Genomic DNA, 57067 nt, shown 5'->3' with positions numbered 1-57067 from the left:
GGGCGGGGTCACCCTTCATTCCGATAACAACTAGTGAGCAGGAACAGTTTGAAACGTTGCTTCGATCTTTGGCAATCACCATTCCTGCAGCAATTAGCCAGCCTACAGCTGCTAACATACTCGCACTGCAATCAGGATTGCGGAATCTGCTCACTTTCGTCAACGAGTCAGGTTTCCGTGCTGGAGTTAAAGCCGAACTTCAGGCTGTGTTGGAATTAACCATAGCGTCATCAGAGGTTGTACCTGTTGCATTGATCAACTTGGCTGGCAATTTGCAGAATCTGCTCGATGATTTGCTGAGTGTGACATTATTACTCGAAGTTCCACCGCCAGAGAAAGATAAACTGGTAGCGTTGATTCGATCCACGTCTATATCACTCAGCCGAGCGACCACGGGGATTGGTTCATCGGGAATAACTGGACCAGCAGGCCCCCCAGGGGTCCCCGGAGTACCTGGTGTGCCTGGAGTTCCGGGAGTGCAGGGACCAGCCGGTCCTCCAGGGGAGGCAGGCTTGGTTGGTCCCGCGGGTCCAGTAGGCCCAGCGGGCCCCGTTGGTCCGATCGGTCCTGCTGGACCACAAGGTTCGCAGGGACCAGCAGGAGCAACTGGATTAGGGCTAAATAATGTAACGCCATACGATCCAGCACAGGGTCCAAGTTATACTCAAGGCCAGGTAGTCAGTTATAATGGGAATCTTTATGTTGCCAATGTGAGTGGCCCAACGGGTATCCCGGGAAGTTCGCCAGATTTTACTTTGCTGTTAACGGGTGGAACAACGGGTGCAACGGGAGCAACTGGCGCAGGTTTAACAGGCATTGTGCCTTTTGATCCTGCGCTCGCACCAGCGTATGCTTCAGGACAAATTGTGACTTTTGCTGGTGGAACATATATTACGAATGTGACATCGCCAAGTGGAACACCAGGGAGTTCCGCAGATTATACATTACTTGCGGGTGCTGGTGTAACGGGCTCCACCGGGGCAACGGGGGCAGGATTAGATGGTGCTGTGCCTTTTGATCCGGCAGTGGCACCGACGTACCCCGCTGGTCAGGTCGTTACGTTTAACGGCAGTACTTATATTACAAATGTAGCATCTCCTACGGGTACGCCAGGTGCTTCTCCGGATTTCACATTACTTGCAGGAGCAGGTCCTACAGGCCCATCAGGTCCAACGGGAGCGACAGGTGTGGGGCTCAGCGGGATTCTGCCGTTTGATCCGGCAGTGGCACCAACATATCCAGCTGGTCAAATTGTAACGTTTAATGGCAGCACATATATAACCAATGTAGCTTCACCCACCGGAACACCGGGAACGTCTCCAGACTACACTTTGCTGGCAGGTGCAGGAGCAACAGGTGTTACGGGTGTTACTGGTGGTACGGGCATAACGGGTGGTACAGGAGAAACGGGAGCGACAGGGATAACAGGGATCACGGGAGCAACCGGTATCGGTTTGAGTGGGGTCGTGCCGTTCGATCCGGCCTTGGCACCGACGTACCCTGTCGGTCAGGTCGTTACGTTTAACGGCAGCACGTATATTGCCAATGTGGCTGCACCAACAGGGACACCAGGAACGTCCCCAGACTATACGTTGTTGGCAGGTGCAGGAGCAACAGGAGTTACGGGTGATACCGGTATAACAGGTGGTACTGGAGAAACGGGAGCGACAGGGTTAACAGGGATCACAGGAGCAACGGGTATCGGTTTAAGTGGCGTAGTGCCGTTCGATTCGGGCGTGTCACCAACGTACCCTGCAGGTCAAGTGGTTACGTTTAACGGCAGCACGTATATTGCAAATGTAGCCTCACCAGCCGGAACTCCGGGAACGTCTCCAGACTATACGTTGCTGGCAGGTGCAGGAGCAACAGGCGTTACAGGCGTTACAGGCGTTACCGGCGTGACGGGTGGTACGGGATTCACAGGAACAACTGGCGTGACTGGAGAAACGGGGTTAACCGGAGCCACGGGAGTAGGTGTGACAGGAAGTACCGGAGTTACTGGAACGACCGGGGTTACGGGATTCACAGGAACAACTGGCGTAACGGGAGAAACGGGGTTAACCGGGGCCACAGGAGAAGGTGTGACAGGAAGCACCGGAGTCACTGGAGCAACAGGCTTAACGGGAGAAACGGGATTAACCGGAGCCACAGGAGTAGGTGTGACAGGAAGTACTGGAGCAACCGGAGTTACGGGAGTCACAGGAACAACTGGTGTAACGGGAGAAACGGGAGAAACGGGATTAACTGGAGCCACAGGAGTAGGTGTGACAGGAAGTACCGGAGTTACTGGCGCGACCGGAGTTACGGGAGTCACAGGAACAACTGGCGTAACGGGAGAAACGGGGTTAACCGGGGCCACAGGAGTAGGTGTGACAGGAAGTACTGGAGCAACCGGAGTTACTGGGGCGACCGGAGTTACGGGAGTCACAGGAACAACTGGTGTAATGGGAGAAACGGGATTAACTGGAGCCACAGGAGTAGGTGTAACCGGAAGTACCGGAGTTACTGGCGCGACCGGAATTACGGGAGCCACAGGTATCACTGGTGTAACGGGAGAAACGGGGTTAACCGGAGCCACAGGAGTAAGTGTGACAGGAAGTACCGGAGTTACTGGCGCAACCGGAGTTACAGGATTCACTGGAACAACTGGCGTGACCGGAGAAACGGGGTTAACCGGAGCCACAGGAGTAGGTGTGACAGGAAGTACTGGAGTCACTGGAGCAACCGGAGTTACGGGAGTCACAGGCGCGACAGGAACCTCTTTAACTGAAACTTCTGCTTATGCAGAGAACACTAATGGAACCATTCTTGTTATTTTGGGTGGAACATTGGTAGCCCTCCCTACGAATCAGAATATAGGAACAGGTATTACAGTAAATGCAGCCAACAATACGTTCACACTTGCTGCGGCCGGTCGTTATTATATTAGCTATAAAATAAACCTCACAGCTGCGCTAGCCATTCAATCCCGGATATTGCTGAATGGGGCTGTCGTTCCACCGAGTGTAATTTCACCACTACTTTCCCTTAGCCAGCTAGCGGCCGACTTTATCATAACTGTTCCAGCGGGATCGACCATTCAGCTTCAATTGTTTGGATTAGTTGCAACAGCTGTGCTGTCACCTCCTGGTGCAACACTAAATATTATTCGATTAAGCTAAGTTAAAAAAAGAGACGAACCCTTGGGGATCGTCTCTTTTTGACTATCTATGCAAGATGAGTAACTATTCAAGTACAATTTCAACAGCTGTATTCAGCTCAGGCAGAGCGGTGAGCTGGACAAGAACATCTTTTGGAACGGCTTTGTCCACAGTCAGAATCATGATCGCCGCACCACCAATAATTTTCCGTCCCACTTGCATGGATGCAATGTTGACATCATTTTGCCCAAGCAGGGTACCTACACGCCCGATAATTCCTGGCTTATCGTTATGAGATATCAGGATTTGGTGGCTTTCCGGTGCGATATCTACCGGGAATTTGTCCAGACGAACGATCCGTTCTCCATAGCCTGCAAGCAATGTACCAGCGACACGGCGCTCCTCTGCATCCTGTGTCGTTACCAACGTTACTGTAATGAGATTGGTGAATCCTTTCGTTGCGGATGTTTGGCTTACAACCACATTCAAATCACGTGTTTTGGCCAGATGCATGGAGTTGACGATATTGGCTTCCCCACCCAGATGTCTGGCGAGAATACCCTTTACAATGTAACGGGTGAGAGGGGAAGTATCTACTTCAGAAAGATCACCTGCATAATCGATCCGAATCTCTTGTACTGCATTTTGTGTAATCTGTGCTGCAAAGCTGCCCAGGGTTTCACCCAGTTTGAAATACGGTTGCAATTTGTTCATGACGGTTGGAGGAACAGCTGGCATGTTCACCGCGTTCTTGAACGGTTCATTCCGCAAAATGTGAAGGACTTGCTCTGATACATCAATCGCCACATTTTCCTGAGCTTCCACTGTGGATGCACCAAGATGAGGCGTAACGATGATGCTCGGATGGTTCAGGAAAGGGTGATCCTGTGCTGGTGGCTCGCTTTCGAATACGTCAAATGCCGCACCTGCAACAATACCCTCATCAATCGCTTCGACAAGCGCCATTTCATCGACCACTCCACCACGAGCACAGTTGATAATGCGCATTCCTTTTTTCATGACCTCAAATTGTGCGCGGGAGATCATGTGGCGGGTTTCCGGTGTTAATGGAGTGTGTACCGTCATGAAGTCGGCATTGCGAATAATATCATCCACGCTGGCCAGTTTAACCTGAAGCTTCTCTGCACGTTCTTGGGTGAGGAATGGATCATAAGCCAAAATGTCCATACCAAATGCCTTGGCACGTTTGGCTACCTCACTTCCGATCCGTCCCATGCCGAGCACGCCAAGGGTTTTATTTCTCAACTCCACACCCAGGAAGGTTTTGCGATCCCATGTACCCTGAATGGTTTTGGCGTATGCCTGTGGAATGTGACGTGCCAGTGCCATCATCATGGCAAATGTATGCTCACATGTGGTGATGGTGTTGCCATCAGGTGCATTAATAACGATGATACCGCGTTGAGTTGCAGCTTCCAGGTCAATGTTGTCTACCCCAACACCTGCACGGCCAATGACCTTAAGGTTTGTTCCAGCGGTCATAATACGATCTGTAACACGAGTCTGGCTTCGAACGAGAAGGGCGTCATAATCGCCAATGATGGCTACGAGCTCATCTTCACTAAGACCGGTATTCTTTTCAACAACAACATCATTTGCATCCACCAGCTGCTGGATACCCAAATCACTGATTGGGTCCGATACTAACACTTTGTACATGGTTTCTTCCTCCTTAGTATGTGTATCTATATCGTCAAGGTCTGACCTCAAGATAGAGGTGTTCCTTAAAACCAAGTTCATCCTTCCGCCCAACAACGCGGTGTCGCAGCAGAGGGTAGAGGTGCAATAATAGAGTGTTCCCACGTCATTCGCCTAAAAATAAATCAAAAAACTCTCAATCCACATACTGCTTGCGCAATAAGGGACGAGAGTTGTCGTGGTACCACCCTAATTCACTGCCGCTTCGCAACGACAGTCTTCACGGTCAATGAAGACCGAAGAGGATAACGGCTCTAAACCGATTGCACCTACTCCAATTTCAATGCAATAACTCAGGAACGCTCAAGATCCATTGCCTGCCACCGATTTACACCATCCATCGGCTCTCTGTAAGAACAAAGCAACATCTTTTTTCCATCATCGTGTTTAACGTGACTAATTTTTTCATAATGTATCATGGCTAACATGAGCATGTCAATAGGCATAAATGTTTTAATTCGAATCGAGTGAAACTCTTGCCTATGTCTGTCTTTTGTGGCGAGAAATACATGAATCATATTAGTAGAATAGTGAGTATTTGAAGTTTGGAAATTCAATCCAGGCACCCTATAGAAGCCCGCGAAATTCGTTTAACAATGGATGGGAAACCGGGACTTGAGGCAGGTCTTGAACCAATTTGGTTTTTTGGCTATCATTTAGTATACTATCCGATTGGGCAACCAAGTAGGTTATCGATCAAAAATATATCAAGAGGACAGACGCAGGCGATGAAAAAATCGAAGTTTTCCAAGTTCAAGATTCAGAAGGCTAAACCACAGCAGTTAACCGAGCGCTTGCTTCTGATCAATCTATATTTTACACAGGGTTTAACTCTGATCATTGGAGTTATATGGATTTTACTTCAGAAACGTAATCTGTTCGATGTTCTCGCATGGCCTGAAAATGTACATTTTATTTGGTGGGGACTTGGTCTTGCTGGTATTATGCTGGTCATGGACCTGGTCTTATCATATGTCATTCCTCAGGAGAGTATGGATGACGGGGGAATTAACGAGATGTTATTCAGGTCTCGTCCCATCTGGCATATCGTATGTATAGCAGCACTAGTCGCTATTTGCGAAGAATTGTTGTTCCGGGGAGCCATTCAGCATGCGATTGGGCCTTACTGGACCAGCATTTTGTTTGCCGTAATTCATATTCGCTATCTTCGCCACTGGATTCCTACAGGTTGGGTATTTGTTTCAAGCTATGGATTGGGTTGGATTTATTTGCAATCCGGCACATTGTGGGCGCCGATATTATGTCATTTTGTTATTGATTTGGTGTCCGGATTAGCGATACGTTTTCGGAGGGGATCATGAACCAGCAATTAAGTAGAATGAAGACATATGGCAGTCAGCGTCACCGACACTCGGAAAAAACAGAGACAACCGAGCGGACTTCTGCATCTCAAGTAAGCTTGGTTGCTGAACCGGCTGCTGCAGTGGAAGGGGCAGGTACTGCGTTGACTGCTGTATCTGTACCGAGATCACAGCGCAAGTCATACGCATCAACACTGGAGAGCCCTGTGCTTCCCAGTCGGGCTCCAGCGCGTTCCAAATCACAGCAAAAAACGACGGGTGAAACTGTCACGGAAGCAGGTTCCCTTCCTACTCGAACCGAGCTTCATCCTTCACGGCGGTTACGTTTAAGCAAAAGGTTTGTAAACTCGCTAATCGTTATTTTTGTTCTTCTTACGGTCAGCCTCGTTTGGTGGGGTATTAAAGGGGCTCCGCCCCTAAACACATTCCTTCCTTGGCCTTGGTGATGATGCTCTGGTTCAGTGCTATTTTATTATTGATTGTGATGTTAGGGATTCAGATGTGGCGTGAAGCGCATTTTCATCAAATAGTTGAAGATGAGGTGGAGGTAAACGGTTTGCCCCATTCGTTTGATGGAAGTGCCATTTTGTTTGTATCAGACCTTCATAGAAGAAAGCTGAGACAGCGGGACCTTGAACCGTTAATGGATCAGGTGGATTGGGTTATGGTAGGTGGAGATGTCGCTGAAAAGGGGATATCCTGGTCTACCGTTAGACACAATATGAAGCTGTTGACAGATATTGCTCCCACTTTTGCGGTTTACGGAAATCATGATAAAAGGGCGGGAGCAGCTCAGTTAACTCGAATTTTTCAGGAAACGGGCGTTGAACTTCTGCAAGACAAGGTGGTATCTTTGCATCAAGGGGACTCTGAAATCAATCTTGCCGGAATGGATTATCGGTCCGGTCAACTTAGCAAGCTTCTTATGGAGCAGGACATAAAAAAATGCACGATTGTGTTAATTCACGATCCGCTTCAGGCAAATCGCATTCAGGAATATGCTGATCTTGTTTTAAGCGGGCATACACACGGGGGACAACTGGTCATTCCATTCCTTGGACCGATCTTTCTTAATAAAGCATACCGGAGTGTATCGCATGGGTGGTACACCTTCAATAGGGGTAACGGTCTTCCCGATGGTAACCTGCTGGTCAGCAGAGGTTACGGAACGAATCACCTGCCGCTCAGACTATGTTGCCCAGCTGAAATGCACAAGATTACTTTAAAATCAGACAAACCTAAACAGCCTTGATCATTTTGATCGAGGCTGTTTTTTTATGTTTTATCGAGCTTCAAGTTCTATTGAACGTGGGTCTACGAACGAATATCCTTTTTTCTCCAATTTAGTTAACAATTCATCAAGCGCGTCGACAGTCCAGGGAAGCTCGTGCATCAATATGTTACTCCCGGGATTCAACTGGTCAAGCACATTTTGAATCACTTTTTCCGGTTTGTTCTTTGTGCTTTTGTCCCAATCCAGTGAACCGTTGGACCAAGTCATGTATAACATGCCGTTTTTTTGGACTGCAGCTTTGAGAGCGTCATTGCCGGAACCAAAGGGAGGTCGGAAAAATTCCGGCTCGACACCAATCGTATCTTTAACGATGTCTTGAACATCCGTTACCTGCTTGGCGGCTTGTGTAGTGGACATTTTTTTGAGATCTTCATGGTCCCACGCGTGATTCCCTATAATTTGCCCTCGCTCATGAATGATCTTTAACAACTCAGGGTGACTTTCGACACGATATCCATTGACGAAAAATATGGCCTTGGCATTATGTTTGTCCAGCGTATCGATTAATCCATTGATCATTTCTTTTTCCTTTGGACCGTCATCAAATGTGAGCAAGACAACCTTCTTTTCACCATGTTTATCATTTGGCTTAATGTAATAATTCTCATTCATATGATACGTTTTCGCAATTTTTTGTTCTACCTTTTCCTCAGTTGGTTCCTTGTCATCTGTAAGTTCAGGATTATTTTGAGCGTTGGGCTGATCAGTCTCCGCTGTCTCGGTGGAATCATTCTGACCACTTTGTACAGTGGAGGCGGGTTCATTTTCAGGAGTTGTTTTTTCAGTAGAGGCATCTTCTTGCATTCCACACGCAGACAGCAGTAGACTCGCGGCAATAATGAATGCTGCAGTAGTTCTAAACATAATTTCAACTCACTTTCCTGTATTTATGCGGAATGAGATGTCGTGCTTCCGCAAACACTAGTTGTGATCTTAACATAAGAGGAGGTTGGTGTAATGAAGGCGTCATCCTTTTTCTGGGGGATTGTAGTTGGCGTTGCTGCCAGCTCATATCTGTCCAAAGGCAAAATACCCATGCTGTCTTCTCTGTCGTCAGGGAACGTAATGGGTCAGGCCAAGCACAAGATGATGGAAATGACGTTTCCAGGCATGGATGGATTCAGCCCCAAGAATAATGAACATGGTGAATCCCACAAAAATGCAGTGAAGAAAACGGCAAGAGCGATTACCCCGCAGGAAAAAGAAGAGAACATGAACATGCTCAAAGATTTTATTCGCACCAATCCAGATGTTAAACATGAAGTTGAGCAGATTTTGACTCAAACAAACACAACAGTACCGGGTTTATAAACCAAAACTACTGTATAGAATCAACCACAGTCTTGAATGATGTGGATTGATTCTTTTTTTGTCGATTTTACTTCGTGCATTTGCAGGTATAAAATGATAACATAACTACATAGATTTATTTTCAGCACATATTGTTTTGTGCTTCATAATCTGTTATAAGACTTGCTTATAAAGGGGAGATCCTGTATGAAAATAGAACGATTAAGTCACGATAAGATACGGATTTTCCTGACCTTTGACGATCTGAGCGAGCGCGGAATACAAAAAGATGATATGTGGCAGGAAATACCTAAAGTTCATGAACTGTTCACTGAAATGATGGATCAGGCATATTCCGAACTTGGGTTCGATGCTACAGGTCCACTTGCTGTCGAAGTATTCGCACTTCCCGCTCAAGGAATGGTTGTCATTGTTACCCGTGGGAAATATGATCCGCAACAATATGGTTCGGGCAATGAGGACGATCTGCCTGAAGAAGTATACGAGATGGAAGTTACGTTAGAGCAAAGCGACTCCATCGTATACGCCTTTAAGGATTTTGAAGTATTAATCGAGGCTGCACATATGCTGCGTCAACACGTAACGAATGCCGGAAGACTCTATTCCTACAAAGACAAATGGTTCTTGCATCTGGAGCCGGATGAAGTCGATACCACCAAACACGCTGCGTTAATAGCGCTGCTTGCTGAATTTGGTGAAGGTTCTTCGGTAACGCCTGCGGTTATGGAAGAGTACGGTAAGGTTATTATTCCTGAACAGGCAATTGAAGTGATCTGCACCCATTTCAAACGTCAGGATTAAAGTTCAGATGTAAACGCGTCTTAGCCAGAGGAGGGAATTTCGGTGCTTTTGTTTTCGGTTTTAGCGGCAGCAGTAGCTCCGGGTCTCGCCTTGTTAACATATTTTTATCTGAAAGACCGTTATGATTCTGAGCCGCTTCATATGGTGTTGAGAGTGTTCGTCATGGGTATTCTGATGGTGTTGCCTGTGATGATCATCCAGCGAGGCATGATGATTTGGCTCGGAGATAACCCCTATGTTGAATCTATTCTAATCTCTGGTGGGGTTGAGGAATTCGTTAAATGGTTTGTGTTATATCATATTATTTATAATCACACGGAGTTTGATGAGCCCTATGACGGTATACTCTATGCAGTTGCCGTTTCACTTGGGTTTGCCACGGTAGAGAATGTTTTGTATGCCTTTGCGGGGAATGCATCCGTCTCAGCCATGTTTCTCCGTGCATTGCTCCCTGTGTCAGGACACGCCATGTTTGCCGTAATTATGGGGTATTACATGGGGCGGGCCAAGTTTACGGATGGCAGGAAGAAACGATGGTTTCTAATGATGTCCCTAGTGCTTCCGTTTTTCTGGCACGCGCTGTACGATGTCATCATGAACACCATGGCAAACTACTGGCTGTGGTTCATTGCACCGCTAATGGCGGGGCTATGGTATGGGGCAATAGGCAAAATTACGCGGGCTAACAACCGCTCTCCTTTTCGATTTGTGAAACGGGAGGAAGAGATTAAATTATAGAAATACGGACACACTGGTGGACATGGAGCGCATACTGCGCCTGATGCCCCGGTGTGTTTTTTTGTTCTGGAATAAAAATCCCTGGGGAATGACCAATAGAAACGGGGACAGCGTAATGAGAATTAAAATTAAAATTAGATGCAAACAGTGCGGAGAGCGTTTTACGCTGCGTGGTAAAAAAGAAAGAGGTCGGATTGAGACCGGGTTTAAGCAGTGCCTGTGCGATAATCGGGATCAATTTGAGATTGAGGAAGACGGCGTTACGTCCTGGATTCAGATGAACTAATAGGTGCGTGTAGAGTCAAACATTGTGCCGACTGGAAAACCGATGCATAAGAGGACTTTCTTCGATCCACAATATAGATAGTGGTTCAGATGAAAGGAGACTCTACCGATGTATAAACGTTTAAGTTCAGTCATGTTTCCGATATTTGCAGTACTGCTGATCGGTGCCCTTGTTTGGGGATACCAAGAGAACCAGGAGAAAAATGCGATTTTGATCAAAGCGGAGAATCAATACCAGCGCGCGTTCCACGACCTGTCTTTTCATATGGACAAACTGCATTCCGAAATCGGTAATACACTGGCAGTGAACTCCACTTCCCAGGGAATGCACCGTAAAGGTCTGATGAATGTGTGGCGGCTCACGAGTGAAGCACAAAATGAGATTAACCAACTGCCTCTCACCATGCTGCCTTTCAATGAAACAGAGGATTTTCTTTCCCGAATTTCAAACTTCGCCTATCAGGCATCCATGCGTGATTTGACCAACGAACCACTGAGTGAGAAAGAGATGGGCAACCTGAAAAGGCTGTACCAGAACTCCTCCGAGATCACAAAAAATCTTCAGGACGTTCAACAAAAAGTGCTTTCAGACCGCTTGCGCTGGATGGATGCCGAAACGGCTATGGCGACGGAAGAAGAAACGATGGATAACACCATTGTCGATGGGTTTCGCACTGTAAACAAAAAGGTACAGGAGTATCCTGAGCTCGACTGGGGTCCTTCAGTATCCAACATTTATGCAAAACGTTCAGTCAAAAAGCTCGATGGAATCCCAATGACAAAAGAGCAGATCCAGAGCAAAGCTGCGAAATTCTCCAATGCAGACAGCAACAAGATTCAAGTGCAGGAGAATGGTAAGGGCACAGACTGGGAGTCGTATACTGCCACAATCAATCAAACCAAAGACAGCAAATTGATGATGGATTTTACGCGCAATGGGGGAATGTTGATTTCCTACAGCGATACACGTCCAATCGGAACGAAAAAGGTGTCACGTCAAGAAGCTATGGCCAAGGCTGATCAATTCCTCGTCAATAAAGGCTACAAAGATATGAAGGCTGTAAATTACGACGAGTACGGTAATTTGGGTAACTTGACGTATGTGCGCAAACAAGGGGACACCCTGATCTATCCTGAAAAAATGTCCGTTCGAGTTGGACTGGACACTGGAGATGTTACAGGTTTTCAGGCGAGTGACTACGTTTATGAGCATCAGAAACAGCGGAAGATTCCGAAAGCCGCTCTTACTGAAGCTCAGGCTCGCAAAAAGCTGAATCCCGAATTTGAAGAGAATTATGCCCGGAAATCGCTGATTGAGAATGATTACAGCAAGGAAGTGCTGTGTTATGAATTCGGTGGACGCATCAATGGCACGAAATACCGGATTTACATCAATGCGGATACAGGTGTCGAGGAAGCTGTTGAGGAAATTAAACCAGTGAATGCGACTCCGTAACATCAAGTCAAAGGAGTTTCCAGCGTATTTCCGCGGAACAGACCACGTTGTGGTCTGTTTTTTTGTTATCCGCTATGAGAAAGGTCATGGTATAATAGTCCCTGTACATACGATGATTAATAGCTAAGGTGGCGGTGAAGAACTTGTATCCGAAAATTAATGAAATTTTGCACATTCAGATTGCCTCAGCAGATGAGAAAGAAGAGAGCAAGGAATACAAATCCCGTATTGCGGACTTGGATGAACACAGTTTCTTGATTGAAGTCCCCATGCAGCAGGGGAGCAGTCGTTTAAAAAGATTGTATTTCGGAGAAGAACTGTCCATTTATTATATGACTGAAGATGGAGTCAGACATTATTTCAATACGTACGTGACCGGATTCGAGGAAGACGTTGTAAGACTTGTACGCATACGCAAACCGCTTCCTGACGATATTTCTAAAATACAGCGACGCAGCTTCCTGCGTGTTCACGCAAATCTTGAATTAGCCATCCAAGCAGAGAATCTGACCCGTGCCGTGGCAATGACTGAAGATATTGGCGGCGGGGGATTGTCCATATACGGGGAACCAAACTTTTCGGTCGCGGAGGGGCAAAAGTTGAATTGCTGGCTGCTCATTCCCTATCGAAATTCCACCATCGAACATGTGGCTTTCGAGGCTGAAGTCGTTCGCATCAAGACACTGGAGTCGGGCAGACAGATATGCATGTTGAAGTTTGTACAGATTACTGACTCGGAACGTCAAAAAATTATCAAGTTCTGCTTTGAACGGCAGCTGGACTATCGTACAAAATAAGAGTCCGCATTTTGAATAAAAAGGAAATTTGCCGGGAAACGTAATGGGAAAAACGGAGGTACATGTGATGAATCACCGCCATTTATCCCGAAGATATGAACGTCTTTACTATGTCTTATCAAGACGGATGGAGAAAAGGGTCCTTAAGCTCATCTCTGTCTTGGTTTTGCTGTTGGTGGTGTATCAAATTATGCTGCAGGTTCCCTATTTCAAAAAAAACGTGACCCTCATTGACCGGATGGAAGGAACACCAATTCAGCAAAAGTCTTCAACGGAAAGGGAACAACGCTGATTTGGCTGTTTTTGCATCCATGTGTATAGTGTGGTATAATTTTCACGATGCAGGCAATGCCTGTTTTTTTATTGAGGCTTATCGTTTGAGGAGGAATGCCCCGTTGGCAAGCCAGAACACATCAGAGAACGGGAAGATGAACGTTGCAATTGACGGACCTGCCGGTGCCGGGAAAAGCACGGTGGCCCGATTGGTTGCAGAGGCGCTCGAGTATATTTACGTCGATACTGGCGCAATGTACCGTGCGGTAACCCTGCACATGATCCGGAAAGGGATTTCGCCGGATAATGTAACAGAGGTACTTCAGGAAGCCCACAAACTGGTCATTGATTTACAACCGGACCCGGGCGGACAGAAAGTGTTCTGTAACGGGGAAGATGTAACCTCGGAAATCCGCTCCCGTGAAGTTACGGGGATCGTGTCCCGATATGCGCAAATCGAGGGGCTGCGTTCGCAATTAGTGGATACTCAGCGGCAAATGGCTTTGCGCAAGGGCGTCGTCATGGATGGACGCGATATCGGAACGACAGTATTGCCCGATGCGGAAGTGAAAATCTTCATGACTGCCAGTGTGGAAGAGCGTGCACTTCGCCGCTTCAAAGAACTGGACCCCTCTGAAGGACTGACGTTGAAGCAACTAGAGCGAGACATCGCCACGCGTGACAAATTGGATGAAGAGCGGGAAATATCCCCACTTCGCTGTGCTGAGGACGCAACTGTTCTTGATACAACCAATATGAGCATTCATGAAGTGGTTGACAAAATCGTATCTTATTGCACAATGGTCAGAGGAGAGGTTGGTCTATGATTTACACATTTTGCAGCACAGTACTGCGGATCATTTACACCATTCTTTTCCGCCTGGAGGCAGTTGGACGGGAGAACATCCCGCAAGAGGGCGGCGTACTTTTATGTTCTAATCATATCAGTAACTTTGATCCTCCAACGGTAGGTATTAAAATCCGCCGTCAGGTACGCTTCATGGCCAAAAGTGAATTGTTTGATGTTCCGGTACTTGGCAAAATCATTAAGGCTGTAGGTGCGTATCCCGTTAAACGTGGAGGCGTTAGCAAGGAATCCATCAAAACTTCACTGAACATTTTGCGTAATGGTGAAGTGCTTGGCATTTTCCCATCTGGGAGCCGGCACAACGATGGAGGCATCGGCAAAAAAGGTGCAGCGAGCTTCGCTCTTCGGAGTGGTGCCACCGTTATCCCTACTGCTATTATCGGCAACTACAAGCTTTTTCGTAAGATGAAAGTTGTGTATGGAGCACCGGTGAATTTGGACGAGTTTAAGGAAGATCCTTCCGGTGATGCACTGGAAAGAGCAACTGAAAAGATTATGTCCAAAATTAATGAAATGGTGAAAACAGGCGTACCGAGCAAATAATTTGTTCTTCGCCGTAAGTCTGAATGCATGTTTCCATATTTTTGAGGGAAACTAATCCGAGCATTCAGCGTTGAAAGTGTTTTGAACTCTGCTATAGGCAGGTTTGAATATAATGGGGTTTTTGAATTGAGGAGGGTATTTGACATGTCGGAAGAAATGAAAAATCAAGAAGCAACCCAAGATGAGTTGGATCAATTCGTTTCCTTGAAAAAAGGAGATACCGTAAAAGGAACCATCGTCAAATTGGAAGATAACCAAGCCTATGTGAGCATTGGATATAAATATGACGGTGTAATTCCAATTCGCGAATTGTCCTCTTTGCATGTAGACAGCGCGTCTGATGCAGTTGAAGTTGGACAAGAAGTTGAAGCTAAAGTACTTAGCATCGACGACGAGAAAGAAAAACTCGTTCTGTCCAAACGTGCGATCGACAGCGAAAACGCTTGGGATCAATTGCAAAAGCATTTTGAAGACCAAGACGTGTTCGAAGTTGTTGTTGCTGACGTGGTAAAAGGCGGTCTGGTAGCAGACGTGGGCGTACGCGGATTCATCCCGGCTTCCATGGTTGAGCGCCATTTCGTTGAAGATTTCAGCGACTACAAAGGACGCACACTGCGCGTTAAAGTGAAAGAGATCGATCGTGAGAACAACAAAGTGATCCTTTCCCAAAAAGACGTACTGGAGCAAGAATTCGAAGCAAACAAAGCTGAGGTTATGGCTGGTCTGCAAGAAGGTCAAGTCATCGAAGGTACTGTTCAACGTTTGACTCAATTTGGTGCATTCGTTGATGTAGGTGGAGTTGACGGTCTGGTTCACGTATCCGAGCTTGCTTGGACTCATGTGGACAAACCATCTGACGTTCTTTCCGAAGGCGACAAAGTTAGTGTGAAAGTGCTGAAAGTTGACCCTGAAAAAGGTAAAATCAGCCTGAGCATGAAAGCTGTTCAACCAGGACCATGGGAAACAGCTGGCGAGAAATTCAATACTAGCGATATCGTAACAGGTGTTGTAAAACGTCTTGTTGATTTCGGTGCATTTGTTGAAATCGCTCCTGGTGTTGAGGGACTTGTGCACATCTCGCAAATTTCCCACAAACACATCGGCACTCCACACGAAGTGTTGAAAGAAGGTCAGGAAGTTCAAGTTAAGATTCTCGACATGAACCCTGCTGAGCAACGTGTAAGCTTGAGCATCAAAGAAACAGAAGAAGCTCCAGCTCAACCACAAAAATCAGAAAGACCTGCTAGAAACAACGCTCCACGTGAAGAAATCAACAATCCAAACGTTTCCTTGAACAATCAAGGTATGAGCACTACGCTTGGCGAACTGTTTGGTGACAAACTCAGCAAATTCAAATAAGTTAACAATGCATGGTTCTTAGTTATATACTGCATATTTTGCTGAACAATAAAAGCAAGATCGGCGAGCCCCAGCGGGTTCGCCGATTGTTGTTATTGTGAGCATTCTTGGCATGAAACGTTAGCCAAGCCATGTGTTTTTTGCTATGATGAGTAACGTAAGTATGGACAGGAGGAGTGGAATGTATGGCAAGACCCGTTGTGGCAATTGTCGGGCGACCGAACGTGGGTAAATCCACTATATTTAATCGGATTATCGGCGACAGACTGGCCATTGTGGAAGACAAGCCGGGTATTACCCGTGACCGGATCTACGGAATCGGTGAATGGAACGGTAAACCATTCAGTATTATCGATACAGGTGGTATCGAAATCGACGGCGAGGATGTCATTCTTAAATCAATTCGGATGCAGGCAGAGCTCGCCATTGAAGAAGCGGATGTTATTGTATTCATGTGTGATGCAAAAGCAGGAATTACGCAATCTGACGAAGAAGTCGCAGAGATGTTGTACCGCTCAGGCAAGCCCATTGTTGTAGCCGTTAACAAAGTGGATAATATTGGGCGTAGTGAGCTCATTTACGAGTTTTATGGATTTGGATTTGGCGACCCTATCGGTGTATCCGGAAGCCATGGTACAGGTGTTGGCGATCTGCTGGATGCAATCGTCGAGAAACTGCCTGAACTTGAGGAAGAGACATACGATGATGATGTGATTCGTGTTGCTTTGATCGGACGTCCGAATGTTGGTAAATCTTCATTGGTAAACGCCATCTTAGGTGAGGAACGCGTTATCGTCAGTGATGTAGCTGGCACAACGCGTGATGCCATCGATACCCCGTTTGAAAAAGACGGACAACGTTACGTGCTGATTGATACAGCAGGTATGCGTAAACGCGGTAAAGTGTATGAAACTACCGAAAAATACAGTGTTATGCGCGCCATGCGTGCCATTGAACGTGCGGATGTCGTTCTGGTTGTCATTAACGGCGAAGAAGGCATCATTGAGCAGGACAAGCATATTGCAGGTTATGCATTTGAAGCCGGCAAAGCCTCCCTGTTCGTAGTGAACAAATGGGACGTTGTGGACAAAACGGATAAAACGATGAACGAGTTTGAGAAAAAAATTCGGGATCATTTCCTGTTTATGACTTATGCTCCTGTAGTCTTTTTGTCAGCCAAGACAAAACAACGCTTACAAAAATTGCTCCCTGTGGTAACGCGAGTTGCTCAGCAGCATGCCATGCGGGTTCAGACGCATCTGCTTAATGATGTTGTATCTGATGCTGTCGCAATTAATCCGCCGCCTACGGACAAAGGGCGCAGAATGCGCATTAACTATGTGACACAGGTTGCCGTCAAACCGCCGACCATGGTTATTTTTGTAAACGATCCAGAATTGATGCACTTCTCTTACGAACGTTATCTGGAGAATAAAATCCGTGGAGCGTTTGATTTCGAAGGTACGCCAATTCGCATATTTACTCGGAGGAAGTCCGACGAAGGTTAGGGGAGAAGTTTGTGATTTTACCAATCGCAGCGATTGTTCTGAGCTATTTGCTTGGTTCAATCAGCTTTAGTGTCCTCCTTGCAAAGGCAATACGGGGGATCGACATTCGTCAACATGGGAGCGGAAATGCAGGGGCTACCAATACATTGCGAATTTTGGGTAAAGGGCCTGCGATTCTTGTTCTGCTGTTGGATGTCCTTAAGGGTATTGCGGCTGTATGGATTGGAGTATGGCTCAGTAACGGTTCAGAGTGGATTCCTGCAATTTGTGGTATAGCAGCGATTGCAGGACATAACTGGCCGCTCTACTTCCGATTCCGTGGAGGAAAAGGAATTGCAACAGCAATTGGCGTACTCGCTACTCTTGCAATAGTCCCAGCGGTATCCGCCGGGGTTATTGCAATCCTGTCTATCGTTTTGACTCGTTACGTATCACTGGGTTCCCTTATTTTCGTAGCCTTAACACCAATCTTCATCCTAGTGTTTCCTGGATATTCCATGAATTTATTCTGGGGAAGTCTGATTATTTGTCTGTTTGCATTTTGGAGACATCGCACCAACATTGCGAAGCTTGCCAGAGGACAGGAAAATAAATTAGGAGCCAAAAAACCTGGGGGTGGAAAACGCGTTGTCTAAAAAAGTTGCCGTCCTGGTCGCAGGCAGTTGGGGGACCGCTCTGGCCAGTGTGCTGGCCGCCAATGGTCTGGATGTGACGATGTGGACACGTGGTGAGGAGCAGGCCGCCGAGATTAATAACCACCATAAAAATAACCGTTTTCTTCCTGGGGCAGAACTATCAGATCGCATTCAGGCAACGACAGACATGGGGGATGCAGTTCAGGGGGCATCAGCAGTACTGATTGTCGCACCTTCTTCGGCCATGAGATCGGTTGCTAATCAACTGAAGTCATACTACACGCCTGAAATCTTAATCATTCATGCGACTAAGGGATTTGAAACGGAAAGTCTCAAACGTATGTCTACGGTTATTTCCGAAGAGCTCGAATGCGATGAAGGGCATATTGTGGTCCTTTCCGGTCCGAGTCATGCTGAAGAAGTTGTAAAACGGTGCCCTACAACCGTAGTTGTGGCCTCACTGGACAAAGCCGCAGCGGATGCTGCGCAAGCTTTGTTTATGAATGCCTATTTCCGTGTGTATACGAATCGGGATATGCTTGGTGTAGAGCTGGCAGGTGCTTTTAAAAATATTATCGCGCTTGGTGCAGGGATGTCTGACGGCCTTAACTTCGGTGATAATGCAAAAGCAGCCCTGTTGACTCGCGGACTTGCAGAAATCACACGGATTGGTGTGGAAATGGGTGCGAACCCGCTTACGTTTTCCGGTCTTGCGGGAATTGGTGATTTGGTCGTTACTGCTACGAGTCAACATAGCCGTAACTGGCGTGCTGGTTCCATGCTGGGCCAGGGACAAAAGCTTGAGGATGTTCTAAATTCCATGGGAATGGTAGTCGAAGGAATTCGTACGACGAAAGCAGCCTACTTTATCTCCCAGAAATACGGGGTGCAGATGCCGATTGCAGATCAACTGTATCACGTCCTTTTTCAGGATCGCGAGCCACGTGACGCTGTAGAAGCTCTCATGGGCCGGGACCCCAAGACCGAAATGGAAGTCATGAAACTTGAAACATGGGAACAGTGGCATTCCTGATTGGACATTGCCCAGCTCACTGATAATGAAGAAGCTTATTCACCTTTTCTCCGGCCCACTCATACTATACACATGAGTATTGCCGGAGGAGGGGAGACGAATGGGTAACAACATTTCCAAGGATGCACTGAAAGCGATCAACAAAAAAACGGGTAAAACGATAACGGAAGGTGCCGTCAAGAAATTGGCGAGTACTGTAAAACCGTCAACCATGCAGAATGAAGCTCAGTTGCGCCAATTGATCAAGCAGGTATCCGCCATGGCTAAGGTTCCGGTATCTGAAGATACGGTTCAGGATATTGTAAGTGCGGTCAAAAAGAGCGGGCTGAATCCAAACAGTATGGAGTCATTAATGAAAATGATGATGAAAAAATAATAGATCGTTCCTGCATCTGCAAGTGAGCGAGCAAGACAAAAAGACGAGTCAGCTTTAGCTGGCTTTCTTTTTGTCTTTTTTTTGGAAAAGAGTGCTGAATTTCGTGTTATAATAATTTCAATTGTCACCGTGTCAGGGATGAATAACGGATTGAAGGGGAGACTGCTGGATTATGAGCGCAATGGACAAGATGTGGCTATCATTGGTTGCGATTCTTATTATGGGACTGTCTGTATTCCTTATTACCTTTGCGAGGGCCAAAACCAAGGGTATTGTAAGGGGAATTTTATCATTAATCGCGTTTCTGATTATGCTCATTGGTTTTTTCGGCGGAATAGCATCACTGACTTGATCTCTTTTTCTTGCCTGAAGCATGACATCCGCATAGCACATCGTAAGAACTGACACAATGAAAACGGATGAAGGGAAGGTGAGCCGATGGGGCCGCAGGAAACGGAGGAGCTTACAGGACGCTATCCAAAATTAATTGCTGCGTTGCTGGAAACGGCAAAAGCCTGGAATGAAGAGTCTTATACATGGCTGCTTGGGGGAAGCTGCGGATTACTGCTGCAGCAGGTCGAGTTGCCGCAGGCTCCCAGGGATATCGATGTGTACGCCGACCTTGCTGCAGCAAAAAGGCTGCATCATTCTGCCCCAGGCACCGTGTTGGATGAACCTGTTGTGGATCGAACGGGGCCGTATGCTTCATTACTGAGTCATTATCAGGTGGGGGAGTGCGCACTTGAACTCGTAGGCGGATTCGAAGTGTGGTCTCGAAAGAGTTGGTACCGTATTGAGATTGAACATATGCTGACTCACCATGCACCTCAAGTTCAATTAGGGTCCTATACGTTAAGATTAATGCCTCTTGCTCATGAGCTTCTTTTTAATCTGCTGAGAGGTCGAGCTGACCGTTATGAGCCTATTGCCAAAGTCATTCGGAAGCATCCACATGCGCATCAGCCCTTAATGAATTTATTGGGTGAGCATAACGTATGGACAAGCCGATTCACTGCAGAGGTAGAGGAGTTAGTCGGCTTTTCATGGACTTAGTAGGAGGAAGGAGAGGAAGGGCATGGAGCACACGATTACATTTTTACCGCAAAATAAAAGCATTCGCCTAAAGGCGGGAGCAAATCTGTTGAATGCCGCACGCCGTGCAGGAGTGAAAATCCCCACTCGGTGTGATGGCAAAGCCGCTTGCCTCATGTGCAAGGTCAAAGTGGATGCTGATCAACTTCAGGCTTTGGACCCTCCTACCGATGCTGAAAGAAGAAAATTGGGTTCCCTGCTCGACGGGGGAACTCGTCTTGCCTGTCAGGCCAAGGTACGAGGAGCGGTATCTGTACATGTTCCGGAAGACCCGCTAAAGGCTGCAATTCGAAAACAGCTGGAGCTCCAACAGCAAGAGAATGACGATTGGTTCTGAAACTAACCTGAATTGAGCTAACCGAGATGGGAGTCTACGTTGGACTCTTCACATTCAAGGAGGATGCGGATGAACATAAATGTGGAAAAGGACTCAAAAAGATGGAGGCACAGCATTATGCGAAGCGGCTGTCTGCTGTTGTTCCTTATGCTTACTCTTACAGTGAGTGGTTGCATGTATCCAAGCCAGAGTAGTGACGATCCCAAAATAGCCTACCGGGAGAGCGTGAACCGGGTACAGAGCGCTGTAGAGGCTTTTCAGAAAGATCAGGGTATTTTACCCATGATTAATGCCGATATGGACACACCAAAATATGAAAAGTTCAGAGTGGATCTGCAGAAGCTGAAACAGCAAGGTTATTTGGATGAAATTCCAGGCACTGCTTTTGAGAGTGGTGGTAGCGCTTACTTCCTGATTCAAAATGAAGTGACAGCGCCCACTGTAAAAGTGATGGATCTGCAAACAGTACAAAAGGTAAATGATGTCCAGCGCATGATCAATCAGTATAAAACCGTACATAACGGCAAGCTGCCCGCCGGGGAGGAATTGTATACAGGTCTATATGCTGTAGATATGAAACAAGCTGCTCAGGCAGGTGCTTCAATGGTGACCCTTAAGAGTGTATATTCTGGTCAGGAGTTACCGTTTATGATGGACGATGTAGGAAATGTGTATGTCGACTATGCATTTGATATCATGCAGGCGGTGGATAAGTCAGATCGTTCTCCGGCGGAGGCGGATGATGTGCGCGAGTTTTTACTGGAGCACTCCCATTTCGTTCCCGTAAAATCAGTACCTTATAGCTGGCAAAATAATGCCCCGGTGGCACAAGTTAATCCTTAAATGAACTGAGCAAAGAAAGAGATATTCCACTTGAGGGGATATCTCTTTTTGTTTTAAGTATGCTCAAAAATTCAATTGAAAGTGACGTCTAACACTTCAGACCTGAACGTTGTAGTTTAACTCAAGTTCATCGCCGGGCAAGCCGCGAATGCCCCACTGACTGCGTGGTGTTTCGAAAATCGTGATTTCCACATCATTGACGGATAGCTCCAGCTCTTCATTCATTTGTTTAAATAACTGCACAATTAATTCTCTTTTGGTTTCGGCGGTTCTTCCTTCAAACATGCTGATTTCAATAATGGTATACGCAGCAGACCGATCTGGTGGAAAAATAAAATCCTCTGCATCCATGGGGAAGTAACGATGAAACTTCTTGGTTTCTGGTAAACCTAATACATCCATCATGACCGAATGGATCACGTGCGATAACCGCTCCTTCAGGGGATCCAACTGCTCACGGTTTCCGAAAATCTTGATCTGTGCCATGCTCATCTCACCTTTCTCATCTCATTAGTTCATCTTGTCTCAGCTCAGCTTGCTTATCATGTTACCTACCACATTCACAGTATACCTTTTGCTCGACTTGTCCGGTACTCCAAATTCAATGAATCAAACCAGCATAAAAGCGTACACTTGCTCATAAAGTAGATTGAAATAATGACGCGCAGTCCGAGAGCGGGGCGCTTTTCTAAAGGGTAAGACCTGGAGAAAAAAACAAAAAAACGCGTCATATTGCTGCATACGGATACATAAGATGATACTAGTCCAATTGCATGTACGAGTTAACGCCGCTTTCGCCGGTTTCATCAGAATGCAACGTTCGGCGGCGGACGACTTCCGGGCACTCACAAAGGCGGCTCTACCGTTGCAGGGATTTCAGTCTTCTGATTGAAAAAACGAAGCGGATGCTCTTTAGCATTTTTCCTTCGGAGTAATTTAGGGAGGGGATTTCATTGGAGAAAGTGGACATTTTTAAGGACATTGCCGAGCGGACCGGAGGGGATATTTATCTCGGGGTTGTCGGCGCAGTCCGGACGGGGAAATCAACATTTATTAAACGTTTCATGGAAACGATCGTTCTGCCGAACATCACAAACGAGGCTGACCGCGGGCGGGCAGTAGACGAACTGCCACAAAGTGCGGCAGGTAAGACAATCATGACGACGGAACCGAAATTCGTACCGAATAACGCGGTTCAGATCAAGGTTGCAGAGGGACTGGATGTCAACGTCCGCCTTGTGGATTGTGTAGGCTATGCCGTTGAAGGTGCCAAGGGTTACGAGGATGAGAATGGACCACGCATGATCTCTACACCTTGGTTTGAAGAGCCGATCCCATTCCAGGAAGCAGCCGAAATTGGCACACGCAAAGTCATCCAGGAGCATTCCACACTGGGAGTTGTGGTGACCACAGATGGTACTATCGCTGAAATTGCCCGCAGTTCCTATGTGGAATCTGAAGAACGGGTTATTGCCGAGCTGAAAGAAGTGGGCAAACCGTTCGTACTGATCATCAACTCTACCCGTCCTCGCAGTGAAGAAGCTCTTCAATTGCGCAGTGAACTGGCAGCTAAATATGATATCCCGGTCATGACATTAAGCGCAGCTACGATGACGGAAGATGATGTGACTGGCGTGCTTCGTGAAGTGCTGTATGAGTTCCCTGTACATGAAGTGAATGTGAATCTGCCGAGCTGGGTCATGGTACTGAATGAAAACCACTGGCTCCGTAGCAACTACGAAAATTCCGTGCGCGACACGGTGAAGGACATTCGAAGACTGCGTGACGTGGACCGGGTCGTTTCCCAGTTCATGGAGTATGAGTTCATCGACCGCGCAGGTCTCAGTGGCATGAATATGGGTCAAGGTGTGGCAGAAATTGACCTGTATGCTCCTGACGAATTATACGATCAGATCCTAGTGGAAGTGGTCGGTATTGAAATCAGAGGCAAGGATCATCTGCTGCAGCTGATGCAGGAATTCTCCCATGCCAAGCGGGAATACGATCGCTTCGCTGAGGCCCTGGAGATGGTCAAAACGACCGGTTACGGCATAGCAGCTCCGTCTCTTGCCGAAATGGCACTGGATGAACCGGAGCTCATTCGCCAGGGTACCAAATTCGGCGTACGCCTGAAAGCAACGGCACCTTCCATTCATATGATCCGCGTCGATGTCGAGTCCGAGTTCGCACCGATTATCGGAACGGAGAAGCAGAGTGAGGAACTGGTGAGGTACCTGATGCAGGACTTCGAGAACGATCCGATCAAGGTATGGGATTCAGATATGTTTGGTCGTTCACTGCATTCCATCGTGCGGGAAGGCATTCAGGGGAAAATTGCCATGATGCCGGATAATGCACGTTACAAATTGCAGGAGACGCTGGGACGAATCATTAATGAAGGCTCAGGCGGCTTGATTGCCATCATCTTGTAAGTCAAAAGACCACAGGGAGTATTCCTTGTGGTCTTTTTTTGTTCTTTTATTTACTTTATTAGGTGCAATTTGGATATAAAATCATTACCTTCAAAAAAACTTAGCGAGTTTTAGCTTTAAATTGTTAAAACCCATTTACATACTAGGAATTAGCCGTTATATTAATATTCAACTATTGTGATCGAGGTCACAGAGAGAGTGCGATTAGGGGGAGACAGAGATGAAGAAGAATGATACGAAATGGGTTTGGTTAAGTGTTCTGCTTGTATTTACATTGGCACTGTCCGCTTGCGGGATCAAAAAAGAACCGGCGGCAACTCCAGCTTCGGGAGCATCAGAGGACAAGCCCAAGACAGAGGCGGTAACGGGTCCTCTGAGCGGCAAGCGAATTGCACTGATTATGGAATTTAACACAGGCACGTTCTCACAACAATATGTGCAAGGTGTCAAAGAGGAAATTGAAAAGTTCGGTGGTGAGCTGACTACGTTTGTTGCCGATAATGATAAAGCCAAGATGGTTTCACTGCTGGACAGCGCGATCAACCAGAAGTTTGATGCAATCTTGACGGATCACGGGGATTCGCTCCTGGAACCGGGTGTGAAAAAAGCGGTTGAGCAAAAGATTCCGGTAGTTGTGTTTGATGCTGATATTCAAGTGCCTGGAGCAACCGTGTTGTCTCAGGACGACCAGAAGATGGCTGAGCTTACGCTGGAGCAAATGAAAAAGGATATTAATGGACAAGGCAACATTGTCAAAGTATGGGTTGCTGGATTTGCACCTATGGAGCGTCGTCAGATTGCTTACGGTGAATTTATGAAAGAAAATACCGACATCAAGGAAATTGCCACATTTGGCTCGGCACAAAACCCGGCGCTGGATACGCAAGCCAAAATGGAAGCGATTTTGAAGCAGTATCCAAAAGGAGAAATCACGGCCGTGTGGGCTGCGTGGGATGAGTTTGCCAAAGGCGCTGCACGTGCGATTCAGCAAGCAGGTCGTGACGAAATCAAAGTATACGGTATCGATATGAGTGACGAGGATTTGCAAATGATACAGGATCCCCAAAATCCTTGGATTGCTTCCGCTGCGGTAGATCCAACAGACATTGGCCGAGTTCAGGTTCGTTATGCTTATCAAAAACTGAACGGGGATGAGACCGAAGATCAGGTGGTCCTCAATCCGGTCTATGTTCAGCGTGAAGCGCTGCCAGAAACACAAATTTCTACGTCTGAATTATCCCAGTACGTTGAAGGTTGGGGAGGAAGCACGCAAGGTATCAAGGATTGGATGAAGGAATACGGCATTACTGCTAAATAAAGCAGCGTAAGAGAGGCGCGCCGCAAGGTGTGCTTTTTTAAAATCAATTTGAAGCCTTAGGTTTATTTGGATAGCATGACCCCCTTAGGGGAGGGATTGGAGGTCGACATCATGACAACTGCACCGATATTGCTTCAAATGGAACATATCCATAAGCAGTTTGCGGGCATTCCTGCACTTAAAGACGTTGATTTCACTGTAAAAGGTGGAGAGATTCATGCACTGCTTGGCGCTAACGGAGCAGGGAAAAGTACCTTGATGAAAATTCTCTCGGGTGCCTATCAGCTGGATCAGGGCTCGATTCGTTTAAACGGAGAGCATCTACGTCTCCATTCTCCTGGGGATGCCAAGGCAAACGGCATTCATTGTGTCTATCAGGAGGTGGATGCTGCACTGGTTCCCCAACTGACGGCTGCGGAGAACATTATGCTGGATCAATTGGCATCACCTGTTGGTGGATGGTGGAAAAGCCCGCGTAAGCTCCAGCAGCGCGCGCAAGAAGCGCTAAATGAACTGGGGGCAAATATATCCGTTCAGAAAAAGGTAGCCGATCTGACACTTGCAGAAAAACAGATGATTTTGCTGGCGCGAATTCTGATCCAGGAGGCAAAGGTGATCATATTTGATGAGCCGACTGCTCCGCTGAGTCAGGAAGAGACCGATGCCTTTTTCCGGATTGTTCACTTGTTGAAGGAGCGGGGAGTGGCTTGCATTTTTATTACCCACCGCCTTGCCGAAGTGACTGGGCATTGTGACCAAGTGACTGTCATGAGAGACGGGCAGCACGTATTTACGGGTGAGGCACGGGGCCTGACCGTGAGCGATCTGGTCACACAAATGCTGGGCAAACCATTCGAAGAGGAATTTCCAAAGACAGAAGCACCTATTGGTGAGGTGTTGCTTGAAGCTCGTGGGCTTCGCCGAGGGTTCAAAGTCAAAGGAGTGGACTTGTCTGTACGCCGCGGCGAGGTTTTGGCTGTTGTGGGTCTGGTCGGTGCTGGTAAAACGGAATGCTCCCGCCTTCTGATTGGAGCTGACCGGTTGGAGGAAGGGGAAATCCGGCTACATGATCGTCAGCTGCGTATTTCCCAGCCTGCGGATGCTGCAGCATTAGGCATCGTTTCCGTTCCCGAAGAACGCCGCAAACAGGGGATTCTCATTCAGGAAAATGTGGAACGAAATCTAAGTCTACCCTTGCTTGGACGTCTTAGCACGTTCGGATTCGTCAGTCGGAAACAGGAGCGGGAAAATGCGGAAACGCTGGTCAAACAGCTTGGGATCAAGACGGCTTCGGTACGTCAGGAAGTGAAATATTTGAGCGGAGGGAATCAGCAGAAAGTGGCTATCGGCAAATGGCTGAATGCGGATGCGGATGTTTTTATATTTGACGAACCAACCAAAGGTGTCGATATTGGTGCCAAAAGTGACATTTTCCGTATTATTAATGAGCTCGCTCTGGCAGGAAAGGCTATCATCTATTTTACATGTGAACTGGACGAGGGACTCGGCATTGGGGACCGAATTGCAGTGATGTGCGAAGGGAAAATCGTAAAAGAATATAAACGGGGCGAAACCAACCAAGAACAGCTGCTATACTACGCAAGCGGTGGACAAGAGGTGCAGATATGAAGGACAAATCAATGGATTTTGCGTTCCGTTACGGAGCAATTATCGTTATTATCGGAGTTATTGCTTTTTTTGGCATCAAATTGCCTTACTTTTTTACGTACAGTAACTTGACTGACATCTTGGGATCGATCTCGATCGTGACGTTTGTAGCGATTGGTGTGACATTATCTCTCATTGTGGACGGATTTGATCTCTCGGTAGGCGCAACCGTCTCATTGACAACAGTCGTAACAGCTTCGTTAATGATCTGGTACCAGCAGCCTCTGGCCGTTGTCATTATCGTCCCTCTGGTGATCGGCGCAGTGATTGGTCTGCTGAATGCCTTATTGATCGTAAAATTGCGCATTCCTGATCTGCTGGCAACACTGGCGACCATGTATATTATCGGCGGTATCCACAAAACGTACGCACAAGGTTATACCATTTATAATCACATGCAATTTCCTGATGGCAGTAAGGCTGCCGGAGAGATGGACCCTACCTTTCTTCTGATTGGTCAGGGCAAATGGCTTGGAATGCCCATTTCGGTCATTCTACTGCTTATTGCAGTGATTGGTGTTCATATCTTTTTGACCTACACGAAATATGGGCGTCAAATGTACGTTACAGGCGGCAATGAAGAGGCTGCGCGTCTATCTGGAATCAAGGTGAAAAAAGTGCGGACGCTTGCTTATGTGGCAGCTGGCGTGTTTGCTGCGATTGGGGGAATCATCTATGCCTCCAAAGTGGGATCGGGACAAATCGATGCTGGATCTCCGTTGTTAATGGAATCGGTAGCCGCTGTGTTTGTAGGGTTCTCTGTCTTTGGTGCGGGTAAACCTAATGTTATCGGAACCTTCATAGGTTCGGTCCTGATTGGTGTACTGGTGAATGGTTTGACGATGATGAATGTGCAGTATTTTACGCATGATATTGTAAAAGGTGGCGTCCTCGTTCTTGCCCTCGCAGTGACATTTTACGTGCTAAACCGCAACCGCACTTGAAATTGTGTGCTGTCTGTATTAGTATAAAATTTGTTCCGCGTCTGGAACGCGCTTGGTTTCAGGCGACATTCTGCCGGAAATGACTGTTGACCGCAGGCGGAGATTTGTGTTCATCACGCTCAAGATGTACGTAGATTTTTTGCGTATGAACGTATATTTCGCTATAAAACGGAAACACAGTATAACATTCAGGACATTGATTCAGGAGGTGAAAACAAATGAACAAATCAGACTTGATTACACACGTGTCTGAAGCGACTGAGTTGTCCAAAAAGGATGTAACGAAAGCGGTTGATGCCGTATTCGAAGCAATCTCTGAGGCTCTTCAAAGCGGAGACAAAGTACAATTGGTTGGTTTTGGGAACTTCGAAGTTCGCGAGCGTTCTGCACGTAAAGGACGTAACCCGCAAACAGGTGAAGAAATCGAAATTCCTGCGAGCAAAATTCCTGCATTCAAACCAGGTAAAGCGCTCAAAGACGGAATTAAATAAGATTTCTACATATTCCATATGTCAAAGAAGAGACCGTGACTTGTTCACGGCCTTTTCTTTTGTCTTCTAACGATGTGCTCCACTGTTTTTTGTATCCTCAGGGTCGTCCGGATGCTGAGCATAAGCGATCAAAATCAGGTCTTCTCCTGCTGCGTCCGAAAGGTGCTGTTCGATTTCTTTTAATTGATGAATGTGCTCGTCTGTCAATGCTGCAGGGGTGTACTTCATGCTGAGGCTCCTTTCTGTGCTCTGATTATGTAGTATGACCCGGTTCACATAGATTATTGCAGCTTTTCCAAGCGACACTCAGTTGACAAATGAATCAATCTTAATCATCATTAACGCTATTGAAGAACTAGGAGAGGGGACGTTACGTAATGGACCATCCAACTGGCAGTGATTACATTGTCATTAAGGCAGAGGAGAACGGAGTTCAGGTTATCGGTTTGACTCGAGGTCAGGATACGCGTTTTCATCATACCGAGAAGCTGGACAAGGGAGAAGTCATGATTGCCCAATTTACCAATCATACTTCAGCGATCAAAATCCGGGGCAAGGCCACGATGATCACGAAGCATGGCCAAATTGAATCAGAATAAAAACAAAAACGTCACTTGAGGTTCATTTCAAAGAGTCAGAACACGTTTAACTAAAGTCTTTCTTGCTATATCAGGGAGTGGAGACGTTGAAGCATATACTTCTGATATTTATGGAAATTGCAGGCATAGCCTGCTTTTTTTCATTGTACAATGAGGTATGAGCCTTTACCGGACAGACTACACTAAGGTATGGGCAGGGAGGCATTTATGAAACCGCGGATGATCGTGACAGCTTCGCTGCTGGCAACGGTTGCGGCAGTATTTCTGCTAGTTGCCGTGCAAACCTTACATATGCGAACACTGGGTGGAGAGCGGGCTCAGCCCGTTACTGCCGCTGAGCAAAAGCAGGAGTTGTCAGACGAGAATCTGGTAGATGTCCTGAGCTCCATGCATTTAACCACACCGATTGCAAAAGTGGAGTGGAAGCAGTCTATTCTGAAACTCGATTTGAAAGTGACCGGGACCGAAACGAGCTATACCGAGATTTACGCCAACATGGCGGCAGTAGCCGAGCTTGGATTTCACAGTCTTGATAACGTGGAGCAGGTATTGCTGCGTGTAATGGCAGAGGATGAATGGCTGCACAAAAGACATCTGCTGCTGGCTGCTGATATTCGGAGAAATGAATGGCCAATGGATGCCATTGATGCGCTGCGAAGCTGGAAAAGCCCTGTCATATCTGGTGAATTAAAAGAATGGTTTCATATTATGGAGACCGACCTGTGGAAGAAGCAATTCGAAATGTTGAACGAAGGTTAATAGAATAGCAGGATTCAGTGCGTGGCCGATCAACATATGCTATAATATATAAGATTGTAGTGCAGAAATGGTTTAACAATGCAAAGGCTCGGAGGCTGAGAATGAACTCATATCGCGTACCCCAACTAGCAAAAAAATATACGGATTACGACATGATTCGACAACATACGGAAATACCACCGTTTCCGGATAGCCGGGCTCGTCTGCTGCAGGTATTTGTGGGCCGCACAGATGAAAAGGGGCATGATGAGCTGTATGCTCTTGCAACCTCGCTCGTCCAGCTGGCGATGGATACGCATGATCGAATCGATACGATCTCCGGGGATCGGAAAGAGCAGGAGATGCGCTCACGTCAGTTGAATGTGCTTGCTGGTGATTACTTGAGCAGTCGATTTTATCAGCTTCTTGCTCATGCCGGTCGTATTGAAATGATCGGCAAGCTCAGCGGTGCAGTATCTGAAGTCAACGTGCGCAAAATGACTCTGTATGATCGAATGAAAAAGCTTCTCGTTTCGGCTGAAGAATACTTGCGTGAAACGGTACAGCTGAAGATGCAGCTGTTTCTTTCTTTTGCGGACATGATTGGAGAAAAGGAACAAAAGCTGTGGGAAAGTCTTCTTACTGAATTCAGCTTGTGTGAAACCGTTGTGGAAGAACTGCAGCGAATCAATGACGAGAAGAACTTTAATCATAGTTATGCCTTCTGGTATATATACGAGCAGGGGAATGAAGACGAGCGAAACATCCTTCGCCAGTCAGAGCCGGATGCGCGGGCATATGGCGGTATGGTGCTCAAGTATCGAATGGATAAGATTTTGCTGGACAAGCTTCGTGAGAGTACGCACCGCATACAGCTGTTACTGCAAGAAGAGAATGATCAGCGGGGGCTACATGATGTGCAAGCCATCCTGGAAACCTATTTGGGTTATCTAGAGCCTTCACATGCAGCAGTAAGGGAAGATTGAGGGGGAGACAAATGGGGAGCGCAGAGACGAAACCGAAAGAAGAGTTTGTCCATTCGGTTTTTCAAAGTATAGCCGGAAAATATGATGTTATGAATGACATCCTGAGTTTCCGCAGGCATAAGGCATGGCGCAAATTCACGATGAAAAAAATGAACATGTCCAAAGGGGATACAGGGCTTGATCTGTGCTGTGGTACCTGTGACTGGACCCTCGCCATGGCTGAGGCAAGTGAAACGGGTCACATGCATGGGCTGGACTTCAGCAGCAATATGCTGGAAGTCGGACAGACCAAGGTGACTGCAGCAAACCGCCAGAAACAGATTACTCTTGTTCAGGGGAATGCAATGTCACTTCCTTTTGAAGACAATTCATTCGATTATGTAACCATTGGGTTTGGTCTTCGTAACGTGCCTGATCTGAGACAGGTATTGTCCGAGATGAAACGCGTAGTAAAACCGGGCGGCATGGTGGTGTGTCTGGAATTGTCCAAGCCAACCTGGCAACCGTTCAAAGGCATTTATTATTTTTATTTTGAACAAGTATTGCCGAATCTTGCCAAATTGTTTGCCAAACGTTATGAGCAGTACAAGTGGCTGCCGGATTCATTGGCATTATTTCCGGGAAGGAAGGAACTGGCCCACATTTTTGAAGAAACCGGATTGCAGCAAGTGCAGGCCTATCCTCTAACCGGAGGCATCGCGGCACTGCATATTGGAACCAAGGAGAATCAGCATGTTTAGGAAAATTCGCATCTTTTTAGAAATGATCAAGATTGAACATACGCTTTTTGCTTTACCTTTTGCATTTATGGGTGCAATTCTTGGCTCTATGGTCGTGAATGATACGTTCCCAACCTGGATGCAGATTATGTGGGTGTTGCTGGCCATGGTTGGTGCACGCAGTGCGGCATTTGGACTCAATCGCATGATTGACCAAGCGATCGATGGCAAAAATCCGCGGACAGCAATGCGGGCCATCCCTGCTGGCCTGTTGAAGAATGGCGAGGTTGTCATCTTTATTATTGTCTCATTTGTATTATTGTTTTGGGCTTCATCCAATCTTAATGTGTTATCAATGCAGCTGCTGCCAATCGCAGTATTTATGCTGGTATTGTATTCGTACACCAAACGATTCACATGGCTCTGCCACGTTGTTCTCGGGATGACCATTGGTCTTGCGCCGCTTGGGGGCTGGGTTGCTGTTACCGGTACAATGGATTGGACAGCGATTGTGCTGTACGTTACGATAGTGTTCTGGACCGCAGGGTTTGATATTATTTATGCTTGTCAGGATTTGGAGTTTGACCAGGAAGAGGGGCTTCATTCGATTCCTTCCCGATTCGGTCTCATCAAGTCATTGAACATTGCCAAGTTCTTTCATGTGATTACAGCCATCGGCTTTTTGGCCCTTCTATTGATGACAGATCTGAGCTGGTGGTATGGTGCAGGCATGCTGATCACATATGGTATTCTTTTCTATGAGCACTATATTGTATCGCCTAATGACATGAGTCGTGTACAGACGGCTTTCTTTACCATGAATAGTGTACTGAGTCTGGTCGTATTTACGTTTACCTTGATTGATCTGGCGGTGAAATAGACATGCAACAGCTGGACAATAAACGACTTGTTGTCGGAATTACCGGAGCCAGCGGAAGTATTTATGGCATAAGACTGATTGAAACGCTGCTGAGCCTCGATTACACTGTTCATCTGGTGATATCTAATGCGGGCTGGCGGGTACTAAAAGAAGAAATGGATTGGGATGTCACGAATCGTGAAGGCGTGCTGGAAGACAAATTTGGCGGCCTTGGCGGCTCGTGGATCTATCATCCTGTTAGTGATATAGGCGCTTCGATTGCAAGTGGATCTTTCCTGGCTGATGGCATGATTATCATGCCGTGCTCCATGGGAACGCTATCCTCCATTGCACAGGGGTCGTCAGATAATCTGATGTCCCGCGCTGCGGATGTCATGATAAAGGAGGCAAGGCCGCTGATTTTGGTACCACGGGAGACACCTCTGCATGCGATCCATCTGGAGAATATGCTGAAGCTCTCTCGCCTTGGTGTTCGAATGATTCCGGCCATGCCGGCTTTTTATCACAAACCTCAGACGATGGAAGAGTTGATTATGTTTCTGGTAGGTAAGGTATTGGACAGCCTGCGCATTCAACATCAGCTGTTTGCAAGATGGGGAGAACCGGATAAACGGGGCTAGCAGAGGTGTTTCCTACAACGGATACTTATCCATGTGGGGGTAACACTCAGGTTGCCCCGGAATCCCGGGGTATTGGTGAGCGCTGATGGTAGAGTCTCGGCGAAACCACAGCCTTGACCCATGCTCCGGCAACTTCTGTACTTTTGTTTCAGAACAAGTCGCAGAGTTTAATTCCCGGGTGTCAGCCATGACATTCGAAGAAATGTGGTACGACATAGAAGAAAACAAGCAGGAACGGCAAGCCCTGGTTTTTCGTTATGCCTGCAGGCCCGACTTGCTGGAGGGGAAGGTAAGCATGGATTTATGGACTGATAATACGCTGACACGGGTGAACGAATGAAACTATTGGATATTTTCGGATTACTAAAAAAAGACATGGATTACATTGAAAAAGAGTTGTATCGCAGCGTTCAGGGAGATCAAAAGCTGCTTAGTGAAACTTCACTTCACTTGCTCAAGGCAGGTGGGAAACGTTTACGTCCGGTATTTGTGCTGCTCGGCGGGAAATATGGTACATACGACATTGAACGCCTGAAGCTAATTGCGGTACCACTGGAATTGATCCATTCAGCTTCCCTGGTACATGATGATGTCATCGACAATGCGGAAACGCGGAGAGGCAAACCAACGGTCAAGTCCAAATGGGACAATCGGATTGCCATGTACACTGGTGATTATATCTATGGAAAAGCACTTCAGTTGACAGCTGGTCTGTCCGAACCAGCCATTCATCGCATTCTCGCCAAGGCAATGGTGCAGATGTCCATTGGTGAGATGGAACAGATTCGCGACTTTTTCAACACAGGGCAAAGTGTTCGTAACTACTTGCTGCGGATTCGCCGCAAAACAGCGCTTCTGATCGCAGTCAGCTGCCAGCTTGGGGCTTTAGCCACACGTGCACCGAAACATGTGTCCTCACTGCTCTACACTTACGGATATAATGTCGGCATGGCTTTCCAAATCCAGGACGATGTACTTGATCTGGTGGGTACGGAGAAACAATTGGGCAAACCTCCAGGCAGTGACATGAAGCAGGGAAATATTACGCTGCCAGTGCTTTACGCTCTTCAGGAACCGGATCTTCGTGAGCAGCTGCTTAACGAGATTTCACGTGTTCAGCGTGAGGAGGGACGGGCAAGTGCTTCGGATGCAATTGGAATGATTCGCCAAAGTCAAGGAATCGCTAAAGCAGAAGCACTGGCTGACCGATATATGAAGAAAGCGCTCGATGCTCTGGATCAGCTGCCTAATATCAAGACCAACAAAAATTTGCGTGACATTGCACATTTTGTAGTCAAGCGTACTCATTAAAAAGCTGAACGAATCATGTTGTTGCTGCTCGGGTTTACTCCAAAGACATAGATGTGAGATTCCTCATTGGGAGGAAATGGACATGTATGTTACAATCAAAGTGATTGCGTCTACATAATGAACTAACTTTGAACCGTGAGTGAGGAGTGAGCGTATGGATCGTACATTTTTGATGGTGAAGCCGGATGGTGTGCAGCGTGGTTTGATAGGGCGTATCATTAGCCGTCTGGAAGACAAAGGGTTTAAAATGGTGGCAGGGAAACTGGTCCAAATGACTGAGGATCAAGCCAAACGCCATTATGCGGAACACGAAGGAAAACCGTTTTTCGATGATCTGGTGCAATTTATCACATCTGGACCTGTATTCGCCATGGTCTGGGAAGGTGACGACATTGTAGCACTTGCGCGCATCGTAATCGGCAAAACCAATGTGAAGGAAGCTGCTCCCGGTACAATCCGCGGAGACTTTGCGAGCCATACACCGCATAACCTGATTCACGGAGCTGATTCCCCGGAAAGTGCCTCTCGTGAAGCAGCAAACTTCTTTACTTCAGATGAATTGGTGACGTACGACAAGAGCATCGCAGCCTGGTTGTAATTTATTAGCCAGAAGGGTGATACGATGCTGGAGCAGGAACAACTAGACCCGGATTATGCCGGTTTTATTCGGAAAATCAAAGAGAGCACAGGCATTGATCTTGCTCAATACAAGGAAGGCCAAATGAAGAGACGGCTGACCACACTTCGCAACAAAAACGGGTTTCATACATTTTCTATTTTTTTTGATGCCATGCAAAAGGATAAATCTCTGTTTTACGAGTTTCTTGATCGGATGACGATTAACGTTTCGGAATTTTGGCGCAACCCCAACCGTTGGGAAGTGCTTCGTGACGAGATTTTACCTGATTTGATTGGTCCAAAGCGCCGAGTGAAGGTATGGAGTGCAGCCTGTTCAACAGGCGAAGAGCCATATACACTGGCGATGATCCTCGATACGATGGGAATCCTGAAGGACAGCTCCATTACGGCAAGTGACCTGGATGAAGGTGCGCTGGCCAAAGCCAAGGAAGGGCGTTATATGGAGCGCTCGCTCAAGGATGTTCCGAAAGAGACAGCCAGTCGCTATTTCAAACAGGATGGCCTGGTATATCGAATCGATGAGAAACTTAAAAGCTCAATCAAGTTCATGAAGCAAAATCTGCTGCTGGATCCATTTGACGATGGATATGATCTGATTGTGTGCCGGAATGTCATGATCTATTTTACCGAGGAAGCCAAAAACCTGTTGTATCATAAATTTGCAGCAAGTTTGCGTCCAGGGGGCATTTTATTTGTAGGCAGCACAGAACAGATCTTCTCACCCGGACAATACGGTCTGGAGACAGCGGAGACTTTCTTCTATCGCAAAAAATAATTCAAATGATTTTGATGACCGTCTGGATTGCACGAACAGGTGCCCAGACGGTTATTTACATTTATGGGTTAAGGAGTGAGCACCAGCAACCTCCAACCCGGGCAGCACAACCTGACTGAAATTCATTTTTGGACAGGAAACGACCGGCTTTCTTGTCAAAGCGGGTCAGCTATACTATAATGAGCAAAGAAATTATGGGATTTTAGCAATGTGCAGTTTAACAGTTTAAAGGGGGAACGTATTATGAGTTTACGTTATTTAACCGCAGGGGAAACGCACGGACCCCAATTGACCGCAATTATTGAAGGATTGCCAAGCAATCTGAATATTGATTTTGAAGAGCTGAATTTCCAGCTCCACCGCAGACAAAAAGGATATGGCCGTGGACGCCGGATGCAGATTGAGAAAGATCAGGCTAATTTTGTGGGCGGCATTCGTCATGGATATACAACTGGAGCTCCGGTAGCTCTGGTCGTTCAAAATAATGACTGGAAACACTGGCAGAACATTATGAACATTGAGCCAATTGAAGGCAGTGATGAAGAAAAACGCCGCGTTCATCGTCCTCGTCCTGGACATGCCGATCTGAACGGCGGACTGAAATATAATTTGAAAGATCTGCGCAATGTTCTGGAGCGCTCCAGTGCACGTGAAACGACGGTACGTGTAGCTTGTGGGGCGATCGCCCGTCAATTCCTCGCCGAGTTTGGAATTAAGGTGGCAGGGCGCGTATTACGTATCGGTGAGATCGAGGCACCATATCAAGACCTGCCGATTGATGAACTGATTGAAGTAACCGAAGCTTCCTCGGTTCGCGTGACCGATGCAGAGACGGAGAAAAAGATGGAAGCCTACATCGACCAGATCAAGCAGGAAGGCGACTCCATCGGGGGAATCGTAGAATGTATTGTTGAAGGTGTGCCTATCGGTCTCGGAAGCCACGTACAGTATGATCGCAAACTGGATGCACGGATTGCTCAAGGTGTCATGTCCATTAATGCATTCAAAGGCGTGGAAATCGGTATTGGATTCGAAGCAGGAACGATTCGCGGTTCCCAGGTGCATGATGAGATTATCCACACCGAGGAACGTGGTTACCATCGGGCAACCAATCGTTTGGGCGGATTTGAGGGTGGTATGACCAATGGAATGCCGGTTGTGGTTCGTGGGGTAATGAAACCTATTCCGACACTTTACAAGCCGCTTCAAAGTGTAGATATTGATACCAAAGAAGCTTTCACAGCTCAGGTAGAACGTTCTGACGCATGTGCTGTCCCAGCAGCGAGTGTAGTAATGGAACATGTAGTCGCATGGGAGATTGCCAAGGCATTCCTTGAGAAGTTCGGTGGGGATTCCATGGAGGAAATTCGCGCGAACTATAACAACTACAACGCTCAATTGGAGAACTACTAATATGCGTCAGCTGACAGTTCAGTTGGAGGAACGCTCGTATCCCATTCTGATTGGCAGTGGTCTGCTGGCGGAGGCGCCGCAATTCTTTGAACAATACGGATTGACGAAAAAAAGTCCGCTGCTCATTATTACGGATGAGAATGTGGCTCCCAAGTATTTGACTGGTCTGGAACAAACGCTGCGAGCGGCTGACTATACAGTTGTCTCGGCAGTAGTTCCTTCCGGGGAAACATCAAAATCCCTTTCAGTGTATCAGGACATGATGACGGTCGCCATAGAAGGCAAGCTGGACCGGAGTTCGGCCATTGTTGCATTAGGCGGAGGCGTTGTGGGAGATCTTGCTGGATTCGTGGCTGCTACATATATGCGTGGAATCAAATTTGTTCAAGTACCTACAACGATTCTTGCGCACGACAGCAGTGTTGGTGGCAAAGTTGCTGTTAACCATCCATTGGCCAAAAATATGATCGGTGCATTCCATCAGCCCGAGCTTGTGCTCTATGATGTGGATACACTTCAATCCTTGCCGCCGCGCGATGTTTCAGCCGGATTGTCGGAAATGCTGAAGCACGGGCTGATTCGGGACGAAGCTTTTGCACATTGGTGTGAAAAGCACGCTGAGGAGTTGCTGGCACTTGATCCGGAAGCACTTGGGTACGGACTCGAACGCGGATGTGGCATCAAGGCGGAAATTGTGTCTCGGGATGAACGCGAAAACGGACAGCGTGCACTGTTGAATTTGGGTCACACCATTGGTCATGCCATTGAGGCGATTGCTGGATACGGTGAATTTTTGCACGGTGAAGCCATTTCGATCGGGATGGCCGGATCGGCTTTGTTAGGCGAGAAGCTTGGTGCACCCGCGGGGCTCTATGACGATACGGTGCGCATGCTTCGTTCACTGCGATTACCGGTGACCATGCCGAAACATCTGGATACGGATGCGTTGATGGATGCCATGATGCATGACAAGAAATTCCGTGAAGGACATATGGTCTTCATTATCCCGGATCGGATCGGTGCAGCGAGAATTGTGAAAGACGTGCCCGTATCGGCAGTTCGGGATGTCATTGAATTGCTTAAAGAGGGAGCTGAATAGCGATGGTAACACGGGGAATTCGCGGAGCAACAACAGTCACGCAAAATAATGAAGAACAGATTTTGAAGGAAACGGCTGTATTGCTGCAGGAGATTGTAGACCGCAACGACATCCAACCGGAAGATATTTGCAGTGTCTGGATTACGATGACTGGTGATTTGGATGCAGCCTTTCCAGCGAAGGCGATTCGTCAACTGGATGGTTGGGAACTGGTGCCTTTGATGTGTGCACTGGAAGTACCTGTTAAAGGTGCTTTACCGCAATGTATTCGTTTCATGGTGCATGTCAACACGGCCAAAGACCAGCATGAAATGAATCATGTATACCTGAATGGTGCGCAGTCATTGCGTCCTGATTTGGCTGCACCTTCAAATTCATAAACATGGAGTGGTTGTCAAACCGTTCTGAATGATGTATAGTGAGAACCAGTTGAGTAGAGTATGAGTTGAGCTGAGAGCAGCTGAGATAGTGGAGTATATAGCAGAGTCCAGCGGGTGGTAGCCGAGTAACAATGTCGGCCAACTGATTCGCGGTACGTCGTGCTACAGGATTAGAAGAAACAGGAACCACATATGAAACGTGTCCAGAGACACCGTTTGTTTTGGTATAAACTTGTTATGGACATCTTTTCCATTTCACATTTGTAATGGAGATCGTGACGCATGAGAGTTTGTGATACCATATTCAAGACGTGCTGGTTGATGGATGATTACGTTTATGTGTGAGACTGATCTGAATAATCCGGCGTGGATGTATAGGGACTTGTTATTTATGAAGCACGAACCTGTTGAAAACAGCTTATAAACCAGAACCTCTACCTGATGGTAGAGGTTTTTTTGTTGTATATAACCCATTACTTCCTTCTACCTAATCTGAAAGGACGTGATCTAATGATAACGCCAAACGTTAATCAAGTACTGAAAATGTCGAATGAATATAATCTGATTCCGGTAGTCAAACGGATATTGGCTGACATGGAGACCCCCATCCGAATTTTCCGCCGTTATGCTGACAACGATCGGGCATTTCTGCTGGAAAGTGTGGAGGGTGGCATTCAATGGGCGAGATATTCCTTCATTGGTACCGATCCGTTCCTGATGATTTCGGCCAAAAAGGGCCGGATTGTAGTGGAAGAAGCAGGCCAGAAGCGTGAACTGCCAGGCAAACCGATTGAAGAACTAAAAGCGCTGCTGCGCAAGTATCGTAGTCCCAAAGATGATGAACTGCCGCCATTTACAGGCGGGGCCATTGGTTTTTTTGGATATGATCTGCTGCAATATTATGAGAAGCTTCCAGCTCATGCCCTGGATGATCTGAATATGGATGATATTCGTTTCATGTTTTGTGACCAGATTATCGTGTTTGACCATGTGAAACAGCAAATGCTGCTTGTCGGAAATGTGCACGTACAAGATGGAGCAACGGATGAGGATATCAGGCAAGCTTACGCAGTGACTTCAGAGAAGCTCGAACAGGCCGCAGAGCGTTTGCAACAGCAAGGACCAGGGGAAAACCTGAATCCGCGATCCATTCCCGGAGACGTTGATCTGGGGGATATTCGTTCGAACCTCACGAAGGAACAGTTTATCGGCAATGTTGACCAAGCCAAGGAATACATTCGTGCTGGTGATATCTTTCAAGTCGTATTGTCCCAGCGCTTCCATATCGATACCGAAGTTTCTCCGCTTCATGTGTATCGTGTTCTTCGGACATTGAATCCATCTCCTTATATGTATTATCTGAAAATGGATGACGAAATTATCGTTGGAACCTCACCAGAGGCACTGGTTAAGGTGGACGGGAATCGTGTGGAGACACGACCGATTGCAGGTACACGTCCAAGAGGAGCGACCGAAACGGAAGATCGCGCACTTGCAACCGATTTGCTGCAGGATGAGAAGGAACGAGCGGAACATCTCATGCTGGTTGATCTGGGGCGCAACGATCTGGGCCGGGTATCCAAGTTTGGCAGTGTGAAGTGTGACATGTTCATGGAAATTGAGCGTTACTCCCACGTTATGCACATGGTCTCAAATGTTACGGGTGAGCTCAGGGAAGACAAGGATTTCTTCGATGCATTTCTCTCCTGCCTTCCTGCAGGAACGGTATCCGGCGCACCGAAGCTGCGTGCGATGGAAATTATTGCAGAGCTGGAAAAAGAAGCACGCGGTGCTTATGCAGGCGCCATCGGATATCTTGGTTTCTCGGGAAACATGGATTCGTGTATAACGATCCGGACCATCATTTTCAAAAAAGGAAAAGCATATGTGCAGGCCGGAGCAGGAATCGTTTGGGATTCGGTGCCTGAGAATGAATATGAAGAAACCGTCAATAAGGCGAAAGCATTACTTAAGGCCATTCGTACAGCGGAAGCGATGTTTCCGCCTAAAGAGAAGGATAGCACCCTGACACTTGCCAACGCAGACTACTTTGTAACTTCAGCCACCGCTGCACAGAACTGAGAGAGGAGAGACCGGATATGAATATGAACCCAGTGATAAATGAAGAATCCAAGCGATCTGCATCCGCAGTAAGCCAAACCGAAGGTATGAAGGAAGGCCTTGCCAAAATTTTGGAGGGCAACCACCTCGAGCAGGCGGAAGCACGTGACTTGATGTACTCAATCATGAGAGGTGAAGCTACTCCGGCTCAGATCGGCGGGTTGCTTATGGCTCTTCGAATGAAGGGGGAAACGGTGGACGAAATCACCGGTTTTGCCGAAGCGATGCGCGGACAGGGCGGTCGAATACTTACCGACGGAAGCGGATTGTTGGATACTTGCGGAACTGGCGGATCGGGTATTCACAAGTTCAATATCTCAACAGCTTCAGCCATTATTGCAGCAGCAGTCTCTGTTCGTGTAGCGAAACATGGCAATCGATCCGCTTCAGGTAAGGCAGGCAGTGCAGATGTGCTGGAAGCCTTGGGTGTCAATATTCATCTTAATGGGGAACAGGCGAGACAATGTCTCGATGAGATCGGCATTTGCTTCTGTTTTGCACAAGTGTACCACCCGTCCATGAAACATGCGGCTGCCCCGCGTAAAGAGCTGGGTGTGCGTACAATTTTTAATATGCTTGGACCTCTCACCAACCCTGCGGGGGCGGATCGTCAACTGCTTGGGCTGTATGATCGCAGCCGAACGCCAATGATTGCTGAGGTGCTTAATCGCCTAGGTTTGAAAAGGGCCCTTGTAGTTGCCAGTCATGATGGCCTGGATGAAATCAGCATATCCGCACCTACACAGGTATCTGAACTGCGTAATGGCGAGGTTCATACGTATGACATCGATCCACGGAATATGGGCTTGTCTCTACATCCACTTGAAACGGTTCTTGGAGGAGATGCTCTCCAGAATGCCGAAATTATAAAACGAATCTTCCGCGGGGAGCGAAGTGCCTACCGTGATGTCGTTCTGTTAAATGCAGGAGCTTGCATCTATCTTTCAGGTCTTGCGGAGACCATCACAGAAGGGGTGTCCATGGCGGCAGATGCTGTGGATTCGGGCAAGGCAGCGATGAAGCTGGAACAGTTAATACACACAACGGAGGCGTACAGTCATGTATCTTGATCGAATCGTAGCAACGAAACAGCAAGAAGTTGAAGTGTTGGCCCAAACGTTTCATCTGGAAGAGGCCTTGAAGCAAATCGAAACACTGCCGGCTACTCGCGGGTTTGAGCGGGCTTTATCGCAGAAACGTAACCGGAGACTGGGTCTTATAGCCGAGGTGAAGAAGGCTTCACCATCCAAAGGGCTTATTCGTCCGGATTTCCACCCGGTAGAGATTGCCTCTGCCTACGAACGGTCAGGGGCAGATTGCATCTCTGTACTGACAGATGTCTCCTACTTCCAAGGTAGTGGAGAATATTTGCAGGCCATTCATCAGGCTGTAAATATTCCACTGCTGCGTAAGGATTTTATTATTGATGAGCGCCAAATCGCCGAGGCAAGGCTGCTCGGTGCAGATGCCATTTTGTTGATTGCAAGCATACTGACACCGGAGCAGATCCGTCAGTATTTGTTATTTGCCAAAAGTATTGGACTGGATGCCTTGATTGAAGTACACGATCGCGCCGAGCTGGAGCAGGTACTGGAGATTCCGCAGGCAACTCTTGTTGGAATCAACAACCGTAATCTGAAGACGTTCGAAACCAGTCTGAGTACGACGCTCGATCTGATGGAGTTAATTCCGGAAAATGTAACGTTAATCAGTGAGAGTGGAATTGACGGTCCGGAGCGTTTGGAATCTCTAATAGAGGCTGGTGTGCAGGGTATCCTTGTCGGAGAACATCTGATGCGCAAGGATGACGTGGAAGCAGCCGTCTATGAACTGATGGGGCCAAAAGGATGAATACATTTGTAAATGACGGTGCTGGCGGCAAAGAGAGCACGCCGACTAGACCATCGGCAGTGGCAGTAAAAATTTGTGGACTTCAGGACGTTGAAGTGCTAAAATCTATGATAAACTTGCCGATTGATTACATTGGTGTAGTCTTTGCCGAGTCCCGTCGCCGAATCGAACCGCAAAAGGCAGCCGAGTTAAGAACGGTTCTACTGAACTGGACAGCGTTAGAGCGGCCGAAACTGGCGGGAGTATTTGTGAATCCCACATTCGAAGAGCTGGAAGGTATCATGGAGGTGGCTCGCCTGGATGTCATCCAGCTGCATGGGCAGGAGTCTCCGGAGTTTTGTAGGCAGGTGAAGCAGCGCTTTGGCACCGAGGTTTTTAAGGCTCTTTCTTTTCCCAAGGATGAAACGGGCGCGGAAGCGAACGATACTGCCGTGACGGTACTTGATCCTTATCAAGGCGTTGTGGATGCCATATTACTTGACACTTATGATCCACTGTACGGAGGAGGTTCCGGTAAAACCTTTGCCTGGGAACGTATCCCCGATTATGCCGAATGGGCATATCAACATGGAATTGCGTTGTTTGTAGCTGGGGGATTACAGCCGGATAATGTAGAGCAACTGATACAGAACTATGCACCAGATGGCGTCGATGTTTCCAGCGGCGTGGAGTCTGATGGCGTGAAGGATATTGCAAAGATCACAGCATTTGTAGAAAGGGTGAAGCAGGCATGACACATCAATTGCCGGATCAACACGGTCGTTTCGGTCCCTTCGGAGGCCGCTTTGTACCCGAGACACTAATGAACGCTCTAATCGAATTGGAAGAGGCCTACGGTCGTTACTCTCAAGACGAGGAATTCAATAAGGAACTGAATTATTTGCTGAGCGAGTACTCCGGACGGGAGACGCCGCTATACCACGCGGAACAATTGTCTCGCCATTTGGGAGGACCGAAGATCTACCTGAAGCGCGAAGATCTGAATCACACGGGTGCACATAAAATAAACAATGCGATCGGGCAAGGATTGCTTGCCAAACGTATGGGGAAAAAGAAAGTCATCGCCGAAACGGGTGCAGGACAGCATGGCGTTGCAACAGCAACCGTTGCCGCTCTGCTGGGTCTTGAGTGCAAAGTGTTTATGGGTGAAGAAGATACAGAGCGTCAACAATTAAACGTATTCCGAATGAAGCTGCTTGGGGCGGAAGTGATTCCAGTGACCTCAGGCACACGAACGCTGAAGGATGCGGGTAATGAGGCGCTTCGCTACTGGGTTAGCAACGTGGAGGATACGTTCTACGTTTTGGGCTCAGTTGTTGGTCCTCATCCATATCCCATGATGGTGCGTAACTTTCAACGGATTATCGGGGATGAAACACGCAGACAGATTCAGGACATCGAAGGGCGTCTTCCAGACGTTATCGTTGCAGCTGTCGGTGGCGGAAGCAATGCGATTGGCATGTTCTATCCGTTTATCGGAGATCAGGATGTGAAACTTGTGGGTGTCGAAGCTGCGGGCAAAGGTGTGGACACTGAATTCCATGCAGCGACAATGAGCAAAGGAACACACGGCGTATTTCAGGGCTCCATGAGTTATTTGCTTCAGGATGAATATGGACAGGTTCAACCGGCTCATTCCATCTCTGCAGGTCTGGATTATCCAGGAGTTGGACCGGAGCATTCCTACCTGAAGGACATTGAACGTGCGAAATACGTACCGATTACAGACCAGGAAGCACTGGATGCGCTGCAATTGCTCAGCCGTACGGAAGGCATTATTCCGGCGCTGGAGTCGGCACATGCCGTCGCTCAGGTCGTTAAACTTGCACCTGAACTTACAGCAGACGATATCGTTGTCATCTGTTTGTCGGGTCGGGGAGACAAAGATGTTGAATCCATTATGAAATATACGGGAGGTAATTTGGCATGAATCTGATGGACCAGACCTTCCGGCGTTTAAAGGAACAAAATCGAACAGCACTCATTCCATTCCTGACCGTTGGAGATCCCGATGTGGAGACCACAATAGATATAATTAAGGAGCTTGAACAGGCCGGAGCGGACATATTGGAGCTTGGTGTCCCCTATTCTGATCCGCTTGCGGATGGTCCTGTCATTCAGCGCGCATCCGAGCGTGCCTTGAAAAGCCAGATTTCCATTCGTACCTGCATGGAAACAGCAGCCAAAGCACGCGAGGCTGGGGTTAAACTGCCATTTGTGCTGTTTACTTATTACAATCCAGTGCTGCAAACCGGACTTGATCTGTTTTTTGATGAGCTTATCAAACATGATATTAGTGGCATGATTATCCCGGATCTTCCGATTGAGGAAGCAGAGGATATGCGCCGCCGTGCGGACGCTGCTGGAGTGCATCTGGTTCCACTGGTGGCCCCTACATCCAACGCGCGCATTGAGCGCATCGTGACAGGAGCGCGAGGCTTTATCTACTGCGTCTCCTCACTGGGTGTAACGGGGGAGAGAGCTTCCTTTTTCGATGGGGTGGAGAGCTTTATTGAAACTGTAAAAAGTTTTACAGACCTGCCGGTAGCGGTAGGGTTCGGCATATCGAGCCATGAACAGGTGGAACGGTTTTCCCGCATTTGTGACGGAGTTGTTGTGGGAAGCGCCATCGTCCGCCAGGTCGAAGAAGCCATTCCTCTTCTTGGAAACCCCGATACCCGTGAGACCGGACTGTTGCAAATTCGCAACTTTGTGGCACAATTAAAAGGATAGGGACATAACGACGTGTTATATTCCCCGGTACATGTTTCGGCATGTGATTTATAACTTAATTACAGGAGGCGGTCGGGTTGAAACCGAAATCCCAGATTGTCAATCTGCCTGTGTACCAACCGGGCAAACCGATTGAAGAAGTGAAACGTGAACTGGGGCTTGAGCAAGTCATCAAGCTGGCCTCCAACGAAAATCCATACGGCAGCTCTCCTGCTGCACTGGAAGCCATTACGAAAGAGTTGGCCAATGTTAGTCTGTATCCCGACGGCAGTGCGGTAGGGCTGACAGAGGTGCTGGCGAAACATTTGGGTGTAGAGCGGAACAACATTATTTTTGGCTGTGGATCGGATGAGATTATCGCCCTGATTACCCGAGCTTTCTTCCTTCCGGGGGATGAAACAATCATGGCGGATCAAACGTTTTCCGTGTATAAGAGCAATGCTGACATTGAAGGTGCTGTGACGATTGAAGTTCCACTCAAGGATGGGACGCATGACCTGTCATCTATGCTCGCGCAAATTAACGACAGAACCAAAGTAGTCTGGGTATGTAACCCGAATAACCCAACTGGAACGATTATCTCTAAACAGGAGCTCGAGTCATTTATGGATCGTGTACCTGCTCATGTCATGGTTGTGTTGGACGAGGCGTATTATGAATTTGTAACCGATGCGGCTTATCCACAGAGCATTTCGATGCTGGAACGTTATCCGAATCTGGTCATATTGCGAACCTTCTCCAAAATTTATGGTCTGGCATCACTGCGCATCGGATATGGTATTGCACGTCCGGAAGTGATCGATCTGATCAACCGTGTTCGTGAGCCGTTCAACACATCGCGTTTTGGTCAGGCTGCAGCAACAGCTGCACTCCTGGACCAAAAATTTGTTCAGGAATGTGCAGAGCTGAATGCATCTGAGCGTGATTTTCTGCAAAATGAGTTTACACGCCTAGGCTTGCCATACTTTGCTTCGCAAGGCAACTTCATCATGGTTGATCTGGATATGCCATCCAAAGATGCGTTCCAATCCTTGCTCAAACAAGGCATTATTGTGCGCCCTGGATTCCAAGTCTATCCAACATACATCCGTGTGTCTGTTGGCACACCGGAGCAGAACCGTGCGTTTGTGAAGGCACTGGAGAACACGCTGGCTGAGAAGGCGATAACAAGCACCTAATCACCGGCGATGAAAGAGTGAGGACCCATGAAACTAAAAATTGCAATGATTGGTGTAGGGCTCATCGGCGGTTCACTCGCGCTTTGCTTCAAAGGCAAGCCGGATGTTACCGTGATGGGCTATGCACATCTGCCTGAACTGAAGGACAAGTACATAGCGAGTGGTGTAGTCGATGACGCTACACTCTCTCTGGAGGAAGCGGTACAGGATGCCGACTTTATTTTTTTGTGCGTGCCGGTAGGTTTACTTGAATCCTATTTTCAACAATTGGCTAAGCTGCCCTTGAAAAAGGGTTGTATCATAACGGATGTTGGCAGTACCAAAGCGTCGATCGCTGCCTGTGCAGAGCATATACGCATGACGGATGCCTTTTTCATTGGCGGTCATCCCATGGCCGGTTCTGAGCGTGCTGGCGTGGATGCTGCTTCGGCCGTACTTTTCGAAAATGCGTACTATGTTTTGACTCCATCCGCACATGTCCCGGAAGAGGCCTACACCCGCCTGTCCGAACTTCTAGCGTACACGCGGGCACAGATCGTCCGGGTTGAACCGTTGCTGCATGATGATATTGTGGGGGCTATCAGCCACTTGCCACATGTCATTGCGGTTGCACTTGTGAATCAGGTGCGCGAATACAATGAATCAAACCCGCTGTATAAAATGCTGGCGGCAGGTGGATTTCGTGATATTACACGAATTGCTTCCAGTGATGCGATCGTATGGCGTGATATTCTGCTGAGCAACCGTGAAGTGCTTCTCGGTCTATTGAAGGACTGGAATAACCAGATGTCTGCCTTTACAGAGATGCTGGAGAACCAGAACGGTCAAGGGATTGAAGAAGCGTTCCGTCAGGCCCGTGAATTCCGCAGCGTACTGCCCGAACGCCGTAAAGGCATGATTTCACCGCTGTTTGATTTATATACCGATGTGCAGGATGCACCGGGGATGATTGGTAAAATCGCAACCGAGCTTGGAACACATGACATCAACCTGAGTAATCTGGAGATCATTGAGAACCGGGTTGATGTGCCAGGCATCATGCGTTTGTCCTTCCGTCAGGAAGAGGATATGGAACGTGCGAAATCTCTATTGGATTCCTTGGGATATCAGGTTTGGGTGTAAGAAAGAGGTGAAAAAAAGAGGGCTGTAGCCCTCTTTTTTTATGTCGCTAACCTATTGTTAAAGTACGTTATCTGAAAAAGGGCAAAAAAAAGACCGCTTACATAAGCGGCCATTGCTCACGTGGAGCAATACAGTTATTGGATAGGAGTGGAGAGAAACCATACTGTACTTTTATTATATGTATACGTTTTCATTTTGTCAACACTTTAAGTGAATTTGTTAAAAATAATAATAACTTACGTAAATTCAGGAAATATAATCCTTCAACTCAGGGGTGGAATAAAAAAGATTAAAATTTTGAAACCTTTTTGAATCCTCATACGTCTAATGAGTGTGCAATGTGCATTTTTGCCAAAAAGAGTTCTAATGGCGTCATACAAGCGTAATAAGTTGCATAAGAATGACAGGTCGGGCTTTTATGGAGCACAATGAATTTGCCAGGATGATGCTGACCGTTGTACAATAAGTACTGTTAATGTAGAAACGTTGGGGAAATTGCCATTACATAGGGGAATTTGGCGTAGGCCTGATACGGTCCTTACGCTGTTTTATGCGGTGAGAACCGCAACTTTTTTGTGCCTGTTCGGTAATACATGGATAGAATCGAACGGGGAGAAGCACATGGATGGGCGAGGAGGGGTCGCACTCAAATGACGGATTCCCAGTTGATTCGAGAAATCAAGGAAGGTAACCTGGAGTTATATTCCGAGCTGATGCGTCGTTATCAGCGTAAAATACTGGCTTTCGTATATCATATGTTGAAAAGTTCCAATATGGAGCTGCTTGCGGAAGATCTCTGTTCTGAGACTTTCTATAAGGCGTACCGCAGTTTGCACTCGTTCCGTGAGGTGGATGCCTCATTCTCAACTTGGCTATACACCATTGCGAGAAATACGGTGCTGAGTGAACTGCGCAAGCAGCGCAGTGGAAGCGTTCCTCTTGAAGAGAGCGGTGTCGTACCAATTGCTCCTTCCGAGAACGCGCCAGAGCATGCTGTACTGCGCAGTGAGCGGGTAATGCTGGTTAGAGATGCCATTAACAACTTACCGGAGAAGCAGCGTTCTGCCATAATACTCCGTGAATATGATCAACTAGACTACCAGGAGATTGCCAATATTCTTGGGCAGAGCGTCAGTTCTGTAAAATCGTTATTGTTCAGAGCAAGATCAAGCGTAAAAACTCAATTGGAGCCTTATTTCTTCGAACCGGTGTACGAGCCATATGAAGGGATGAAGAACCGATGAATTGCAATGAAGCCCAGGACCTGTTTGCACTGATCTGGGACTTGCCGGCAAATCATCCGCAGCGGATTGCTTTTCATGCCCATCTGGATGGTTGTGAGGACTGTTCGCAGCAGTTTGAGGTTTGGGAAGAAGCCCAAATATTGCTGCACAGCATACCGGAACCCGTGACAGAGCAGCAGGCAGAGAGAGTCAATCGCAATGTAATGGACCGCATTTATGCGGAGTCACCATGGCTTTTGCCTGAAGAGGCAAAGGTGAATCGATTCTCTGCTGCGATCCGCAAGCATATGTCTTTGTGGATTGCTGCGTTTCTGGCCATTTTTTTATGCAGTTTCTTGTACATGGCGATGTTTAAGCCAGAAGTATCTGAAGCTGAGCAGCAGCAAAGCGTGGTTTCTACGGGAATACTCGAAACAGCTGTTGCTGGTAGCGATCTGACTGCTTCAAGCATGTACCAGTACAACATGCCAGGGGCAGACAGAGGGAGTATCATTGAACCCTTTGTCGTAAGTATGGGACCTGCGTATCCGGGATACTGGATGGCATTGTCACTGCTTGCCATAGGCATGGCTCTGTTTTCACTGGGGCGCATGCATCGTACGACGAACAAACGTAAACAAGGTGCACGTGCATAGCTAACCTGCCGTTCACCGTATAGAGAAATGAGGGATGAGATGCGGATTGGGCTTATTCGTCACGGTCTTACTGATTGGAATGCTGCAGGACGTATTCAGGGGCAGACCGATATCCCTTTGAATGCGGAAGGGCGTCAGCAGGCAGAACGGCTGGGAAGCCGTCTGTTGACAGAGGAGTATCAGTGGGACTATATCATCACCAGTGGTTTATCCCGTGCACAGGAGACAGGAGAGATCATCTCTAAACTGTTAAATGTTCCTATGCTTGAGCCTGATGCACGTCTGAAAGAGAGAGGGTTCGGTCAAATCGAGGGTCTGACCTCGGATGAACGAATTGCCCGCTGGGGAACAACCTGGGAGACGCTGGATCTGGGACAGGAGCAGATTGTTGATATACAGGCCCGGGCTTTAGCGTTCCTAGAAGATCTATGGGCTGCATATTCGGACAAAAATGTGCTCATTGTGACGCATGGCGCTTTTCTGGCCAATCTGTTATCTGCCTTGTACAAAGACCGCTATACGGAACGAATTGGAAACTTGTCGCTTACGATTCTGGAAAAAGAAAAGGAAGACTGGAGTCCCTTGTTATATAACTGCACACGACATCTATCTTTGGATTCGGCCAAACAATCTGAGTAATTGGACTCAGGTTGTTTTTTTTGTTTTCAAACAGCGAAGCTGTCGTTCTATATCATTTCGAGCCTCTCATTTTTCTTCTGAGCAGACAAGTTGGGGCATAGTATGGTTAAAACGATAAAAGATTTGTGCAAAGAGGTTTAGATCCTTGGAATTCCGTCAAACATGTTTACAAAACCAAACTACTCAGGCCCCGAATCAGTAGCCAAATAGTAGTCAACGGCGAGGCGATGGACCCATGAATCTAGCGGATATGCTTACTTTTGCCGATATCGGCCAGCTTAATCGTATAGCAGACTATTACCAATGTGAGTGTAAGCCGAATTCCAAACATGAACTCATCCAGAGCATTCTCACGACATTGGGCAGCAGGCGATTTTTTGAGCAACAGGTTAGCGAACTAAACGTGGTGCATCTGCGTTTTTTGAACAACCTGCTATTTGACCCCCGACAATACTTTGGCATGGAAGAGCTTGTCGCCATTGCACGTCAGTCGATGGACAAAAAAGAAAGCGACGCTGGCGCCAGTCCGCGCGATCTGATTGTTCGCTTTACCAAGAGCGGGTGGTTGTTTAACGGAACAACACAGCATACCAAGTACCTGTATCAGGTGCCCCAGGATTTGAAAATGAGATTCCGGGATGTGTTATCAGCTCACCTGAAAGCGGGTATTAAAAAGACAAGTGAACCACCCATGTATAGGGATGAGTACCATCTGCTTGTAGACGATCTCAAGTTGTTTCTGCAATTTGTTCAGCATCATGAGATCCCCTTGAACGCAGAGGGCATGATGTACCGCCGTTCCCAGCAGCAGGTGATGGATCATCTGCATGTCAGCGAGACATTGGTTGGAAAAGCAGGCTGGAGGTTTGGCTACGGCCGTTCCTTCAAGGACTATCCTGACCGTTTTGCATTTCTATACGATTATGCATTTCACCACCGTCTAGTTCGGGAAGAACAAGGACTGCTGAAACTGTCTGCATCTGGCGAAGACAAGCTGGGGGCAGAGAAAACTGCCGAAATGATACAGCTATTTCGGTTTTGGTTAAGACTTTATAAAGGTGCAATTCCAAATTTGTCCTCCATCGTCTACTGGACAGGGGAGTGTGCATCAGATTGGTCCACAGCAGAGTCTTTGTTTCGTCAGATTGGTCCGTTGATACAGCCGTTTTATTACGACACGCCGGAGACCATTTATGAAACAAGAGTCATCAAAATGATGCTTCATCTGGGAATGCTTCGCATTGGAGAACAGGAGGGTGGAGGAACCGTGCAAATGACGGCCTGGGGCCTACGTTTGGCTGCATCCTGCCGATCGCTGTCGGGAGACACAACTCCTGTGATGTTTGACATTTAGAGGACATGTTGCTAAAATCACTCCCAAATTAAGGAGTGATAGTGATGATAATTCCGTTCAAAGGTCAACAACCACAGCTTCATTCTTCGGTGTATGTGGCTGAAGGCGCCAAACTTATAGGTGATCTGAAAATAGGCGAAGAGTCGACGATCTGGTTCAATGCAGTACTGCGGGCTGATTTGGCACCAATCTTGATTGGAGAACGCTGTAACATTCAGGATAATGCTGTAGGACATGTCAATACGAATCAACCTCTGATTCTGGGGGACGATGTTTCCGTGGGACATGCTGCGATTATTCACGGTTGTCACATTGGAACAGGCTCACTGATTGGTATGGGAGCCATTCTTCTCAATGGAGCCGAAGTTGGTGAATATACACTAATCGGGGCCGGTTCTGTTGTAACTGAAAATACTAAAATTCCGCCCTATACCCTCGCTTTGGGAACACCGGCCAAAGTGATCCGTGAACTGACGGATGCCGACCTTGAGCGGATGTCCAGGACATCACTTGGTTATGTTGCCAAAGGTAAGGAATATAGGAGCTCTTAAATCCGTTTTGGAGGTGCATCCTATTGGATAAAATGAAAGTTACGTATGAAGTCATGTTGGGGCTGGCTGCTGAGATGGTGTGGGACGAAGCGCTTCGTAAACAGCGTAGCGAGAAGCTGTATATGGAAATCGACAAGGCGTTGGCTACCGGAGACGAAGTAGCTTTCCGGAGTCTGACGGATGAACTGAAAACCATAAACTGATGATTAGAACAGATAAAACAGGAAATGCGTCATTACGCATTTCTTTTTTTGTTTCTGTAAAGAGAGGTTTACGGATGAATCTATAGATTTACATCGAAGGCTCATATATAATATGGGAATAAAATGGATAGAGAGGGGAAATAGGGAATTGAAATTCAGTGAGATGACTCAAGACAGCTGGGCTGAACTGCAACTCTATCTGGATACATGCCTTATCCCATTTACCGGTCTTACGGGAAATCAATCGCCGGCTGAAGCTACGGAGGCGCTAGAGAGGCTTAGAGATTTTCTGGACACGGTTGAAGTTCCATTCAAGGGACGAATCATGACGTATCCTGCATTTCATTTTGCTTTTCAGGAAATGTCAATGGCATTAAACACCATATGTGAGCAGCTTAAGCATTCCGGATTCAAATATGTGGTGATAATGACATCTGATGGTTTTTTGGAACAGGATAAAATTCCGTGTGCAGATCTTGTTTTTAGTCGTTCCAAATTGACTGAGCAAATGGATGAAATGAAAATAGCGAGTTATGTCGGGGGAAAAGTCCGGGAGATGTGGAAAAGCTAACTTTAATTTATAATTGTGACAATTTATCAACAGTTTTTTAATAACGCTTACAAATGAAGCTTAAAAATGTGTGACAAATTCTTGACGGTGTTCTAGGGCTACTATATGATTATGTATGTTCTAGTAAGTCGTGGAATTTCTGATAATGAAAACGTATGAGAGAGTTGGCTGACAAAGGGGGTTGGAGACAGTATGAGCAGTGAGCATGACCAGCACGAAGCCTCGAACAAACCGCCAAGCCGGATGGAAATGTCACGCAGGCAGTTTTTGACGTACACGCTTGGTGGAGCTACAGCCTATATGGCCGCCGGTGCGATTCTTCCTATGGTCCGTTTTGCGGTGGACCCGATTTTGCAACATAAGGGAGAAGGCACTTCTGTCAAAGTAGCTGAAATCAGCAAAATTACGAACGAACCTCAAGAATTCACATTTGAACTGCAGCAACAGGATGGTTGGTATTTGAGTAATGCTTCGCTAGTGGCATGGATTCGTAAGGATGAGCAGGGTAAAATTTATGCGCTTTCACCAATCTGTAAACATTTGGGTTGTACAGTGGGATGGAACAGTGACAAAAATTATCCTGATGAGTATCATTGCCCCTGCCATGGCGCGCACTATGACAAGGAAGGGAAAAATCTTGCCGTAGCCCCGAAACCGCTGGATGAATATGTGGTCAAGGAGGATCAGGGCTGGGTTTATCTGGGCGAGATTGTTCCGAACACCCGAGTGAAATAGGAGGCGTGAACGCAGATGTTTAAAAATGTCTATGATTGGATTGACGAGCGTCTCGACATCACGCCAATCTGGAGGGACGTTGCGGATCATGAAGTTCCAGAGCACGTAAACCCGGCTCATCACTTTTCCGCATTCGTCTACTGCTTTGGTGGATTGACGTTCTTTATCACCGTAATTCAGATTCTCTCAGGAATGTTTCTGACGATGTACTATGTGCCTGATATCATCAATGCCTATGCCAGTGTCGAGTATTTGCAGACCAAAGTAGCTTTCGGCCAAATTGTGCGCGGCATGCACCACTGGGGAGCCAGTCTGGTAATCGTTATGATGTTTTTACATACGATGCGTGTGTTCTTTACAGGCTCTTATAAAGCACCGCGTGAAATGAACTGGGTCGTGGGCATGTTGATCTTTTTCGTCATGCTGGGTCTGGGATTGACAGGATACCTGCTGCCATGGGATAACAAAGCCTATTTTGCAACCAAGGTTACCCTGGAAATTGCCAATACCGTTCCTTGGCTGGGGCCAATTATTAAGGAATTCCTGCAAGGTGGAACCATTGTAGGTGCGCAGACGTTAACGCGTTTCTTTGCCCTGCACGTCTTCTTCCTCCCCGCTGTGCTTCTGGTGCTTCTGGTCGGACACTTCATTATGATCCGCAGACAGGGCATTTCGGGACCACTATAATCTGAGAAGGGAGGAATCGTAATGGCTCACGGACACAAGTCTGATGATCAGGAAAAGATTATCTTTGTCGGTGATTCACGCGTCCGCAAAGGGGCAGGGTTCATTACCCCGCCAGACTATACGGCGTATCCAGGCAAATCCGAGGCATTTATACCTAACTTTCTGCTAAAGGAATGGATGGTTGGCGTTGTTGTACTGGTGGGTATTCTGGTACTGACCATTTCTGAACCCGCACCGCTTGGTTATCCGGCCAATCCCAGTGCATCCGTTATTCCGATGCCGGACTGGTATTTCCTTTTTCTGTATCAGTATCTGAAATATCCTTACGCTTCAGGCGATTATGTCCTGCTTGGTGTGTTGGGGGTCAGTGGGGTGGCCTTCGGTGCTTTGCTGCTCGCCCCGTTCTTGGATACAGGCAAGGAGCGACGGTTCTACAGACGACCCATTGCTTCATCCCTGATGGTCTTGTCGATTATTTCCGTGTTTTACCTGACGAATGTGGCCTGGACACACTACAAGCACGAGCTTGAAGCGACAGGTCAGAAGCCTGAACATATTCAGCGTGAGGAAGAGGCACACGAGAAGCATGAACAAGGTCTGCCAACTTCGAATGCACCGGGCCAAAAGGAAGAAGTGGCTATCGTTGAGAAGGATGATCCTGCGATGGAAACGTTCAAGAAAGCAGGATGTGTATCTTGCCATGCTGCTGATATGAAAGGTGCTGCTGGTCCTTCACTTCGGGGTGTTGGTGACAAGCACAGCCAGGAAGAGATCCTGACCATTATCAAAGAAGGATACAACAGCATGCAGCCTCAGTATGACAACGCCATCGCCCAAGGCCTGACAGACGACGATATCAATCACCTAGCGGAATGGCTTGCGAAACAGAAGGCAGAACAGTAAAATCGAATTAAGCCAAAAACCTGACTGTTGTTGCGGTCAGGTTTTTTTGAGGTGTTTTACCAATCAACGCTACATGAGTTTATAGAAACTGTAAGAAGGAAGGGGCAGCGAACGTGTCTTTATCGTTTTTCTGGAGCCGGGAGTTTCTGACTAATCGGTATTTCCTGTGGCTTCTATTTTGGTGTAATGCGGTAGGTACCGTGTATGGGTACATATGGTACGGTGATCAGCTGGAACTGACACTGGCCGAACAGCCATTATGGCAGGTTGTATTTGTTCCGGACAGTCCTACAGCGAGTTTATTTTTTACCCTTGGTCTTTTATGGGTCTTGTATAAACCCAAATCGGTTGTACTCAACCGCATTGGACATGTTATTCAAGCTCTCGCTGTGGTCACATCGGTGAAATATGGGGTCTGGGCAGTATCCATAATTTTTGCTGGTTGGATGCAGGGTGGGTCGCCGCATTGGCAGGACTGGATGCTGATCGCCTCACACAGTGCCATGGCCATCGAAGCGTTGATTTATGTAAGATTTTTTGGTTTCAGATGGATGGCGCTGCTTATTGCCAGTCTATGGACATTATTGAACGATTCGATGGACTATACATATGATATTTTCCCTTGGCTCCCTAGTGCTCTCTATGAGCATCTGGATGGTGTACGCAATTTTACATTCGGACTGACACTGGTCAGCATCTTGTGTGCATGGCTTGCATTGAGACAGGCCAAACGAACCTGATTTCGTAAGCTTGTTCTAAGCTGCTCTGCCCCGCCATACATTGGTGATGGGGGGGATGTCCATGAAGAGAACGTTCTGGATCAAAACCGGATTAATGGTAGTATCGTTCATGGCTCTGTTGTTCTGGACGAACTTGTCATACAGTGTATCTGCACTAAGCAAAGGGAATGGTGATGGGACGGATCAGCAGGTTCTCGTCAATAGTTCCATTCAGCAGCTTAATGAGGAAGCGACTTCACTTTACAGACATGCCTTGGAGCATAATATTGAGGAAGTCAGAAACAGTATTATGCGTATTAGCGAAAGATTGGAACATATCTCGTTTGAAGGCCAGACGACGGTCGAAGGCATACATGCTATATCCGAAACAATCGTGGAAGTCAAAGAAGCAGCGGTCCGTGTTAAAAGTGACGATACTGGTCTTCAGCAGGCTTCTGCCAAACTGAGACTGGCTGCCGACAGTCTTGCTAATCCAGCCAAACCATTATGGCTCCAATATTATAAAATTGTGCAAAATGATCTTCAGGCCTTATCAACCGCTGTGAATCGGCATGAGAATGGAGCAGCGCTTTCCAGCCAATATGCAGTGCTTGAGGAACATTATGAAACGATTCGTCCGGCGGCGATGATTCGCCGAGAACCATACGAGATAGCTCAATTGGACGCTTGGTTATCTCATACCAAAGGACTGACTGCAGCCAAACAACCAGATATAGCTCAGCTGCAAAGCATGGTATCCCAAGGTGAAGAGTTGGTGAATCAATTGTTTGGACGCGAGAAGGATGAGAGCGCATTTGTGCCATTTGTACAGGGGCCGAATCGGAGAGCGGCGGGACTGTTTATTACGTCCGTGATTGTAGCAGCACTCACCTATGCAGGATACCGCAAGTATCGTGCGCAGCAGCAGGGCATATTTCCATTCCGGCGTTGATGACCTACCTTATGTGCCATGAGAAAAACCTCTCCGAGGAAAAGCCGATGGGCTCCTTTCTGGGAGAGGTTTTCTTTTTTTATATTGTCATACTTAGCTTTCTTTAAAGCCTTCCCCGTGTACGTCA

65 protein-coding genes and 1 other annotated feature (2 of these 66 only partly in view) are annotated in these 57067 nt (G+C 47.3%); of the genes, 60 read left to right on the top strand and 5 right to left on the bottom strand.

Translation table 11 applies throughout. The annotated features are described in order from the left end of the window. On the top strand, nt 1-3161 hold the 3' portion of the coding sequence (locus AB3N00_RS15505; protein WP_413035423.1) for a BclA C-terminal domain-containing protein. The gene continues 58 nt to the left of window position 1, outside the view; the window shows 3161 of its 3219 coding nt (coding positions 59-3219); its start codon lies off the left edge, out of view; it ends in the stop codon at nt 3159-3161. A gap of 63 nt (nt 3162-3224) precedes the next feature. Here the strand turns inward: AB3N00_RS15505 and serA are convergent, their stop codons facing one another. After that, the gene (gene serA / locus AB3N00_RS15500) at nt 3225-4820 is read right to left on the bottom strand and encodes a phosphoglycerate dehydrogenase (protein ID WP_413035422.1); all 1596 of its coding nucleotides are present in this window, start codon (nt 4818-4820) and stop codon (nt 3225-3227) included. A 198-nt stretch (nt 4821-5018) separates the two neighbouring features. Beyond that, nucleotides 5019-5250, bottom strand: a binding site (T-box leader). A gap of 337 nt (nt 5251-5587) precedes the next feature. Here serA and AB3N00_RS15495 point away from each other — a divergent pair. From AB3N00_RS15495 to AB3N00_RS15485, 3 genes are read left to right on the top strand one after another with little or no spacing between them, the layout of a single operon-like run. Next, on the top strand, nt 5588-6181 hold the full coding sequence (locus tag AB3N00_RS15495; RefSeq protein ID WP_413035421.1) for a CPBP family intramembrane glutamic endopeptidase: 594 nt from the start codon (nt 5588-5590) through the stop codon (nt 6179-6181). Beyond that, on the top strand, nt 6178-6627 hold the full coding sequence (locus tag AB3N00_RS15490; protein ID WP_413035420.1) for a hypothetical protein: 450 nt from the start codon (nt 6178-6180) through the stop codon (nt 6625-6627). The genes AB3N00_RS15495 and AB3N00_RS15490 overlap by 4 nt, the downstream gene beginning before the upstream one ends. Nucleotides 6628-6665: 38 nt before the next feature. Further along, entirely contained in the window at nt 6666-7433 is a 768-nt protein-coding gene (locus tag AB3N00_RS15485) for a metallophosphoesterase (RefSeq protein ID WP_413035419.1), read from the top strand. A 30-nt stretch (nt 7434-7463) separates the two neighbouring features. On the opposite strand, the gene AB3N00_RS15480 is transcribed toward AB3N00_RS15485, so the two are convergent. After that, nucleotides 7464-8339: a polysaccharide deacetylase family protein gene (locus AB3N00_RS15480; protein ID WP_413035418.1), complete on the bottom strand. Its 876-nt coding sequence runs from the start codon at nt 8337-8339 to the stop codon at nt 7464-7466. Nucleotides 8340-8432: 93 nt separating this feature from the next. Between AB3N00_RS15480 and AB3N00_RS15475 the strand changes: the two genes are divergently transcribed. From AB3N00_RS15475 to AB3N00_RS15390, 18 genes are all read left to right on the top strand, one after another. Continuing rightward, complete coding sequence (locus AB3N00_RS15475) at nt 8433-8786, top strand: hypothetical protein (protein WP_413035417.1); 354 nt, start codon at nt 8433-8435, stop codon at nt 8784-8786. Between the two features lie 186 nt (nt 8787-8972). After that, entirely contained in the window at nt 8973-9587 is a 615-nt protein-coding gene (locus AB3N00_RS15470; RefSeq protein ID WP_413035416.1) for a genetic competence negative regulator, read from the top strand. A gap of 42 nt (nt 9588-9629) precedes the next feature. Then, nucleotides 9630-10325 (top strand): glutamic-type intramembrane protease PrsW, encoded by a 696-nt coding sequence (gene prsW / locus AB3N00_RS15465; RefSeq protein WP_413035415.1) that lies wholly within the window; start codon nt 9630-9632, stop codon nt 10323-10325. Nucleotides 10326-10440: 115 nt separating this feature from the next. Beyond that, entirely contained in the window at nt 10441-10611 is a 171-nt protein-coding gene (locus AB3N00_RS15460; RefSeq protein ID WP_175397828.1) for a hypothetical protein, read from the top strand. A gap of 108 nt (nt 10612-10719) precedes the next feature. Beyond that, a complete protein-coding gene (gene ypeB, locus AB3N00_RS15455; protein ID WP_413035414.1) occupies nt 10720-12066 on the top strand; it encodes a germination protein YpeB in 1347 nt (448 codons plus the stop codon). 143 nt (nt 12067-12209) lie between these two features. Further along, nucleotides 12210-12863 (top strand): flagellar brake protein, encoded by a 654-nt coding sequence (locus AB3N00_RS15450; protein ID WP_413035413.1) that lies wholly within the window; start codon nt 12210-12212, stop codon nt 12861-12863. Nucleotides 12864-12930: 67 nt separating this feature from the next. Further along, complete coding sequence (locus AB3N00_RS15445) at nt 12931-13155, top strand: hypothetical protein (RefSeq protein WP_413035412.1); 225 nt, start codon at nt 12931-12933, stop codon at nt 13153-13155. A 103-nt stretch (nt 13156-13258) separates the two neighbouring features. Next, nucleotides 13259-13963, top strand: a complete 705-nt coding sequence (gene cmk / locus AB3N00_RS15440) for a (d)CMP kinase (protein WP_175397832.1) — start codon at nt 13259-13261, stop codon at nt 13961-13963. Next, nucleotides 13960-14547: a lysophospholipid acyltransferase family protein gene (locus tag AB3N00_RS15435; protein ID WP_413035411.1), complete on the top strand. Its 588-nt coding sequence runs from the start codon at nt 13960-13962 to the stop codon at nt 14545-14547. Before cmk ends, AB3N00_RS15435 begins: the two co-directional genes overlap by 4 nt. A gap of 144 nt (nt 14548-14691) precedes the next feature. Next, the gene (gene rpsA, locus AB3N00_RS15430) at nt 14692-15906 is read left to right on the top strand and encodes a 30S ribosomal protein S1 (protein ID WP_413035410.1); all 1215 of its coding nucleotides are present in this window, start codon (nt 14692-14694) and stop codon (nt 15904-15906) included. 185 nt (nt 15907-16091) lie between these two features. Beyond that, entirely contained in the window at nt 16092-17414 is a 1323-nt protein-coding gene (der, locus tag AB3N00_RS15425) for a ribosome biogenesis GTPase Der (RefSeq protein WP_175397834.1), read from the top strand. 11 nt (nt 17415-17425) lie between these two features. After that, on the top strand, nt 17426-18049 hold the full coding sequence (gene plsY / locus AB3N00_RS15420) for a glycerol-3-phosphate 1-O-acyltransferase PlsY (protein ID WP_413035409.1): 624 nt from the start codon (nt 17426-17428) through the stop codon (nt 18047-18049). Beyond that, nucleotides 18042-19082 carry an NAD(P)H-dependent glycerol-3-phosphate dehydrogenase gene (locus tag AB3N00_RS15415; RefSeq protein ID WP_413035408.1) on the top strand — a complete coding sequence of 347 codons (1041 nt, stop codon included), beginning with the start codon at nt 18042-18044 and terminating at the stop codon, nt 19080-19082. The genes plsY and AB3N00_RS15415 overlap by 8 nt, the downstream gene beginning before the upstream one ends. A gap of 100 nt (nt 19083-19182) precedes the next feature. Then, nucleotides 19183-19458 (top strand): stage VI sporulation protein F, encoded by a 276-nt coding sequence (locus AB3N00_RS15410; RefSeq protein ID WP_056696692.1) that lies wholly within the window; start codon nt 19183-19185, stop codon nt 19456-19458. A 172-nt stretch (nt 19459-19630) separates the two neighbouring features. Then, nucleotides 19631-19810, top strand: coding sequence for a DUF2768 family protein (locus AB3N00_RS15405; protein WP_017687688.1), 180 nt, complete (start codon nt 19631-19633; stop codon nt 19808-19810). 86 nt (nt 19811-19896) lie between these two features. Then, nucleotides 19897-20511, top strand: a complete 615-nt coding sequence (locus tag AB3N00_RS15400; protein WP_413035407.1) for a hypothetical protein — start codon at nt 19897-19899, stop codon at nt 20509-20511. A gap of 22 nt (nt 20512-20533) precedes the next feature. After that, nucleotides 20534-20887, top strand: a complete 354-nt coding sequence (locus AB3N00_RS15395) for a 2Fe-2S iron-sulfur cluster-binding protein (protein WP_413035406.1) — start codon at nt 20534-20536, stop codon at nt 20885-20887. 69 nt (nt 20888-20956) lie between these two features. Then, nucleotides 20957-21730: a hypothetical protein gene (locus AB3N00_RS15390; protein WP_413035405.1), complete on the top strand. Its 774-nt coding sequence runs from the start codon at nt 20957-20959 to the stop codon at nt 21728-21730. Nucleotides 21731-21826: 96 nt separating this feature from the next. Here the strand turns inward: AB3N00_RS15390 and AB3N00_RS15385 are convergent, their stop codons facing one another. Then, nucleotides 21827-22216: a tautomerase family protein gene (locus AB3N00_RS15385; RefSeq protein ID WP_413035404.1), complete on the bottom strand. Its 390-nt coding sequence runs from the start codon at nt 22214-22216 to the stop codon at nt 21827-21829. 467 nt (nt 22217-22683) lie between these two features. Here AB3N00_RS15385 and spoIVA point away from each other — a divergent pair, with 467 nt between their 5' ends. From spoIVA to AB3N00_RS15360, 5 genes are all read left to right on the top strand, one after another. Further along, on the top strand, nt 22684-24162 hold the full coding sequence (gene spoIVA / locus AB3N00_RS15380; protein WP_413035403.1) for a stage IV sporulation protein A: 1479 nt from the start codon (nt 22684-22686) through the stop codon (nt 24160-24162). 220 nt (nt 24163-24382) lie between these two features. Continuing rightward, on the top strand, nt 24383-25480 hold the full coding sequence (locus AB3N00_RS15375; protein ID WP_413035402.1) for a sugar ABC transporter substrate-binding protein: 1098 nt from the start codon (nt 24383-24385) through the stop codon (nt 25478-25480). 111 nt (nt 25481-25591) lie between these two features. Further along, complete coding sequence (locus tag AB3N00_RS15370; protein WP_413035401.1) at nt 25592-27109, top strand: sugar ABC transporter ATP-binding protein; 1518 nt, start codon at nt 25592-25594, stop codon at nt 27107-27109. After that, entirely contained in the window at nt 27106-28092 is a 987-nt protein-coding gene (locus AB3N00_RS15365) for an ABC transporter permease (RefSeq protein ID WP_154895605.1), read from the top strand. The genes AB3N00_RS15370 and AB3N00_RS15365 overlap by 4 nt, the downstream gene beginning before the upstream one ends. A gap of 218 nt (nt 28093-28310) precedes the next feature. After that, nucleotides 28311-28583, top strand: a complete 273-nt coding sequence (locus tag AB3N00_RS15360; RefSeq protein ID WP_024630670.1) for an HU family DNA-binding protein — start codon at nt 28311-28313, stop codon at nt 28581-28583. Between the two features lie 66 nt (nt 28584-28649). Here the strand turns inward: AB3N00_RS15360 and AB3N00_RS15355 are convergent, their stop codons facing one another. Further along, entirely contained in the window at nt 28650-28811 is a 162-nt protein-coding gene (locus AB3N00_RS15355) for a hypothetical protein (RefSeq protein ID WP_413035400.1), read from the bottom strand. A 149-nt stretch (nt 28812-28960) separates the two neighbouring features. Between AB3N00_RS15355 and mtrB the strand changes: the two genes are divergently transcribed. The 33 genes from mtrB (at nt 28961) to AB3N00_RS15190 (ending at nt 56940) form a co-directional block, all read left to right on the top strand. Next, nucleotides 28961-29182 (top strand): trp RNA-binding attenuation protein MtrB, encoded by a 222-nt coding sequence (gene mtrB / locus AB3N00_RS15350; RefSeq protein WP_095292880.1) that lies wholly within the window; start codon nt 28961-28963, stop codon nt 29180-29182. Between the two features lie 207 nt (nt 29183-29389). Beyond that, nucleotides 29390-29941, top strand: coding sequence for a hypothetical protein (locus AB3N00_RS15345; RefSeq protein ID WP_413035399.1), 552 nt, complete (start codon nt 29390-29392; stop codon nt 29939-29941). Between the two features lie 101 nt (nt 29942-30042). Next, nucleotides 30043-30906, top strand: coding sequence for a heptaprenyl diphosphate synthase component 1 (locus tag AB3N00_RS15340; RefSeq protein WP_413035398.1), 864 nt, complete (start codon nt 30043-30045; stop codon nt 30904-30906). A gap of 11 nt (nt 30907-30917) precedes the next feature. Continuing rightward, a complete protein-coding gene (locus tag AB3N00_RS15335; RefSeq protein WP_175397846.1) occupies nt 30918-31646 on the top strand; it encodes a demethylmenaquinone methyltransferase in 729 nt (242 codons plus the stop codon). Next, nucleotides 31639-32505: a UbiA-like polyprenyltransferase gene (locus tag AB3N00_RS15330; RefSeq protein WP_413035397.1), complete on the top strand. Its 867-nt coding sequence runs from the start codon at nt 31639-31641 to the stop codon at nt 32503-32505. Before AB3N00_RS15335 ends, AB3N00_RS15330 begins: the two co-directional genes overlap by 8 nt. Before the next feature lie 2 nt (nt 32506-32507). Continuing rightward, a complete protein-coding gene (locus AB3N00_RS15325; protein WP_413035396.1) occupies nt 32508-33125 on the top strand; it encodes a UbiX family flavin prenyltransferase in 618 nt (205 codons plus the stop codon). Nucleotides 33126-33312: 187 nt separating this feature from the next. Beyond that, nucleotides 33313-33465 carry a hypothetical protein gene (locus AB3N00_RS15320; protein ID WP_413035395.1) on the top strand — a complete coding sequence of 51 codons (153 nt, stop codon included), beginning with the start codon at nt 33313-33315 and terminating at the stop codon, nt 33463-33465. Beyond that, complete coding sequence (locus AB3N00_RS15315; RefSeq protein WP_413035394.1) at nt 33462-34436, top strand: polyprenyl synthetase family protein; 975 nt, start codon at nt 33462-33464, stop codon at nt 34434-34436. Before AB3N00_RS15320 ends, AB3N00_RS15315 begins: the two co-directional genes overlap by 4 nt. 154 nt (nt 34437-34590) lie before the next feature. Further along, nucleotides 34591-35034: a nucleoside-diphosphate kinase gene (gene ndk / locus AB3N00_RS15310; RefSeq protein WP_175397850.1), complete on the top strand. Its 444-nt coding sequence runs from the start codon at nt 34591-34593 to the stop codon at nt 35032-35034. A 24-nt stretch (nt 35035-35058) separates the two neighbouring features. Beyond that, nucleotides 35059-35850, top strand: a complete 792-nt coding sequence (locus AB3N00_RS15305; RefSeq protein WP_413035393.1) for a CheR family methyltransferase — start codon at nt 35059-35061, stop codon at nt 35848-35850. Between the two features lie 243 nt (nt 35851-36093). Beyond that, nucleotides 36094-37263, top strand: a complete 1170-nt coding sequence (gene aroC, locus AB3N00_RS15300) for a chorismate synthase (RefSeq protein ID WP_413035392.1) — start codon at nt 36094-36096, stop codon at nt 37261-37263. A gap of 1 nt (nt 37264) precedes the next feature. Further along, on the top strand, nt 37265-38362 hold the full coding sequence (gene aroB, locus AB3N00_RS15295) for a 3-dehydroquinate synthase (protein WP_413035391.1): 1098 nt from the start codon (nt 37265-37267) through the stop codon (nt 38360-38362). A gap of 2 nt (nt 38363-38364) precedes the next feature. Continuing rightward, nucleotides 38365-38742, top strand: a complete 378-nt coding sequence (aroH, locus tag AB3N00_RS15290; protein ID WP_413035390.1) for a chorismate mutase — start codon at nt 38365-38367, stop codon at nt 38740-38742. Nucleotides 38743-39252: 510 nt separating this feature from the next. Continuing rightward, nucleotides 39253-40824 (top strand): anthranilate synthase component I, encoded by a 1572-nt coding sequence (trpE, locus tag AB3N00_RS15285; RefSeq protein WP_413035389.1) that lies wholly within the window; start codon nt 39253-39255, stop codon nt 40822-40824. Nucleotides 40825-40910: 86 nt separating this feature from the next. Further along, nucleotides 40911-41933, top strand: a complete 1023-nt coding sequence (gene trpD / locus AB3N00_RS15280) for an anthranilate phosphoribosyltransferase (protein WP_413036045.1) — start codon at nt 40911-40913, stop codon at nt 41931-41933. Next, on the top strand, nt 41923-42714 hold the full coding sequence (gene trpC / locus AB3N00_RS15275) for an indole-3-glycerol phosphate synthase TrpC (RefSeq protein WP_413035388.1): 792 nt from the start codon (nt 41923-41925) through the stop codon (nt 42712-42714). The genes trpD and trpC overlap by 11 nt, the downstream gene beginning before the upstream one ends. Further along, nucleotides 42711-43448: a phosphoribosylanthranilate isomerase gene (locus AB3N00_RS15270; protein WP_413035387.1), complete on the top strand. Its 738-nt coding sequence runs from the start codon at nt 42711-42713 to the stop codon at nt 43446-43448. Before trpC ends, AB3N00_RS15270 begins: the two co-directional genes overlap by 4 nt. Beyond that, nucleotides 43445-44644: a tryptophan synthase subunit beta gene (trpB, locus tag AB3N00_RS15265; protein ID WP_413035386.1), complete on the top strand. Its 1200-nt coding sequence runs from the start codon at nt 43445-43447 to the stop codon at nt 44642-44644. Before AB3N00_RS15270 ends, trpB begins: the two co-directional genes overlap by 4 nt. Beyond that, the gene (trpA, locus tag AB3N00_RS15260) at nt 44641-45447 is read left to right on the top strand and encodes a tryptophan synthase subunit alpha (RefSeq protein WP_413035385.1); all 807 of its coding nucleotides are present in this window, start codon (nt 44641-44643) and stop codon (nt 45445-45447) included. Before trpB ends, trpA begins: the two co-directional genes overlap by 4 nt. Nucleotides 45448-45524: 77 nt before the next feature. After that, a complete protein-coding gene (gene hisC, locus AB3N00_RS15255; protein ID WP_413035384.1) occupies nt 45525-46625 on the top strand; it encodes a histidinol-phosphate transaminase in 1101 nt (366 codons plus the stop codon). Nucleotides 46626-46652: 27 nt separating this feature from the next. Further along, entirely contained in the window at nt 46653-47747 is a 1095-nt protein-coding gene (locus AB3N00_RS15250) for a prephenate dehydrogenase (RefSeq protein WP_413035383.1), read from the top strand. 650 nt (nt 47748-48397) lie between these two features. After that, nucleotides 48398-48991 (top strand): RNA polymerase sigma factor, encoded by a 594-nt coding sequence (locus tag AB3N00_RS15245; protein ID WP_175397862.1) that lies wholly within the window; start codon nt 48398-48400, stop codon nt 48989-48991. Then, entirely contained in the window at nt 48988-49626 is a 639-nt protein-coding gene (locus AB3N00_RS15240; protein ID WP_175397863.1) for an anti-sigma factor family protein, read from the top strand. The genes AB3N00_RS15245 and AB3N00_RS15240 overlap by 4 nt, the downstream gene beginning before the upstream one ends. Before the next feature lie 39 nt (nt 49627-49665). Continuing rightward, nucleotides 49666-50265 carry a histidine phosphatase family protein gene (locus tag AB3N00_RS15235; protein ID WP_413036044.1) on the top strand — a complete coding sequence of 200 codons (600 nt, stop codon included), beginning with the start codon at nt 49666-49668 and terminating at the stop codon, nt 50263-50265. 235 nt (nt 50266-50500) lie between these two features. Continuing rightward, nucleotides 50501-51619: a hypothetical protein gene (locus tag AB3N00_RS15230; RefSeq protein ID WP_413035382.1), complete on the top strand. Its 1119-nt coding sequence runs from the start codon at nt 50501-50503 to the stop codon at nt 51617-51619. 44 nt (nt 51620-51663) lie between these two features. Further along, nucleotides 51664-52170, top strand: coding sequence for a gamma carbonic anhydrase family protein (locus AB3N00_RS15225; protein WP_413035381.1), 507 nt, complete (start codon nt 51664-51666; stop codon nt 52168-52170). A 23-nt stretch (nt 52171-52193) separates the two neighbouring features. Continuing rightward, nucleotides 52194-52373 (top strand): IDEAL domain-containing protein, encoded by a 180-nt coding sequence (locus AB3N00_RS15220; protein WP_095292837.1) that lies wholly within the window; start codon nt 52194-52196, stop codon nt 52371-52373. A gap of 148 nt (nt 52374-52521) precedes the next feature. Continuing rightward, nucleotides 52522-52944, top strand: a complete 423-nt coding sequence (locus tag AB3N00_RS15215) for a DUF2487 family protein (protein WP_413035380.1) — start codon at nt 52522-52524, stop codon at nt 52942-52944. A 192-nt stretch (nt 52945-53136) separates the two neighbouring features. Further along, nucleotides 53137-53679, top strand: coding sequence for a ubiquinol-cytochrome c reductase iron-sulfur subunit (locus tag AB3N00_RS15210; RefSeq protein WP_413035379.1), 543 nt, complete (start codon nt 53137-53139; stop codon nt 53677-53679). A gap of 15 nt (nt 53680-53694) precedes the next feature. Continuing rightward, the gene (gene qcrB, locus AB3N00_RS15205; protein ID WP_017687726.1) at nt 53695-54366 is read left to right on the top strand and encodes a menaquinol-cytochrome c reductase cytochrome b subunit; all 672 of its coding nucleotides are present in this window, start codon (nt 53695-53697) and stop codon (nt 54364-54366) included. Nucleotides 54367-54387: 21 nt separating this feature from the next. Next, entirely contained in the window at nt 54388-55269 is an 882-nt protein-coding gene (locus AB3N00_RS15200; protein ID WP_413035378.1) for a c-type cytochrome, read from the top strand. 113 nt (nt 55270-55382) lie between these two features. After that, entirely contained in the window at nt 55383-56009 is a 627-nt protein-coding gene (locus tag AB3N00_RS15195; protein ID WP_413035377.1) for a DUF1405 domain-containing protein, read from the top strand. A gap of 61 nt (nt 56010-56070) precedes the next feature. Beyond that, nucleotides 56071-56940 carry a sporulation protein YpjB gene (locus tag AB3N00_RS15190; RefSeq protein ID WP_413035376.1) on the top strand — a complete coding sequence of 290 codons (870 nt, stop codon included), beginning with the start codon at nt 56071-56073 and terminating at the stop codon, nt 56938-56940. Nucleotides 56941-57033: 93 nt separating this feature from the next. Here AB3N00_RS15190 and AB3N00_RS15185 read toward each other — a convergent pair whose 3' ends face one another. After that, nucleotides 57034-57067, bottom strand: partial view of a YitT family protein gene (locus tag AB3N00_RS15185; protein ID WP_413035375.1) — the final stretch only. Its footprint extends 836 nt past the window's final position; 34 of the gene's 870 nt are visible here — the last part of the coding sequence; the start codon falls outside the window, past its right edge; it ends in the stop codon at nt 57034-57036.

The organism is Paenibacillus xylanilyticus (assembly GCF_047246825.1).
In the GTDB taxonomy this organism is placed as follows: Bacteria; Bacillota; Bacilli; order Paenibacillales; family Paenibacillaceae; genus Paenibacillus; species Paenibacillus xylanilyticus_B.
Note: the sequence above shows the minus strand (reverse complement) of the source record. Positions and strands in the feature narration are given on the sequence as shown.

Excerpts from the sequence above, each read along its gene's own strand:
- AB3N00_RS15370 (WP_413035401.1), top strand. The coding sequence starts at position 25,592 with ATGACAACTGCACCGATATTGCTTCAAATGGAACATATCCATAAGCAG.
- AB3N00_RS15495 (WP_413035421.1), top strand. The coding sequence starts at position 5,588 with ATGAAAAAATCGAAGTTTTCCAAGTTCAAGATTCAGAAGGCTAAACCA.
- AB3N00_RS15315 (WP_413035394.1), top strand. The coding sequence starts at position 33,462 with ATGAAACTATTGGATATTTTCGGATTACTAAAAAAAGACATGGATTAC.
- AB3N00_RS15225 (WP_413035381.1), top strand. The coding sequence starts at position 51,664 with ATGATAATTCCGTTCAAAGGTCAACAACCACAGCTTCATTCTTCGGTG.
- AB3N00_RS15320 (WP_413035395.1), top strand. The coding sequence starts at position 33,313 with ATGACATTCGAAGAAATGTGGTACGACATAGAAGAAAACAAGCAGGAA.
- AB3N00_RS15190 (WP_413035376.1), top strand. The coding sequence starts at position 56,071 with ATGAAGAGAACGTTCTGGATCAAAACCGGATTAATGGTAGTATCGTTC.
- AB3N00_RS15245 (WP_175397862.1), top strand. The coding sequence starts at position 48,398 with ATGACGGATTCCCAGTTGATTCGAGAAATCAAGGAAGGTAACCTGGAG.
- aroB (WP_413035391.1), top strand. The coding sequence starts at position 37,265 with ATGCGTCAGCTGACAGTTCAGTTGGAGGAACGCTCGTATCCCATTCTG.
- trpC (WP_413035388.1), top strand. The coding sequence starts at position 41,923 with ATGTATCTTGATCGAATCGTAGCAACGAAACAGCAAGAAGTTGAAGTG.
- AB3N00_RS15335 (WP_175397846.1), top strand. The coding sequence starts at position 30,918 with ATGGGGAGCGCAGAGACGAAACCGAAAGAAGAGTTTGTCCATTCGGTT.
- AB3N00_RS15385 (WP_413035404.1), bottom strand. The coding sequence starts at position 22,216 with ATGGCACAGATCAAGATTTTCGGAAACCGTGAGCAGTTGGATCCCCTG.
- serA (WP_413035422.1), bottom strand. The coding sequence starts at position 4,820 with ATGTACAAAGTGTTAGTATCGGACCCAATCAGTGATTTGGGTATCCAG.
- AB3N00_RS15405 (WP_017687688.1), top strand. The coding sequence starts at position 19,631 with ATGAGCGCAATGGACAAGATGTGGCTATCATTGGTTGCGATTCTTATT.
- AB3N00_RS15435 (WP_413035411.1), top strand. The coding sequence starts at position 13,960 with ATGATTTACACATTTTGCAGCACAGTACTGCGGATCATTTACACCATT.
- rpsA (WP_413035410.1), top strand. The coding sequence starts at position 14,692 with ATGTCGGAAGAAATGAAAAATCAAGAAGCAACCCAAGATGAGTTGGAT.
- AB3N00_RS15360 (WP_024630670.1), top strand. The coding sequence starts at position 28,311 with ATGAACAAATCAGACTTGATTACACACGTGTCTGAAGCGACTGAGTTG.
- AB3N00_RS15305 (WP_413035393.1), top strand. The coding sequence starts at position 35,059 with ATGCTGGAGCAGGAACAACTAGACCCGGATTATGCCGGTTTTATTCGG.
- AB3N00_RS15390 (WP_413035405.1), top strand. The coding sequence starts at position 20,957 with ATGAACATAAATGTGGAAAAGGACTCAAAAAGATGGAGGCACAGCATT.
- AB3N00_RS15345 (WP_413035399.1), top strand. The coding sequence starts at position 29,390 with ATGAAACCGCGGATGATCGTGACAGCTTCGCTGCTGGCAACGGTTGCG.
- AB3N00_RS15270 (WP_413035387.1), top strand. The coding sequence starts at position 42,711 with ATGAATACATTTGTAAATGACGGTGCTGGCGGCAAAGAGAGCACGCCG.
- AB3N00_RS15355 (WP_413035400.1), bottom strand. The coding sequence starts at position 28,811 with ATGAAGTACACCCCTGCAGCATTGACAGACGAGCACATTCATCAATTA.
- AB3N00_RS15200 (WP_413035378.1), top strand. The coding sequence starts at position 54,388 with ATGGCTCACGGACACAAGTCTGATGATCAGGAAAAGATTATCTTTGTC.
- AB3N00_RS15330 (WP_413035397.1), top strand. The coding sequence starts at position 31,639 with ATGTTTAGGAAAATTCGCATCTTTTTAGAAATGATCAAGATTGAACAT.
- AB3N00_RS15325 (WP_413035396.1), top strand. The coding sequence starts at position 32,508 with ATGCAACAGCTGGACAATAAACGACTTGTTGTCGGAATTACCGGAGCC.
- AB3N00_RS15210 (WP_413035379.1), top strand. The coding sequence starts at position 53,137 with ATGAGCAGTGAGCATGACCAGCACGAAGCCTCGAACAAACCGCCAAGC.
- AB3N00_RS15470 (WP_413035416.1), top strand. The coding sequence starts at position 8,973 with ATGAAAATAGAACGATTAAGTCACGATAAGATACGGATTTTCCTGACC.
- AB3N00_RS15445 (WP_413035412.1), top strand. The coding sequence starts at position 12,931 with ATGAATCACCGCCATTTATCCCGAAGATATGAACGTCTTTACTATGTC.
- AB3N00_RS15410 (WP_056696692.1), top strand. The coding sequence starts at position 19,183 with ATGGGTAACAACATTTCCAAGGATGCACTGAAAGCGATCAACAAAAAA.
- AB3N00_RS15395 (WP_413035406.1), top strand. The coding sequence starts at position 20,534 with ATGGAGCACACGATTACATTTTTACCGCAAAATAAAAGCATTCGCCTA.
- AB3N00_RS15490 (WP_413035420.1), top strand. The coding sequence starts at position 6,178 with ATGAACCAGCAATTAAGTAGAATGAAGACATATGGCAGTCAGCGTCAC.
- AB3N00_RS15235 (WP_413036044.1), top strand. The coding sequence starts at position 49,666 with ATGCGGATTGGGCTTATTCGTCACGGTCTTACTGATTGGAATGCTGCA.
- aroC (WP_413035392.1), top strand. The coding sequence starts at position 36,094 with ATGAGTTTACGTTATTTAACCGCAGGGGAAACGCACGGACCCCAATTG.
- AB3N00_RS15375 (WP_413035402.1), top strand. The coding sequence starts at position 24,383 with ATGAAGAAGAATGATACGAAATGGGTTTGGTTAAGTGTTCTGCTTGTA.
- AB3N00_RS15485 (WP_413035419.1), top strand. The coding sequence starts at position 6,666 with ATGTTAGGGATTCAGATGTGGCGTGAAGCGCATTTTCATCAAATAGTT.
- AB3N00_RS15475 (WP_413035417.1), top strand. The coding sequence starts at position 8,433 with ATGAAGGCGTCATCCTTTTTCTGGGGGATTGTAGTTGGCGTTGCTGCC.
- AB3N00_RS15240 (WP_175397863.1), top strand. The coding sequence starts at position 48,988 with ATGAATTGCAATGAAGCCCAGGACCTGTTTGCACTGATCTGGGACTTG.
- trpD (WP_413036045.1), top strand. The coding sequence starts at position 40,911 with ATGAAGGAAGGCCTTGCCAAAATTTTGGAGGGCAACCACCTCGAGCAG.
- AB3N00_RS15250 (WP_413035383.1), top strand. The coding sequence starts at position 46,653 with ATGAAACTAAAAATTGCAATGATTGGTGTAGGGCTCATCGGCGGTTCA.
- AB3N00_RS15230 (WP_413035382.1), top strand. The coding sequence starts at position 50,501 with ATGAATCTAGCGGATATGCTTACTTTTGCCGATATCGGCCAGCTTAAT.
- qcrB (WP_017687726.1), top strand. The coding sequence starts at position 53,695 with ATGTTTAAAAATGTCTATGATTGGATTGACGAGCGTCTCGACATCACG.
- trpB (WP_413035386.1), top strand. The coding sequence starts at position 43,445 with ATGACACATCAATTGCCGGATCAACACGGTCGTTTCGGTCCCTTCGGA.
- mtrB (WP_095292880.1), top strand. The coding sequence starts at position 28,961 with ATGGACCATCCAACTGGCAGTGATTACATTGTCATTAAGGCAGAGGAG.
- AB3N00_RS15340 (WP_413035398.1), top strand. The coding sequence starts at position 30,043 with ATGAACTCATATCGCGTACCCCAACTAGCAAAAAAATATACGGATTAC.
- AB3N00_RS15480 (WP_413035418.1), bottom strand. The coding sequence starts at position 8,339 with ATGTTTAGAACTACTGCAGCATTCATTATTGCCGCGAGTCTACTGCTG.
- AB3N00_RS15400 (WP_413035407.1), top strand. The coding sequence starts at position 19,897 with ATGGGGCCGCAGGAAACGGAGGAGCTTACAGGACGCTATCCAAAATTA.
- ypeB (WP_413035414.1), top strand. The coding sequence starts at position 10,720 with ATGTATAAACGTTTAAGTTCAGTCATGTTTCCGATATTTGCAGTACTG.
- AB3N00_RS15365 (WP_154895605.1), top strand. The coding sequence starts at position 27,106 with ATGAAGGACAAATCAATGGATTTTGCGTTCCGTTACGGAGCAATTATC.
- trpE (WP_413035389.1), top strand. The coding sequence starts at position 39,253 with ATGATAACGCCAAACGTTAATCAAGTACTGAAAATGTCGAATGAATAT.
- der (WP_175397834.1), top strand. The coding sequence starts at position 16,092 with ATGGCAAGACCCGTTGTGGCAATTGTCGGGCGACCGAACGTGGGTAAA.
- aroH (WP_413035390.1), top strand. The coding sequence starts at position 38,365 with ATGGTAACACGGGGAATTCGCGGAGCAACAACAGTCACGCAAAATAAT.
- trpA (WP_413035385.1), top strand. The coding sequence starts at position 44,641 with ATGAATCTGATGGACCAGACCTTCCGGCGTTTAAAGGAACAAAATCGA.
- ndk (WP_175397850.1), top strand. The coding sequence starts at position 34,591 with ATGGATCGTACATTTTTGATGGTGAAGCCGGATGGTGTGCAGCGTGGT.
- AB3N00_RS15460 (WP_175397828.1), top strand. The coding sequence starts at position 10,441 with ATGAGAATTAAAATTAAAATTAGATGCAAACAGTGCGGAGAGCGTTTT.